Raw genomic sequence first — 43421 nt, forward strand, 5'->3', positions numbered from 1 at the left:
TGTTTCTGTTCTTTTAGTGCCTCTTCTGCCGGTATGGGGCGTCAGGAAAACGTCATCGCCAGCCGCAGCCTCTGCTCTGGGTTCCAAGGGGGGCAGAATGATGGATCTGAGAGGTGGAAGAATTCTAAAAGGAATAATTGATTCCAGAGCCGGAACATGCTGGGACGATGTGGGCTGGTTATCGGTTAGAACGGTTCTTTGTTCTTTCTGTTCATTGGGAAATAAGAAGAAGGGATAAGAAGGATCATTTTTAAACATAATTATTCCATTGGTATTGAGATCAATATTTTATCAATATGATACATATTTAATATTAACGAATTATTAAGAAGTCTTAATAATTGTACTTAAATGTGCTCAATGAAGCACAAGCCATATTATTTACAGTAAAGCCAAAATTTAAATGGGTAAATTAAAAAATACCATCTATGCTAAAAGAATGGTCTTTTATAGGCGCATATTTTTAATCACTGATTACAAGGAGTTTCTATGATTAACAAGGGAATGAATCCATTTAAATCACCCAACACAGAACCGCAGCAAATTAAAAACATTATTATGATGGGAGATAGTCTTTCTGATAGAGGAACAATGTATAAAAGTGTAGCATTTGGATGCATTCCATTATCAGGTTCTACTGGTCTTAAGGGAAAATCACCTGATGAACGATTTACTAATGGTCTTGTATGGAGTGATCATGTTTCTGCAAAGATTGCCAGCGATTTTACAATAAAACGACTGGAAAAACGCAAGCATTTGGATCATACCGATATTGCTGATGCGGTTATTGCTCATGATCGCAAGGTAATTAATGCGGTGCGTAATGATTATTTTCTCGATGATGATCGTTTCATTAATTACAAAGGAAGACTTTGGGTGAGAAGTTATTGTATCGGGGGATTAATGGCTCATAGTTACAAATGGGCTTTAAGTACGAGTATTGTTCGCTTCTTTACACGTCTTGTTGTTTCTTCTTTATCCGAAATGAGAGAAGCGATTCTTGATTATGACAAGAAACATCGTATTTCCTATCAGCATAAAGCGGAAACCCTAGTGATTGAGTGGTCTGGCGCCAACGATTTGGTAACCGTGAATGCTAAACCTTCCTTGGAAGAAGTAGATAAAGCAATTATTGCCCGTATGAATAATATAAAGAAACTAATTGAAGTGGGTTATCGTAATTTTATAGTGATTAATTTACCCAATTTGGCTTTAACCCCTCGCTTTCAAAGTAAATCTCAAGCAAAACGAGATGAGGCTCAGCAATGCACAGAGTATTTTAATTCAGAGTTGCAAAAAGCATGTGAGGATCTGATGCAGGATTATCCCTATTGTTCAGTGGATGCTTTTGATATGAATGCCATGTTTGAAAAAATTTATCACAATCCGGAACGCTATTTCTTTGATAAAGATAAGTTACAAACCCCTTACACGACCTCTGTTGATTTTAACGATCCATTGGATGGAATTTCTCAAGCCAGAGGCTATTTGTTTTATGATGATTTGCATCCAAGTGCGGATGCCCATGCCCTGTTAGCCTCTTATTTCTACGATAAACTGGCTTTGAAATATGAGCTGATAGAACCCGATAAGACCTGTAAAAATAAACGCAAAGAACTGTCAAAAGAAGTGCTATTAAAGTGTTTTAGAACTCACTATGAGAGACAATTAAATAAAGAACGAAATGGTTTCTTTGGCCATAAAAAACCAAATTTGAAATATAAAGAATCAGATTTGGAAACCATCATAAAAAATGCACTCGATGAAAGTAGCGGAAGTGCCTATACTGTGTTAAAAAAATTAGGGTGGATAAACGAAAAGGGTAGGTTAATACTGAATGAACCCGCTCTTATAGAAGCAATCCAGTACGCTCAAGGAGAGTGTTCATCTGGCTGTGCTACCTCATTGATTGGCTAAGTCTCAGATTCAGCCTGTCTCTAAAACAAAGATGAAGCAGGGAAATGCCCGTATAGGCGGGCAATCATCACTCCTTCCAAAGAGATAAGATTTGATATCAGTGACTTCTCTTAATGTTATGCAGTGCCAAATCAGAAGTGGTTGCCCGCCAATGTAGGCATGTCCGTTTTTTTTCGTGTACAGATCAAGAGCATAAGTCTAGCCATTGCAAACTCGTTTTATACTTGGTGTCAGGGGCGTTATATTATGAGTTCGCTGTTATTAATCAACGGATTAATGCCTTTAATTTAGCCGTATTTTTAATTTGAGCATCTCTTGGATGCCTCGGACAAGCCGAGGCATGTAGGCGGGGGGCAATTGTCTACACGCCCTAAATAGTGTCTAAAAATATTCAGGCACCTTGCTTAGTCTTCTAAAATCTCAAATTCCTCTGTAGCGAAAACTTCCACATCGCTGGCTGGGTTTGATGTAATTAATTCCTGTTCCAGGTTTTTAAAATTCCACATGTTTTGATCCATTAACTGACTCGGCTTTAAACTTTGCAGCGCATGAAGCATATTACTGGGGACCTTGGGATTTTCTTCAGCCAGTTTATCAATAAGATGAGTTACTTTTTTGCGCATCAGATTTTCCTGCGAGCCGCACAGGTTACAAGGGATTATAGGAAATTCCTGCTCGCCAGCAAAAGTAATGATGTCTTTTTCCTGAACGTAGCACATTGGTCTAATGACTATATGTTTTTTATTATCGCTCAATAATTTGGGCGGCATGGAGCGTATGTCGCCATTGTATAAAATGGACATCATTAGGGTACGTATCATATCATCGCGGTGATGACCCAAGGCAATTTTATTAAATCCATGTTCTTCAGCATAACGATAAATGATCCCTCGACGTAGCCGTGAACACAGTGAGCAATAGGTTTTGCCTTCTGGTACTTTTTCTTTAACAATACTGTAGGTGTCTCGAGTTAATATTTCATGAGGTATGGCTCGGTCAGCCAGCCATTGCCGCAAAGTGGCATCGTTCCAGCCGGGTTGTGCCTGATCCAGTGTGAAGGCAAATACTTCAAATTTGTTACCTGAACGCCTTCGTAATTGATTTAGAATGGTTAACAGGGTAAATGAATCTTTACCACCGGACAAACAGACCATGACACGGTCACCCCGTTGAATCATGTTAAAATCAGCAATGGCTTTTCCGGTATAATGTAATAATTTTTTTTCAACTGTAGTGGGATTGGACGACATATGACAACCTGATTATATTATTTAGTAGTGGCGCTCGATACTGAAGCCATTCCATTAACTCGAGTAGTTGCTAACCATGAATTGACCAGCTCTATATCATTTACGTTTAGAGTGCCGGCGAGATATTTTAAAGTTAACATCGCATTGATCAAATCATATTGATCTCGTGCTAACTGTTCCTGAGCCTCAAAAAGGCGTTGTTGCGCATTAACCACGTCTACCATGGTGCGGGTACCTACTTCAAATTGCGCTTCGGTACTTTCTAATGAGTTTTTTTGCGAAATAATCGTTTGTCGGTCTGCTTTGACTTTGCTTATTCCGTCTGTAATGGTGTTAAAAGCAATACGACTGTTTACGACAACGTCTCTGTAGGTTTGTTCCAGTTGTTCGCTGGTTGATTGAAAGCCGTATTGCGCTTGTCGAGTTTGCGATTGCACCAGTCCACCCTGAAATATAGGGAAATTCATGGTCAGCGCTACATTGGCCTGAGTTTGTTTGGTTGGGGCAAAGAATGAAGTGCTGTCTACGGTATTATGCGATTGTGTTGCATTGGTCTGAATAGCTAAAACCGGCCAATTGCCTGCGGATAATGATTTAACGTTTTCTTTTGCTACTTCAAGACTATAGCGTGCCGCATAGAGTTTGTAATTTTGCTTCAGTCCGGTATCTATCCACTGATCAACATCATTGGGTTCGGGTTTAATTAATGGAATTTTACTGTCACGTAAAGGTGCCAGAGATTCATAGACATGATTGGTAAGTTTACGTAAGTTTTCACTTTGATTGATTTGATTGTTTCGGGCTGAAATAACAGTTGCTATGGATTGATCATAAGCCGCTTTTGCTTCGTAAACAGAGGTAATGGCATCCAACCCCACCTGAAAGCGTTGCGTTGCTTGTTCAAATTGCCGTTTGTTAGCTCGTTTTTTGGCTTCAGCAAAATCAAGTGTATCTTTGGCAAATAACACATCGAAATACGCTTTTGCCGTTCTCAATATCAGGTTTTGCGCCGCATCGTTGAATGTCGCTTGTGCCGATTTGACTGATGCTTTGGCTTGCGCCACTTTAGCCCATGCCTGATAGTTAAATACAGCCTGGGATGCGGTGACTTGCCAAATAGTGTTGCTGTAAGACAGATTCGTGCTTAATCCCCCGGCTTGAACATTCTGTAAGTTACGGCCTGCCTGACTGTTGATGCCAACTTGAGGAAAAAGAGCTGCTCGAGCCTGAGGGATCGCTTCCGTACTGGACATGTAGTTATCGTAGGCATTTTTGAATACGGTGTCGTTTTCAAGAGCCTGTTGATATATATCCATTAGATCTGTGGCATGACTGTATGAAGACAGGCCAAGAGTTAGTACGCAAAACAGCAGCGATCTCTTCATTAGAGCGTTCCCTAGAATACAAATTCTTTTCGTTTTAATGGATCTACCAGTTGTGGAATGTCTGTTTCAAAAATCATGTTTTCTGTCCAGATGTTATCATGATCCAGGTGATGCAATTTAGCCTGCATTGCTGGCGATCTGCCTTCTATGGTGAATATTGTTCCACCAGGAAGAACCTGTAATCGGTGCGTTTCCGTCAGGTGTTCTATTGCTCCGGTAAATACCACCACGTCATAGGGTGCGTTTTCCAACCATCCACGACAGGCATCACCGGTAATTAATTCGATATTGGTGCATTGATGAGCTTCCAACTTGCGTCTGGCGTATTGGGTAAACTCGGAATAGTAATCAATACTGATGACTTTTTTGCATAACTTGCTCAGCATGGCAGTAAAAAAGCCACTACCTGTTCCTACTTCCAAAACGGTTTCGTGCCCTTTAAGATTCAGCCCTTGTAATATTAAACCTTCTTCCAGAGGAGTTAACATTTTTTGACCGTGAGATAAAGGAATCTGCATGTCTGAGTATGCAAAATGAGCATACTGTTCAGGTACGAATTCATGACGAGGAATAAGATCATACAAATCCAGTATGGTATCGTTTAAAACTTCGCCAGTTCTTAGTTGTTGTTTGACCATATTAATGCGTGCGCTTTGATTGCTCATTTGTTCTACCGAGTTAATTGTCTTTAATAGGTTAAAACTTTGTGCCGATTTTAGCAAGAATTCAGCCAATGTGCTAAGCATTAATGACTTAAAGTCAGCCTTGAGATTTTTCTTATCGTTATTTCATGGTGACTGTGTTTAAAATTTGTTATTATTTATAACTTTGTCAACACCCATTGGAGAGAATAGTGCTTGAGCGATTTACTAATCACGTGCAAACCGAACTGGATACGCTTAAAGAGGAAGGTTTATTTAAATCAGAACGCATTATTTCAAGTCAGCAACAAGCTGATGTAAAAGTAAATAATAAGGAAGTAATCAATCTTTGCGCCAATAATTATCTTGGGCTTGCTAATGATCCGGCGCTTATTGCCGAAGGTCAGAAAGCGCTTGAAGAGTACGGATACGGTATGGCCTCGGTTCGTTTTATTTGTGGAACGCAAACGCCTCACAAGGAATTAGAGCAAAAAATCAGTCATTTTTTAAGTAAGGAAGATACTATATTGTATTCTTCATGCTTTGATGCCAACACTGGCCTTTTTGAAACCTTGCTGGGTGAAGAAGATGCGATTATCAGTGATGCGCTGAACCATGCCAGTATTATTGACGGTATTCGATTATGTAAGGCCGCTCGCTATCGTTATGCCAATAACGATATGAAGGCTCTGGAAGAGCAGTTAATCGCCGCTAAAAATGCTCGTTTTCGTTTGATTGCCACAGACGGTGTCTTTTCAATGGATGGCACATTGGCAAATCTTCCGGCGATTTGTGATTTGGCAGATAAATACGACGCTATGGTCATGGTTGATGATTCTCATGCCGTTGGATTTATGGGAGCTACCGGGAGAGGTACTCCAGAGCACTTTGGTGTTACTGACCGTATAGACATTGTGACCGGAACTCTTGGTAAAGCTTTGGGTGGTGCTTCTGGAGGATATACCTCTGCAAATCGGGTCATTGTAGAATGGTTACGTCAGCGTTCCAGACCTTATTTGTTTTCCAATACTTTGGCACCGGTTATTGCGCACACATCGTCTGTTGTTTTGGATAAACTGATGCAAAATAATCTTCTTGCCGAAAAATTAAAGCGTAATAGCCGCTATTTTCGAAAAGGAATGACCGAATTAGGATTTAAACTGATCCCTGGTGAGCATGCCATTATCCCCGTGATGCTGGGTGATGCAACTCTCGCTGGACGTATGGCCAACAGATTGTTGGAGTTGGGTATTTATGTGGTTGGATTTTCTTATCCGGTTGTGCCCAAAGGCTTGGCCAGAATTCGTACACAAATGTCTGCGGCCCTTGAACTGGAGCATCTGGATAAGGCGTTGCATGCATTTGAAACGGTTGGTAAGGAGTTTTCTGTAATCTAAAGAAACAGTTTTGCTTAAAACCAAGAAAGTGCAAAAGATCAGATAAAAACAGCACCTGTTTTTATGCAGGATTGAATTAACTTATTATTATTCTGAGGTACTGAATGAAATCGTTAGTCAAAGCAAAAAGAGAGCCTGGAATTTGGATGCAGGATGTACCTGTTCCCGAATATGGCGTTAATGATGTCTTAATCAAAATAAAAAAAACCGCCATTTGTGGTACGGACATCCATATCTACACCTGGGATGATTGGGCGCAGGCTACCATTCCTGTTCCTATGACTGTAGGCCATGAGTTTTATGGTGAAATTGTCGAGGTAGGCAAAGAAGTTCAAGGTTTAAAAGTCGGACAAAGAGTATCCGGTGAAGGACATATTACCTGTGGCTTTTGTCGTAATTGCCGTGCGGGTAAACGACATTTATGCCGTAATACTTTGGGCGTGGGAGTCAATAGACCGGGATGTTTTGCTGAATACTTGGCGTTACCGGCTAGCAATGTTATCGTTTTGCCAGACAACATTACTGGTGATCAGGCAGCAGTACTGGATCCATTAGGAAATGCAACACACTGTGCTCTCGCTTTTGATGTGGTCGGTGAGGATGTATTGATTACCGGTGCAGGCCCTATAGGTATTATGGCTGTAGCTATAGTGAAGCATATAGGTGCACGTCATGTCGTCATCACTGATGTGAACGATTATCGTTTGGATCTGGCGCGAAAAATGGGTGCGACTCGGGCAGTTAATGTCAAATATGAAAATCTCGATGACGTTATGGCCGAGTTGGGCATGACCGAGGGTTTTGACATAGGTCTGGAAATGTCAGGAAATCCCATGGCCTTGAATGATATGATGAGAACCATGAATCATGGCGGCCATGTGGCAATATTAGGTATTCCTCCTCAGGCAACCCCTGTGGACTGGAATCAGGTTATTTTTAAAGGGTTAGTTATCAAAGGAATTTATGGTCGGGAAATGTATGAAACCTGGTATAAAATGATTGCCATGTTGCAAAGCGGTTTAAACATCGAACCGGTTATGACGCATCATTTTCCAGTAGAGCAGTATGAACATGCGTTTCAGATTATGGCATCAGGACAGTCAGGAAAAGTGATTCTTGATTGGTAATTGAGCCGAATAATAAGAGGATTGAAGTACTATGGCACAGTATATTTTTACCATGAACAGGGTAAGTAAAATCGTTGAAAATCAACGATTTATATTAAAAGATATTTCCTTGAGCTTTTTTCCAGGAGCCAAAATTGGCGTATTGGGATTAAACGGTTCGGGTAAATCAACTTTATTGCGCATTATGGCTGGAGTCGATACCCAATTTGAAGGTGAAGCAAGACCTCAGCCTGGAATTCGTATTGGTTATCTGGAGCAAGAACCGCAACTTGATCTGGAAAAAACCGTTCGTGACGTTGTCGAAGAAGGTGTCGCAGAAATTAAGGATAAGCTGGTACGTTTTGATGCGATCAGTATGCGTTTTGCTGAACCAATGACTGACGAAGAAATGAATACTTTGTTGGCGGAGCAAGGTGAGCTGCAAAATGAAATTGAAGCCTGCGGTGGCTGGGATCTTGATAGAAAACTGGATATTGCTGCGGATGCTTTAAGGCTGCCTGATTGGGACGCCGTAGTAGGTCAACTGTCTGGAGGGGAAAGACGACGGGTCGCTTTATGCCGCTTGTTACTCTCTAATCCTGATATGTTGCTTCTTGATGAGCCAACCAACCATTTGGATGCGGAAAGTGTTGCCTGGCTGGAGCATTATCTTGAAGATTTTCCAGGTACCGTGGTGGCAATTACCCATGATAGATATTTTCTGGATAATGCTGCAGAGTGGATACTTGAGCTGGATAGGGGTGAGGGAATTCCTTACAAGGGGAACTACACTTCCTGGCTGGAGCAAAAAGAAGAACGCCTGAATATGGAGAAAAAACAGGAAGATTCACACCAGCGAGCAATTAAAGCGGAGCTGGAATGGGTTAGAACTTCTCCTAAAGGTCGTCATGCCAAGAATAAGGCACGCCTTGCTCGATTTGAAGAAATGAATTCCAAAGAGTTTCAAAAACGTAATGAAACCAATGAAATCTATATTCCACCAGGCGAGCGCCTGGGAGACCTGGTGTTGGAAGGTGAAAAAATTTGTAAATCCTTTGGTGATCGCATCTTGATTGATAAACTCGATTTCGTACTTCCCAAGGGTGGTGTTTTGGGAATTATCGGTCCCAATGGTGCAGGAAAGTCAACCTTTTTGAAAATGATCACCGGGCACGAAGAGCCAGATAGCGGTACCATTCGTATAGGTGAAACAGTGCAGATGGCTTATGTTGATCAGATGCGTGATGATCTTAATGCGAATAATACCGTCTGGCAGGAAATTTCTGATGGTCACGACATCATGCAAGTGGGTAGTTTTCAAATGCCATCCCGTGCTTATGTCGGTCGTTTTAACTTTAAAGGAACAGATCAACAAAAGAAAATGTCTCAATTATCTGGTGGAGAACGAAATCGGGTGCATTTGGCCAAATTGTTAAAAAGCGGCGGCAATCTGTTATTGTTGGATGAGCCCAGTAACGATTTGGATGTGGAAACCTTAAGAGCCTTGGAAGAGGCCATTCTTAATTTTCCTGGTTGTGCCATTGTGATTTCGCATGACAGATGGTTTTTGGACAGAATCTGTACCCACTTATTAGCTTTTGAAGGGGATTCACAAATTACGTTCTTTGAAGGCAATTACAGTGATTATGAAGCGGATAGAAGAAAGCGTTTGGGTGATGAAGCAACCAGACCATCCCGGATTAAATACAGAAGAATTAACGATTGATTTTATGCCCGCTTAGTCAGGCGGGTAGAAGGTATTGTAAGTCACTCCATCATTTACGATGTGCTCAATTGCATTGTGAATGATTGGAGAATATACAGTGGAGAATACATTTAAATGAAAAAGTTGTTTTGGGTTGCCATAGTGCTATCTTTTGGCCTTACGTCTTGCGTTGAATACGATGAGTCCACTCTGATTACGGATGATGCCGGTTATGTGCACAGAACCATGCACTATTTGCGAGACAAAAGAGGACGAGATTATTTTCCTATGCAAATTAAAGCGCCGGGAGAGCGCCTGTTTGTCTTTGACCCTAAAGTCTCGGCATGGGCTGCATATGATGAAGAAGGCAATAGAGTCATGACCGGAAGTGGTTCAGGGGGAATTGATGCTTGTACAGAAAATCCGAATCAATCCTGCAGAACCATTACAGGTACCTTCAGAGTATACAACAAGCATGGGATAGATTGCCGCTCAGGAGAATATCCTGTAGATACCAAGGGTGGCGCAAAAATGCCTTATTGCATGTATTTTTATCAGGGTTTTACCATACATGCGGCTTACGATGTTCCTGACCATCCATCCAGCCATGGTTGTGTTCGTGTTTTACCCAGTGCGGCAAAATGGTTGAATGAAGAGTTCATTCGTATAGGAACCAAAGTAATTGTTCTTGCTTACCCTGATCAAAACGGCGTTAACAAATCGACACTCGCTACTCGTTAATCGTTCTTTATTTCATGTTGAATAAACTAACTCCTGTACTAGTCTTTGACTAACCACGGGAGTTTTATGCATTAAACAGAAGTTTATTCCAAAAAAAAGACCAGTTAAAAGAGGGCGCATTTATTAAAACAGCATCCAGTCTGGCGGATGCTGTTGTTTTGCAAATCAGTGCATGACGGTCATTGAATTCGAGATGTGATGGTCAGCCCACTGTGTCATAGTGAAGACCAACCAGTCACATTAATTCGTTGAACCTGCAGCTGGAGGGGTTCCTGTGCCTGGATTTTGCTGATTGGAACCATTATTTACTGGGGATGGGGTCGTACCTGTGTCAACTGGAGTTGGGGTATTTGTAGACGTGGGCGTACCTGAGTCATGGGTGCTGGTTGAATTTACCTCAGCGTTGGGATTAACCGGAGTTGTTTGGGTATTTACGGTATTTGATGCAGGGGTAGTCGCAGCGGGTGTGCTGGTTGTATTCGCATCGTTGGCTGGCTGTTGAGCAGTTGGAGTTCTTGGGGTGGCAATCAGTTGCATGATGCCCAAATCTCCCGATACTTTACGGCCTACGGTTAAATTTACATTGAGTAATTGCGTTACTTTTTCTTTGTTGTTTTGATAAACAACCTGCAAGGGCAGCGTGATTTTCCACTGGTTTGCACTTGTCTCAGTGATTTGAGCCTGGCCATCTATTTGACTGCTTACGGTCAAATTTTGAGTTTTAATGGCATCTATATTTCCTGATTTTTGTAAGGCTGAGTTAAATCCCTGCCATCCCTGATCGGTAAAACATGCCTGCAAGTTCTGCAATTGAGTATCCAATGAGGCGGGAGCAAAATCAAAAGCCTGAGTTGTTGCCTGTTCAGACCAGTTCAGTACTGTAGTTGGATCTACTGATTTGACATCAGCGGGAATTTTATAGTTGCAGTTAATGGTCTGAGCAGTTTGTTCTGTGTTCGATGAAACAGCCTGGTTAGGTTGAGACTGACTGGTTTGATTGGATTGTATCTGCTGCGTCGGTTGATTGCTTTGCGTGGTTTGGTCTGGCGGTGTATTTTGATTCACTGCAGTCGTTGGGTTTGTGGTTACAGTTACATTGCCTGTGTTCGGATTTTGCGACTGTACTTGTTGTTGGGTTGTATCTGCATGAATCTGGGTACATAAAAGTGTACACAAAGCACCCCACAGCATCGTTTTCTTCATGAAATCTCCTCCTTAATTAGTATCTAACAATTCTGCGATAATAAGAGCCGCTAGTCTAGCAGTTTTTTGCTCGTGATCCAGTGGCGGTGAAAGTTCAGCTATATCCACACTGATTACTTTACCACTTTGGATAATATATTTAATTAAAGGCAATACTTGCCAGGGACTAAGACCTAAAGGTTGAGGCGCACTGACTCCTGGCGCATAACATTCGGCAAAAACATCAAGACACACAGTCAGATACAAATGATCCAGATTAAGCATAAAATCATCAAGAAAAGCAATTTGCCAGGCCAGACTTTGTTCATTAACCTCTTCGGCGGTGAGATAACGAGCATTTAACTGTTTGGCTCTACTGAATAAAGAAGGCGTATTGCCGAATTTTTGAATTCCAATGCAGCAGTATTCAAAAGGAAGTCTATTGGTTTTACAGTATTCTGCAATTTGTGAAAATGGGGTTCCTGAAGTGCCTGGCTGGCCAGTTTGATGCGGACGAAGGTCAAAATGGGCATCAAAATTAATTATTCCTATTCTGGAATAGTGGGAGGATAATCCCTGAAAATGAGCCCAGGCAATTTCATGCCCTCCTCCAAAAGCAATGGTATTGTGCCCTTGTTCGTGGCAACGATGGATGATTTCAGCAAAGTGTAATTGTGCGGTCTCCAGATCATCGTCTTTGCAGATAATGTTGCCTAAATCGATGAACTGACGATCATTGGGGCAGGGTAATCTGGCAAGCTGTTGTTTGAGTTGATCAGGGCCTGAGAAAGCCCCTGGTCTGCCTTGGTTTCGTTTGATGCCGGTATCACTGGCAAAGCCAAGAAAGATGGTTTTTTTATCTGCAGTGATGAGTTGGTTTTCATCTGTTATGAATTGAATTTTCTGAAAGAAACGTTCTTCTTTAGCCGTATCTTTTCTGCCTTGCCACAAGCCAGGATTGGCCTGTTGGTAATTAGGTATAGAGTCAAACATCTACGTCTCCTATGTATTAAATTTATGCCATGTTCCTTCAATGTCTGGTATTATCTGCGCATGTAGGCAAATAGTGAATGAGGATTGCGTGTTTATTATTACTGGTGGGGGAAGTGGGCTTGGTAAAGCCTTGGCTTTGAATTTGGCGCAACGGGGTAAATCGGTCTTGATCATAGGCCGACGTGAAGCCATGCTAAAGGAAACGGCAGCAGTCTGTGCTTCGATTAAATATTTATGTGCCGATGTATCCACCAGTGAAGGCCGTGATTTGATAAGAGTCTGTCTGGATAATATACCTCAAATACACGCATTGGTTAACAATGCCGGATCACTTCAACCTGTTGTTCCCATTACAGATATTAAGATGAATGATTGGCATCAGACTCTTGCGACAAATCTGGATGCACCACTTTGTTTGCCGCAATTATTAAACGATAAATTAAAGCATGGTCGAGTGCTGAATATCGGCTCTGGGGCGGCCTATTTTCCGGTGAAGGGATGGACAACTTATTGTGTCTCAAAAGCTGCTTTGGCTATGCTGACTCGATGTTGGCAGCTGGAATCAGACGCAATTTCCTTTGCCAGCGTCATGCCTGGAATTATTGATACAGAAATGCAGGCAATAGCCCGAAACGGTTCGCATATGGATCCAGAGCATGTTCTTTTTTATCAACGCTTAAAACAGCACAACAGGTTAATCTCGCCTGATACTGTAGCAGAATTTTTAGCCTGGCTTTTGCTGGATCTGGATGCAGATAAATATGTGTCTAAAGAATGGGATATCTATGATACCTCTCATCATGCCTTTTGGCTTAAACCACCACATCAAGTTCTCCATTGGGATTTTTAATGTTAGCCTGCGATACGTTATTAGAAAATGCAACAATCATTACCTCTCATGGGGAGGAATTACCTGGTCAGGCAATTGCGATTGAACATGGTCTGATAAAATGGTGCGGTTCTATGAGCGATGTGTCCGCAGAATTTTGTGACAAGGCACAGCAACGTCTGGATTGTAAGGGACAAGTTATTACTCCCGGACTCATAGATTGTCATACCCACCTGGTTTATGCCGGTAACAGAGCCTCTGAATTTCGTATGAAGCTTGAGGGCTTAAGCTATGCCGAGATTGCGAAATCAGGGGGAGGAATCGTGTCTACGGTAACACAAACCCGAGCGGTATCTGAGGAGGAGTTGATTCGGCAATCTCTGCCCAGAATAATTGCATTACGTGATGAAGGAGTGACCACGGTTGAAATCAAATCCGGGTACGGACTGGATCTGGTGAACGAGATAAAAATGCTTAAAGTCGCCAGACGATTGGGCGAATTAAGCGGAGTACGGGTGAAAACTACTTTTTTGGGTGCCCATGCCATAGGCCCGGAGTACAAAGGAAACAGCCAGGCTTATGTCGATTCTCTTTGTCAGGAAATGCTGCCTGCAATCGCTGAATTGGGCTTGGCTGATGCGGTCGATGTGTTTTGTGAGTCCATAGCATTTACCCTGAAACAAACCGAGCAAATATTTACAGCAGCAAAAGCACTCAATTTGCCGGTCAAATGTCATGCAGAGCAGTTATCCAATCTTGGCGCAAGCGAGTTGGCTGCTCACTATGGTGCCTTATCCTGTGATCATCTTGAATTTCTTGATGAAGCAGGAGCCAGAGCCATGGCGAAGTCAGATACCGTTGCTGTTTTGTTACCTGGTGCTTATTATTTTTTACGAGAACAGCAAAAGCCTCCTGTTGATTTATTGCGTCAGAATGGGGTACGCATGGCCATTGCAACGGATTCAAATCCGGGCTCATCACCTACAGCCTCTTTGTTGTTAATGATGAGTATGGCCTGTCAATTTTTTGGTTTGACCATTCCTGAAGTACTGGCTGCTGTTACTGTTCACGCTTCTAAAGCTTTGGGTCTGGAACATGAAACTGGAGTGATTGCGCCAGGCAAGGCAGCTGATTTGGTATTGTGGTCTATGACGGACAGTGCCTCTCTTTGTTATTATTTCGCCTATCCGCTTTCACAGCAGACTATGATAGCAGGCGAGTGGTTATCTAATAAAAAATACAGCGATCTGGAGTTGCATCATGATTAAACGTATGAATTTTATGTGGGGTAATTAATGTCGGATACTCCATACGTCACTGCGAATCAACAGGTTGTTGAATTATCTTTTAGGGTCATCGTATTAGCAATAATATTGACGGTGTTGTTGGCTATGTCTAATGCGTATCTGGCACTCAAATTAGGTATTTTAACCTCGGCTTCAATACCGGCAGCCATTATTTCTATGGGAATTTTACGATTATTTAAAAACTCCAATATTCTGGAAAACAATGCGGTACAAACAGCAGCCTCAGCCGGAGAAGCTGTTGCTGGTGGTATTGTTTATACTATTCCTGCTCTGATTATTATTGGATTTTGGGATCATTTTGATTATTTGACCAATTTTTTTATTGCGGCTTGCGGAGGGGTATTGGGGGTTTTGTTTTCAATCCCATTGCGACGGATTCTGGTTAATGATCACTCTTTAAAATTTCCTGAGGGGCGAGCCATTGCCGAGGTTTTAAAGTCATCTGCAGAAAAGGCTGGTATCAAAGACATATTTATCGGTGGTGCTATAGGTGCATTTATCGAATTACTGCAGGTTGGATTCAAAGTATTTGCCAATAGCTGGGGATATTGGTTTGTTGTAAAAAGATCCTTATTTGGTCTGGGGGCTGGTTTTTCAGCGACCATGATAGGCGCTGGGTATCTTGTTGGGCATGAGATGGCCATCAGTATTTTTGCCGGCGCTGTTCTTTTTTGGCTGGTTGCCTTGCCTGCGGTGAGTCATTTTTATCCTGAAATTGTGACCCAATATCCTCCCGAACAGGCAACCACCCTGTTATGGAATAGTGAGATGCGCTATTTAGGTATTGGTGCTATGCTCTTTGCTGGTATTTGGACCTTTGTTAAATTAATAAAACCACTAACTCAAAGTATTAAAAAATCCACAGCAACCTTTCACTTAAGAATTAATACTAATAAAAATGTATTGCGTACTGACAAAGACATTCCTTTGCCCTTTATTCTTATGGGGGTGGGAACTATTGCAGCTGTTTTGTTTTTATTTTTTCAGTTTATTTTTCCTTTGGGACAGGCTGGATTGGATAATACCTATTCACCAACTTTTGTGTTCTTTGCGGTTTTATATGTTTTGGTGATTGGTTTTCTCTTTTCTGTAATCACAGCCTATTTTTCCGGGATGGTCGGCGTTACTGCTAGTCCGGGAAGTTCTGTGGTAATTTCCGGGATGTTGTTTGCTGCCTGGTTATTGCTCACCACGATAAACCATTTATTGCCATTGCCTTTAAGCGCCAGCCAACTCCAGGCAGCGGAAGCGATTACCATTATCATCGGTTCGGTCGTGACTGGAATTGCAGCAATTGCCAATGACAATACTCAGGATCTAAAGGTGGGACAGTTGGTTGGAGCTACTCCTTGGCGGCAGCAGGTGATGTTATTATTGGGTGTGGTTGTTTCTGCTTTAGTTATTCCTCCGGTCATGCAGGTCTTATTCAATGTTTATGGAATAGCCGGGGTTATGCCTCATCCAGGTATGGATGTCACTCAGACATTACCAGCCCCAACGGCCGCCTTAATGGCAGCTATCACTGAGGCGGTGTTCAGAAATTCATTGCCCTGGAATATGATGCTGTATGGCACTCTGATCATTTTAATGACGCTTGCTGTTAATCGAATTTTTAATTTAAAGCGTTATATTAATTTATCAATTCTCGGAATAGCCATAGGCATGTATTTGCCTTTGTCGTCTTCGTTTCCTTTGTTTATTGGCGGAATGATTGCCTTGTTTGTGAAAAAACGTTTAAAAAATATGAATAAAGATGAGGAAGAGGTGATTGCTCGCAAACAAAAAGGAACTTTAATTGCCTGTGGCCTTGTGGCAGGCTCAGCATTAATGGATGTGTTGCTTGCTATTCCTTTTTCTATTTTCCATAGTCCTGATGCATTGCAGTTAGTCGGCCCTCAATGGCAAGAAAAAGGAGTCTATTTGGCGGTAATAACTACATTTATGCTGGCTTGGTGGATTTGCCGAAGAGTCTGCAATCATAAGGTTTAGTTTACTCCTTAGCTGCCTCTTTTTAGCGCATAGTTTGAAGTAAAGTTTTTTTATAAAATGGTTGTACTTTAGGTGAATACTTTCGGTTGTGTTTGCATACAGGAAAAATTACGAGTAGTTGATAAGTAACGTTTTGGGGAATGTAATGATGTGGGGTCATGAGCTAAAAACAGTTTGGTTAAAAAAAGGGATTATTCTTTTTTGGGCTATATGGTGGATGGTGACCTTTTGGACCGATTTGATAGGTATGTTTTCCCACATGAGCTTGATTCAAAAAAGCTGGGCGCCAGATATTAATTATCCTTTTCTTGTTGAGTCGCTTAAAATGTATCAGGTTTCCCCTTTATTTGCGCAATTGTGTTTTGCAGGAATCATGGCGTGGTCTTTGTTGTCTGCATGGGCGTTTATTCGCACTTGTTGTGTTTTCAATAAAGAAACAGCGTGTTGGATGAAAAGAGCTGATACTGCTTTTATTATCTCCTTATGTTTTTGGTTGGCGTTATTTTTGGCTGATCAATTGATTATGAAGTTCGATTTGGAAGAAAATCATATGGTACAGGGAGGATTCGAATTATTAACTTACTTATCTCTTTATATCCTGCCTCATCACTCTGAAAGACCATGAACAGCATTTAACGGTACAGAGTGATCTTTCTCTTGCTTACTTTGTCAGCATGAAAATTATAGTTGCAAAACTACAGCCAGTAATCGGGTAAATTGGCTAATTATTGACAATCTGCCATCCCACTTCTAAATTTAAATTACAGTCTATTGAAATTTAAACGACTGCCATCTTGAATACACTAAGGATTTCGAGCAGATAGCACAGTGCTCAACATAGAAATCATGCACTATTTTCGGGATGTTGCAGGTTGGCCATTAAAATGTTTATTGGCGCTTATACAGAACAGGATTAAATTTATGAAATGGTGTCTTGCTCTTGTTTTATTGTGCGGTTCTCTTCTCGCTCACAGTGTTCCAATCACTGTAGGCGTTACGGAATACGCTCCTCCACTTTCTACCTCTATTGATGGGGGTAAAAGTTTCTATGGATTTCACATTGATTTAATGACTGCACTTTGCAAACGAATGAAGATGAATTGTCTTTACAAGGCAGTTAAATTGACCGAGCAAGTTCAAGCACTTAATCAAGGTACTGTTGATGTCATATTTTCAATTACACCCATAGAACAAACGATTACAGGCAATTATGTCTACAGTTTGCCCTACATTAATAGTGATGCTCAATTTGTCGCTTTATTAAGTAACAATAAGATTAATAATATAAACGATATAAATAATGTGAGTATCGGTGTATTTGCCAACACTTTATATCATTCATTCATCAATACCCAATACAGCGCCACAAATACGGTCAAAGTATATTCTTCAATAGCCGATATGGTATCAGCGCTAGCAAGTAAGGATGTCGATGTTCTTATTTTTAATAATAATATTGCCCGCTACATCATTTACAATGATTCTAATAGACTTAAATTGGTCGGATCGCCTATTCCTTTGGGTAATGGATACGGTTTATTGGCGCTTAAAAAAAATATCTGGTTGATTAACAGAATCAATACTGCTTTATTGCAAATTGAATCTGACGGCACTTATCTTGCGATATACAAACCCTATTTTGGTAATGAAATGTACTAATAAGGGGTTTTATTTTTACGAATAAATGAACCTTCGTTGAGAGTAACCATCCTTAAAAGAACTCGATACACCAAAAAACCTGTCGTGCCTGCGCAGGTGCGACAATATCTTGTCATATTCTGATTTTTTAAAAAAGGGAGCTTGACTGTTCTCAACCGGGATTTGTATATCCCTGCAAAGGACGAGTTAACAGGGTTTCGTGCCTAAAGTGAGTTTTAAAGACGGTATCTTGCAGACTGGACAAATACATCGGGTGCAATAATCGCTTGCTCTTTAATAAGAATATAAAGCGCCTGTTCGTTCATGTCTCGGGCATGAGGAACTGTTTTAATTAATTACTTTTGGCGGGATTTCTAGCTGGGTTTAGATTCACTTTGGTTTTCATGTTATTGCATAGTCCACGTTGGTATCGCATCTTGCTGTTCTTTTTTATTGGTTTTTGCCTTAAGCAAGTTGTCTATCATCATACTGCTCACCGTGTTACCAGTGACATTAATAAGAGTTGCCAGAGGATCGATGATGATACTAATAGCAGCTACTGCAATTAAGGCAGAGGGTGGAAATCCATAAACATTCAGGATTAATAATTCCCCAAGCATCCCTCCGCTTGGAATTGCTCCCATTACTGTTCCAACCAGAAGGGATATACCCAGAGCAGTTAGAATTATAGGTAATCCTGAAAAATCCAAATGAAACACGCCAAATAAAAATGCAATTTTAAAAACACCTCCAAGCACAGAGCCTTCTTTATGTATAATAGTTCCGAGGGGAATGACTGTTTCGTATACTTCAGGCGAAATCTTCATTTGGCGTGCAGCTGCCAGACTTGCTGGAATACTGGCAGCACTACTGCAGGTTCCAATTGCAGTAATCATGGGTAAAAAAATATGATGCCAAAATAGCTTGATTCCCATTTTTTTTTGGGCTAAGTAGGCATATCCAGTAAAAAATACCAAAAAATACACCAAGCCTGCGCTATAGTAGACCAGCGCAATACGAAGATAACTGTTCAGTAATTGCGTTCCCAAGTCGTTGACCATTACCGCAAAGTAAGCAAAAAATCCTATAGGAGCGTAGTACATGATAAGTCCAAAAACGTTCATGAACAATTCTTCACCGGAGTGTAAAAAAGAGGTTAGTAATGCTCTTTTATCTTTTGCAGACGTGACTACTGCCAAACCAACCAGAATTGCAAATACGATTAATGCGAGAATGTGTTCATGGGATAACAGTTTGGAAAAATCAGAAACGGTAAATATACTGCTTAGTTGACTAAAGCCTGCAGTAGTGTTTATTTGCTCAGGCATGATCAACTCTAACGCTATTCCTTCTGCGGGTGGGAACAGATGAACGGTTATCATCGCATAAATTGCGGCAATAAGTCCTGTGAAAACAAATACTATAGACATGGTAATAAATAGTGCCCTGAGCCTGGCGATTGACTCCGAGCGTGCAATAGCGGATGAGACGCTAAAGAAAATCATTGGAACTATTGCGGTAAAAATCAAATTAAGAAAAATGTCGCCTAAAGGCTTTAACCATTGAATCATGTCTCCATTAAGCGATGAACCGGCTAAGGCTCCCAGCAGGATGGACGTGATCAAAATAACAGGAAAACGATACGATTTAATGATTTGGTTGGGTGACGTCACTTCTTTAGGCTTCCCTTCGTTTCAATGGTGTCAGATGCGCTGAAAGCAGTAGATTGCTGAAGAACGAAGTCTTAAGCAATCTACCTTTTCAACTGGTTAGAGTGTCTCTATCCTGGTCTTATGCTGCAACAGTTTGTCCTTGGCAATTTGAGCCTGGGACAGTTTTTCCTGTTCCTTGGCGATAATTTCTGCAGGGGCTTTGTCAGTAAATTTGGGGTTATTTAATTTACCTTGGGCAAGATCAATGTCTTTATCCAGCTTGGCCAGTTCTTTAGCCAGCCGTGTTAATTCTGCTTCTTTATCAATCAAGTTAGCCATAGGAATGAGCAGCTCTATTTCGCCTAATACGGCAGTTGCCGAAACAGGAATTGCTTCATCTGCAGCTAAATAATGAATCTCTGTTACTTTGCTTAGTGCCTTGAGTGTTTGTTGGTATTTCTCAATGCGTTTTTTTAACTCGGGAGTGCAGTTACGAATAGTTAAGGGAATCAATTTAGCTGGTGAAATGGACATTTCGCTGCGAATGGTTCGAATAGCCTGAATTGCTGATTTAAGCCAATCTAGTTCCTCTTCGACAGTATCATTGATAAACTGTTCATCAACCTGAGGATAGCTGCTCAGCATAATGCTGTTGCCATTTTCATTGGTACATTTGGTCGTTCTGTGCCAAATTTCTTCAGTGATAAAGGGCATCAAGGGGTGAAGTAACTTTAATATTTGATCTAGAACATGGATTAAGGTTCTTCGTGTGCCTCGTTTCATGGCGCTGAGTGCGTGTTCATCTTGTAAAATGGGTTTAGACAGTTCCAGATACCAGTCACAATATTCATGCCAAACGAATTCGTAAAGAGTATTAGCCAACAAATCGAATCTGTAGGTTTCAAAGTAATGATGCACCGTACCAATAGTTCGTTGCAAACGTGACAGTATCCACTGATCAGCGGGACTGTATTGGAATGCGCCATCACCAAAATCGATATGCTCTTCATCTAAATTTAACAATACATAACGTGCTGCATTCCATAATTTATTACAAAAGTTTCGGTATCCTTCAACTCGACCTATATCAAAACGCACATTACGCCCGGTTGAGGCCAGCGAACAGTAGGTAAAACGCAGCGCATCGGTACCGTAGGCACTAATTCCCTCTGGGAATTCCTTACGGGTCGCTTTTTCAATTTTGTCACGTACCGAAGTGAGCATGAGATTGGATGTTCTTTTGGCAACCAGAGATTCAATGTCTATTCCGTTAATTATATCTATTGGATCGAGAACATTTCCTTTGGATTTGGACATCTTGTGCCCTTCGCTGTCTCTGATTAGGCCGGTTATAAAAACATCTTTGAACGGAATTTTTCCAGTAAATTTCAAACCCATCATAATCATGCGGGCTACCCAGAAAAATATAATATCAAATCCGGTAACCAGGACAGAGGTAGGATAGAACTGCTCCAGTTCGGGAGTTCGTTCAGGCCATCCCAAAGTTGAAAAAGGCCACAGAGCTGAAGAAAACCAGGTATCCAGAACATCTTCATCTTGTTTCAGTGGTGTTGTATCATCAATTTTATATTTAAAACGAACGTCGTTTTCACTATAGCCTACATAAACATTGCCGTGGTTGTCATACCATGCGGGTATTCGGTGTCCCCACCATAATTGACGACTAATGCACCAGTCCTCTATGTTATCCATCCACTGAAAATAGGTTTTAGTCCAGGTCTCTGGTATAAAACGAATATCGCCTTTTTTTACTGCAGCAATTGCTGGTTCGGCCAGTGGTTTGGTTTTTACATACCATTGATCGGTTAAAAGCGGTTCTATAACGACATTTGATTTTTCACCGCGCGGCACTTTTAGCACATGCGGTTCTGTTTTAATCAGAGCACCGGTCTCTTGTAAATCTTTAATGATTTGTTCCCTTGCAACAAAGCGATCCATCCCTTGATATTTTAATGGCGCATTTTTATTAATGGTTGCTTTTTTAGTCAGTATGCTAATTAACGGTAATTGATGGCGTTTGCCCACTTCATGGTCATTAAAATCATGAGCTGGTGTGATTTTAACGCAACCACTACCAAACTCCTGATCCACATACTCATCAGCAATAATTGGGATGGTTCGGTCACATAGTGGAAGATGAACCTGTTGACCAATCAGATGTTTGAAGCGAGGATCGTCGGGATGAACTGCAACTGCTGAGTCACCCAAGAGTGTTTCTGGTCTGGTTGTGGCAACCACAATGTATTCATTGGAATCAACTACAGGGTAACGAATGTGCCATAAAAATCCTTCTTCCTCTTCCGCAAGAACCTCAAGATCAGAAACTGCTGTTCCGAGTTTTGGATCCCAGTTAACCAATCGGGTGCCTCTGTAAATTAATCCTTCATCATGAAGTTGCACAAAGACCTTTTGAACTGCAGCAGACAAGCCTTCATCCATTGTAAAACGTTCACGGCTCCAATCTACGGAGTCGCCCAGGCGCCGCATTTGTTGGGTGATGGTATTGCCTGATTCATTTTTCCATTTCCACACGTATTCCAGAAACTGCTCTCTGGTGAGATCCTTTCTCGAAATGCCCTGGGCGTCTAACTGCCGTTCTACGACCAGCTGGGTTGAAATGCCCGCATGATCAGTCCCTGGTTGCCATAGTGTTTTATCGCCAACCATGCGGTGATACCGGGTCAGGGCATCCATGATGGTATGCTGAAAACCGTGCCCCATATGTAAACTACCGGTAACATTGGGAGGAGGGAGCATAATACAAAAGCGTTTTCCATCACCACGGGGTTGGAAGTAATTATGACTTTCCCATTTCTTATAAGAAGCCTGTTCTATTGCTTCGGGAGAATAGGTTTTATCCATGATTAAGCCTGTACTGGTAAAAGCAAGAATGGTATCACAGACTAAGGGAACATGGCCAATATTATGGCGGATTTGATGACGCACAACAGGTTGGTTTTTAGGGAATAGTGCCGCAGGATTTGGCGGCACTGATTCATTATGCAGTTCTAGTCTGCTTCAACCGGTTCATCAGGTTTATGGCGATGATCTTCGGCAATGTATGTGTACATGGTTGGAACCACAAACAAAGTAAACCCGGTTCCAATTAATAGACCTGTTGCAATCACCAGACCAATATCAAATCGACTGACAGCTCCCGCCCCGGTTGCAATAAGTAGAGGCAAAACGCCAAAAACCATGGCTGCTGTGGTCATAAGAATGGGTCTTAGTCTGATTGCGGCCGCTTCTTCTACAGCAGCACGTTTATCCAGATTTTTTTCTCGCTGCAGGTGATTGGCAAAATCAACAATCAAAATACCGTGTTTGCTGATGAGTCCAATCAGGGTGATTAATCCGACCTGAGTATAAATATTAATGGTTGCCAGTCCTAAATTCAGAGGAATTAATGCACCGCATAATGACATGGGGACACTGATTAGTACGATTAACGGATCTCTAAAGCTTTCATACTGAGCTGAGAGGACTAAAAAGATGATGACTATCGCAAAGAGGAACGCAAAGATAAGTGCGCTTCCTTCCTGCATGAATTGTCGAGATTCACCCGCATAGTCATAGGTAAATCCTTTAGGTAAGGTTTCGTCTGCCGCCTGTTGTAAAAATCGAAGCCCATCGCCCAGTGTTTTGCCAGGCATCATGACGGCTTGAATTGTTGCTGAGTTTAATTGTTGGAAGTGTGTTGCCGCATTGGGTTGGGTTTTTTCAACCGGGGTAATTACAGTAGACAGAGGAACCATGGTGCCGCTGGCTGTTTTAACATAGATTTGTCCTAACTGTTCGGGAGTTAGGCGATATGATCGATCCAGTTGGGGGATGACCTGATAGCTTCTTCCTTCCAGATTGAAATAGTTAATATAGTTTCCGGAAAGGGCGTTGGTCAGGCTGCTGCCTATGGCGCGCATATCCAGCCCCATTTCTGAGGCTTTGGCGCGATTGATTTGAAATTCCACTTGGGGTTGATTAAATTTCAAAGAGTTATCTATGTAAATAAACAAACCACTTTTTTTAGCACGATCAGTTAGTTTGTTTGAAACATCGAATAAACTTTGAAAGTCACTTGTTGTTTTGATAACAAACTGTACGGGAGGCCCGCCGCCGCCACCAGGTAAGGGCGGTGGAACTACAGCAAAAGCATTTAAGCCTGCCACGCTGGATAATTTATCCTGAAGGGGTTGTTTTAATTTAAATTGGCTGGTTGAACGTTCATCCCATGGTTTTAAGACCATTCCTGAAATAGGTTGTGCTGTGTTCACGGTAAAATAATTTTCTGTTTCAGGAAAACTTTTATAAATCGCATCAAAAGGTTTGGTGAACGCTTCTATGTAATTGAGAGTCGCTGATTGCGGAGCAACAGCCATGACAAAGAAAAATCCTTGATCCTCATCCGGTGCTGTTTCTGCAGAGGTGTTGGTATACAAGTAGGGTAGCATTAAAAGAACCGCTGCGGCAAAAAGCAGCATAATGGAGCGAGTATCCAGTAAACTATGTAATGCACTTTGATATTTTATTCTGAGCTTGTTAAATAACTCATCTAAAAAATGCACGAATTTTCCACTGCTGACTTCCTTGGTTAATACCTTGGAACACATCATAGGCGATAAAGTTAAGGCGATTACCCCAGAGATGATTACGGAACACGCCAAAGTAAAGGCAAATTCTTTAAATAACGCACCGGTTAGTCCGCCCATAAATCCTATAGGCGCATAGACTGCAGCAAGCGTAATGGTCATGGCGATTACCGGTGTTGCAATTTCTCTGGCACCAATAATTGCTGCTTCGTAAGGTGTTTTCCCTTCTTCTATGTGTCTGTGCACATTTTCCACAACAACAATAGCATCATCGACGACCAGACCAATAGCCAAGACGAAGGCAAGCAGGGTAAGAAGATTGACACTGTAACCCAGCATGAGCATGAGGGTGCACACGCCGACCAGCGAAAGCGGTATAGTAACCACTGGAATGAGCACAGAGCGCAAGGATCCAAGAAACAGGAAAATAACAATGATTACTATCACACCTGCTTCTACAATAGTATGCATTACCTCGCTTATAGATGCCCGAATAAATGCAGTTGCATCATAGACTATGGTTCCGGTTAATGATGGAGGAAATTCTTTGATGATGGAGGGCATCAGCGCTCTGACATCGCTTATTACCGTTAGAGGATTGGCGGTTGGTGTGGGCGTAATGGAAATAAATACTGCTTTTTTGCCGTTAAAGGTTACGGAACTGTCGTAGTTTTGCGATCCTAAAGTCACTGTAGCAATGTCGCGAATTCTTACTATAGAACCCTTTGAACTTCTGATTATAAGTTTGCTGAATTCTTCGGCATTATTCAAATCCGTTTTAGCGGTCATGTTGATGGCAACAAACTCGCTTTTGGTGCTGCCCGCTGCGGTGAGGAAATTATTACTGGCCAGTACTGCGGCCACATCTGAAGGCGTGACATTTAATGCTGCCATTTTAACTGGGTTCATGAATATTCGCATGGAATAGGTTGCACCACCCAAAATTTCTGCTTTAGCGACTCCATCAACCGTTTGAAGTTGAGGCTGGACGACCCGAGTGGCGTAGTCGGTAATTTGTTGAGGTGTCATTTCTTTACTGTCCAGACTGATGTACATCAAAGCAGTAGAAGAATCTGATTTTTTAAGGATGACCGGTTGCTGTGCTTCCTTGGGTAACTGGTTTATTGTCTGTTGTACTTTACTCATGACATCGGTAAAGGCAATTTGCGGATCAAAATTTAATTTGATGGTCAGGGTGATGGTACTAAGACCCTGATCGCTGGTTGAGGTCATATAGTCTATACCTTCCGCACTCGCTACGGCGCTTTCCAAAGGTGAGGTAATAAATCCGGCAATGAGCTCAGCATCTGCGCCAGGATATGCGGTCACAATGGTTATTACCGTATTATCCATGCGTGGGTATTGCCTGATTTGCATTTTATCGATGGAATTGATGCCAAAGAGAAAAATCAGCATGCTGACAACCAAAGACAGTACTGGGCGTTTGATGTATAAATCGGTAAATTTCATATGTTATCCTGCAAAAAATCAGCAAATGTGTAATACAGAGCCTGACCCATCAGGCTCTTTGTCGGGAACAGGGATTTTCCAGGGATGTTGGTTACTGCCCCATATGATCTGGATCACTGATCTCGGTCAGTTGGACACTATTGTTAATCACAACGGACGTACCATTTTGTAACTTAAGATCCCCGGTACTGACCACCAGTTGTCCCGCCTTGATTCCTTTTTTAACTACCGTGTAGTTGCCTTGTTGTTCGCCTGTGGTCACAAAAACCCGATTAACACTCAGTTGATCTGAACCGTCTTTATTCTTTTTGCCAGCGCTATTTTTTTCAATAACATACACGGAATTACCATATAGGCTGTAAGAAATAGCTGTAGAGGGCACAATGACCGTATTGGGTTCTGCAGGTTGTGGAATATCAATTGAGGCAAACATTCCTGGAATAAACACGTATTCACTGATGTTTTTAGTGCGGTTAACGTCACTGTTACATGAAATAATCAGTTTACTGCCTCTGGGTTCCTTGCGAGTTTTCACCAGAGGTGAGTGTTCCGGATCTTTGAGTGCAGCAGCAGGGCAGTTAGGCAGTGATGCCTGAATGAGTACGTTGTGTGTGTTAGTATCAATTTTAGAGTTTACGGCAGAAATGGTGCCTTCAAAAATACTGTTGGGAAATTCTTCCACAGAAAAATAGATATTCTGGTTAGGCATAATTCGTTTATACAGTTGCTCCGGTATGTAAAATTCAAGATAGAGCGGATCCAGTGATTGCAGGGAGACAATGGACGTTTGGCCGGGGCTAATGAACTGCCCAAGGTTTACTTGTCTTATTCCAAGGCGTCCGGCAAAAGGAGCGGTGATGTGCTTTTGGTTTATTTGTGCCTGCATTTGCTCCACTTTTGCCTGAGCTTGTTGCAGATTGGCTTTTGCTTCATCGACACTTGAACTTGGCGTTGCGCCACGTTTGTATAAATCGATTTGTCTTTGATAATTGAGTTCTTTTAGCGTTAATTCGGACTGGTTAAATTTAAGTAAGGCTTGGTCTATGCTGTCATCAATGGTGATTAAAGGAGCATCTTTGTTAACAAATTGACCTGATTCAAAATCGATTTTGATCACATTTCCTGAGGCTTCAGAGTTTACTTCAACCCCATTAATGGCAACAAAGTTTCCAATAGCGCTCAGAGTTGGTAGCCAATCAACCGATTCGGCTACAGCGGAGGAAACAGTAACAGCAGGAGGTTCATAGCTCGCAAAAAATTGCTTGATCATCATGGCCTTAATCAGATTAAAGGCTATGATTCCACCGAAAACAACCAACAGGGCAATTCCCATGATAGTCATACGCTTTTTCATTGTGTTCCCCGGCTAATTCTTGGTACCTTCTTGAATTATTCAAATATAACATAAAGACATATTTTATCATCTCATTGTTGGGATAGGTTTCAATTTTTGTTCTCTTCATGGATATAAAAATAACCTATTGACTAAATTGAATACTTTGTTACTATGCGACTTCCATCTTAATAAGGGGATAAACCATGAAGTTGAAGTCGTTATTGATTGTCGTGTGTTTCAGTTTCTTTTCTCATGCTTTTGCAGCGAATATGCACCTGAATCCTAATGCGGATAGCAAAGACAAACAGTCCATTGAAAAAAGCGTAGCTTATCCTGGTTATTGTCAAATTGAAATCATCAACCAAAGTTTCACTGACGTTACTGTGTTTGGTACTTTTGACGATGGTTCAACTGTAGATTTCAACATTTACCGATACGAGTCGCCTCATTACATCAGCCTGTTCTACAATTTCTATTGTCACAGCGGCATGTACATTACGATTACTTCACCTTATTACACGCTTTACTCCGGTTGGACTAATGTAAACAGTACTATTCGTGTTGTTCCCTATCTGAAACAAGCAAAAGTTGAATTATCCACTCGATAAATCACCATAAAAAGGTTCATCGTTGATGAGCCTTTTTTTATTTTGAGGAGTTTTATTTATGAGATACCTCGTCTCCATTCTTTTATTTTTCCCTTTACTGAGTTCTTGTACGGTAGTCGAAGAGCATTATTACGATCGTGGGTATTATGTTCCTGCGCCACGAGTTGAAGTAAGGCCTGTTGCTCCGCAGGGTTATTATCATGCCCACCCAATGTACAGACCTGTCAGAGCAGCCGGTGTTTATCATGGGCATCCCGATCCTTATGCCAATAAGGTAGTCGTTGCGCCTCGTCCTCGTTCTGCTCAGGCTCAAGGTGGGGTGAATGTACATGGTCATACTGGACATGCAGGAACAGTTCATGGTCATGGAGGAAATACAGGAACCATTCACGGACACAACAATCCCGCTAATGTCCATTCTGTCCATAAGCATCCTCAAACCAAGGGAGGCGCAACTCAGCTCCCGCCTGGAGTGAGTAATGGTAGTGCAGTTCAGCCGCATTCAAATAAATCGCATGGCCATCGTTAAAAGATTTGGACTGTCTTACAGCAGTTTTTGATGGGTTGCTTTTTATTTTGGTCGAATTCTTGTAAGTTGGCTTAATGCGCAAGAATTCGGTCCTATCAGATCCGTATAAAGCGTAATGTCGATTAATGCACTAATGCAGCTCTTGTCTCTTTAACAGGAGCTTCTCCGCAACACATGGAATGAGGGTGCAATTTTAAGGCGATAGCCCTTGGATGTGTCCGAATACCCCTTAGTATCTGAATAAATTTTGTGGTATTCTAGTAAGGTTTTTTCTTTAAGGAGGCTTTATGATTGACTCACTTAAGATGCTGATGGTGGTATTTTTTTCCCTGATCATTATTGCCTGTGCTGCCTCTCCCCACTCTGAAAGTACGGGCGAATACCTTGACAGCACCACTACAACTACTAAAGTTAAGGCAAGCCTTGTTGATCATCTGGGAACTGATGGTTTTGCCGTTAAAGTCAAGACGTACAAAGACGAGGTACAACTAAGTGGCTTTGTTGATACATTACGAATCAAACAACGAGCCGCAATTATTGCTTCTGGAGTAGACGGTGTGAAAAGCGTTAGAAACGATATAATTGTCAAATCACGCTAGTTATCATCCAGGCTAAGGAATCACCCATGTTTGATGAAAGTTATACCATAGAACATTTTGATGATGCGCTTTTTCAAGCTATTAACAATGAAAAACGTCGCCAGGAAGATCATATAGAGCTCATCGCTTCTGAAAATTATGTGAGCCCCCGAGTGTTACAGGCACAGGGTTCGGTTCTGACCAATAAATACGCAGAAGGTTATCCCGGAAAACGTTATTATGGTGGATGCGAGTATGTAGATATTGCTGAAGAGCTGGCGATTGCAAGGGCAAAAAAACTATTTAATGCGAGTTATGTTAATGTGCAACCCCATTCAGGCTCTCAGGCTAATGCCTCTGTTATGATGGCCTTATTATCTCCAGGAGATGTGTTTATGGGGATGTCGCTGCCGCATGGTGGTCACTTGACTCATGGTTCCAAGGTCAATTTTTCTGGCAAATTATACCATGCTGTAGAATACGGCATTGATGTCAATACAGGTTTGATTGATTACGACGCTTTAGAGCAACTTGCTCTTGAACATAAACCCAAATTAATCATTGCCGGTTTTTCAGCTTACTCGCGAGTTCTGGATTGGGAACGATTCAGGATTATTGCCGATAAGGTGGGCGCTTATTTGATGGCCGATATGGCGCATATTGCCGGTTTGGTTGCCGCAGGACTCTATCCTTCTCCTGTACCTTACGCCGACGTGGTAACTACCACCACACACAAAACCTTAAGAGGCCCCAGAGGCGGTTTGATCCTGTGCAGAGCAAATGAGGAAATTGAGAAAAAGTTAAATTCTGCCGTTTTTCCTGGAATGCAAGGTGGCCCTTTGATGCATGTGATTGCTGCAAAGGCGGTAGCGTTTGCTGAAGCCTTGTTACCTGAGTTTAAAGCATATCAGCAGCAGGTTGTAACTAATGCAAAAACAATGTGTGACGTGTTGCAAAGCAGGGGTTATTCCATAGTTTCCGGAGGAACGGATAATCATCTGTTGCTGGTGGATTTGATCAACAAGAACATTACCGGTAAAGAAGCTGATGCTGCTTTGGGTAAAGCCAATATTACCGTTAATAAAAATTCGGTACCTAATGATCCTCGTTCGCCTTTTGTAACCAGCGGGTTACGGTTGGGAACGCCTGCGGCAACGACTCGAGGGTTTAAGGAGAAAGAAATCACTCTCTTGTCTCATTGGGTAGCTGACATTCTTGATAATATAAACGATGAAACAATCAATGCACGGGTGAAAAACCAGGTTTTACTTTTGTGCCGTGATTTTCCGGTTTATGGTTAATCATGTACTGTCCTTTTTGTCATGCGGAAGAAACCAAAGTTGTTGATTCTCGTTTGGTCGCTGATGGCGCTCAGGTGCGGAGACGGCGGGAATGTCTCTTGTGCCATGAGCGCTTTACTACTTTCGAGACTGCAGAGCTGATTATGCCTCAGATAATCAAGCGTGACGGCAGACGAGAACCGTTTAGTATTGCTAATTTGCGTTCGGGTATGCTGCGGGCTTTGGAAAAGAGGCCAGTAAGCGTTGACAGTCTTGAAGAAGCAATTATTGCAATTACTCAGGAAATTCGTCGCAGAGGCGAGCGGGAAGTCGATTCACAGCTTATTGGCGAGCTTGTTATGAAAGAGCTTTTCAGACTCGATCATGTTGCTTACGTTCGCTTTGCATCGGTATACAAACGCTTTAAAGATGTCAGTGATTTCAGGCAGACTATCGATCAAATGAAAAATGATAAAGAGTAGGTTCGGCTTTCTCTCTATGTGTTGGAGCAGGTTCAGGGTAAACGCATCTAAACGTATTATCTAAGACCAAGATGCCTACGTTCTGCGCTTTATGCGCAGAATCCAGATCTTTGCCTGCACTAAGATCGCATGGATCCTGCGCATAAAGCGCAGGACGTAGGCAAAAGGGTGGAGATTTATGTTCATAATTTAGATGCGTTTGCCCTGGGAGCAGGTTCTTTCTAATGCAATGTGATCTCGATTGGGTGTAGTGTATTGCTCTGAATACCAAGCCCCTTGTAGTTCTTGTGAATATTTTTTTTGAAGTAGTACAGGCTTGAATTTCAGGTTATGTAAAATTAAGAGGTATATGTGGAAAATCAATCAATAAGTGGTAAAAGAAAAGCACGCAAATTAGCCTTACAGGCATTGTATCAATGGCACATGTCAGGATCTGATCTTTACGAAATCGAAGCACAGTTTCGAGTTATTAATAATATGGATAAAGTGGATGGGGATTATTTTACCCGTTTACTGCATGGTGTACCTGCCCATGCTGAGGCTTTGGAGGCCAGTTTTTCTCCTTTCCTTGACCGAGAAATTAGTGGCCTGAACCCTGTGGAATTGACCGTACTGCGTATTGGTTCATTTGAGCTTTTTCATTGCCCCGAAATTCCTTACAAGGTAGTTCTTGATGAGTCTATTTCATTGACTAAAGAATTTGGTTCGCAAGATGGGCACCGTTATGTCAATGGTGTTTTGAATAATCTGGCACAAAAGGTGCGTACAGTAGAAATCAGCCTTGATAATGGATGAATTTGCTCTGATTGATCATTATTTCAAATCCTTCCCTGTTCGCCATAAAGACGTTGTTTACGGAATAGGGGATGATGCTGCCTGCTTGCGCCTTCCTAAAGGATATGATCTACTGGTTAGTACAGACACCCTGGTTTCAGGGGTACATTTTCTACCAGAATGGGATCCTTATGATATAGCCTGTAAAGCGGTGATGGTTAATGTAAGCGATATGGCCGCTATGGCAGCTGAGCCTCGTTATATGACTTTGGCATTAACGCTTCCTGATATACAAGAATCCTGGCTTGAAGCTTTTGCAAAAGGTTTAACTGATTCATTGAGTCGATTTAATATTGACTTGATAGGTGGGGATACCACTCGAGGCCCTTTATCGATTACCTTGACGGTGATGGGTATTGCTCCACATAATAAAGCCCTTAAACGGGGTGGAGCCAGACCAGGCGATATTATTTTGGTTTCTGGTCTTTTGGGTGCTGCTGCTCTAGCTGTCAAAATGCTTCATGAAGAAAAGATTCCTGCTAAGGAAAAAACGGACTTAATGCACAAATTGTTGCATCCCGAACCTCGTGTTGATTTAATTGATTTATTGCGTGAGTATGCGACATCAGCCATAGATATTTCCGATGGGTTAAGTGCTGATCTAAATCATATTTGCCGTGCCAGTGGTATTGGTGCCTGTTTAAATAAAACCGCTATTCCCATCCATCCTCTCTTAACCCAATATTTAGGTAAGGAAGATATTGACCTGGCGTTAAGAGGAGGGGATGATTATGAATTATGTTTTACGGTTAATGCGGCTCGTTTGGACGAGTTACACCAGAAATTGGGCGAATTAAATCTGCAGTGTTATGCTGTTGGCGTTATCGAAGAGCGCCCTGGCTTAAGAATGAAACACTCTGACGAGTGCGTGCACGAATTAAAACCGGCGGGTTATTCTCATTTCTAAATTGGATTAATAAACTATGAAACAGGTTAATTGGGTTAATCGTGTCTGGCAAGATCCTGCCTACTTTATAGCGTTTGGATTTGGCAGCGGTCTGATGCCTGTGGCCCCCGGGACCTGGGGTACTCTTGCTGCTGTGCCACTGTATTTGTTGATGATGAACACGCACTGGGGTGTGTACCTGTTTTTGACTGTTCTTGCTTTTGTATTGGGTGTGTGGGTTAGTGATAAAGTATCCAGCGATTTAGGTGTGCATGATTACAAGGGCATAGTTTGGGATGAGGTTGTAGGCTATTTGTTGACTATGTTTTTAGTCCCTCAAGGGGTATTCTGGATGATTGCCGGTTTCATTTTATTCCGGCTTTTTGATATTTGGAAACCTCAGCCTATTCGTTATCTGGATCAAAAAATACATGGTGGTTTAGGCATCATGATCGATGACGTTGCTGCTGCGGTACCGGCGTGGCTCATTATGCAAGCCCTGGTCTGGAGTTTTTCTGCATGAACGAAAATCATAAAGAATTGATTAGTATGGGATTGACTGTCAGTATCGTCGCCCTTTCCATTTTCATTGTGCACAAATTTATACCTTCAATGATCTGGGCTGCGATCATCGCTATCGCCACTTATCCTATGTATAAGAGATGGCGTCAATTCTTTGGTGCACGAGCAGATCTTTCCGCATTACTCTTTACATCGCTTATGGGGTTATTGTTTTTGATTCCTTTGAGTTGGTTGGTTGGAATACTCATCAAAGAATCGCAACTCTTCGTAAATTTTTTGCAACAAATCAACAAAGACGGTGGGGCGGCTCCTGAATTTTTTAAAAATATCCCGTTTATTGGCAATGAGTTGGTCCATTATTGGGATGAAAATATAGGTAAACCCGGTAATATTAAAGGATTCCTATCCAATCTGCACGTCACTCTGACCCCAGCGAGTTACTATATCAAACAGATTGGATTTAATCTGGCTCATAGAAGTGTTCAAGTAGGATTTACTCTGTTAACGTTGTTCTTTTTTTATCGTGATGGGGATAAATTACTGCTCCAGATTCACCACGTGGGTGAATATTGTCTGGGTACTCGCTGGTATCGTTATGCCGATAGGCTGCCAAGAGCATTAAGAGCCACAGTTAATGGAACTATAGTCGTTGGAATTGGTGTGGGTGTGCTGATGGGAGTGTGTTATGCACTGGTTGGTTTTCCTGCACCTACATTAACCGGATTTATCACTGCGTTGGCAGCCATGATTCCTTTCGTTGTGCCTATAGTATTTATCATCGTAGCGCTGGTTTTACTTTCTGTGGGCAGTTTAATTAGCGCCATAGTTGTTTTGGTTTGGGGAACATTGGTGATGTTTGTAGCCGATCATTTTGTGAAACCAGTAATGATAGGCGGGGCGATACAATTGCCTTTTCTGGCAGTATTATTTGGTATTTTAGGTGGTGTGGAGACTCTGGGATTACTGGGGCTATTTGCAGGGCCTATGATCATGGTTCTTTTTGTTACCCTGTGGCAAGAGCCTCAGGGTAAACACAGGAGAAGCGCTTAGCCGCTGCTTCTGTCAAAAGATGAGGTGATGGTAAAGTTGAGCGAATTAATAGCATATCGCTTATTGCCATAATCTTTTAACGTATTGGTTGTCAGATAGCGGTAGTCCATTCCAGCCCAGGTGAAATCATCCATAAACAGCCCTACACCAACAATGCCTTGTGCTGCTTCACTGGTAAAGGAGCGGCTTGAACCATTAGAGCTTACGTCAAGAGTGTAATAATTTCTGGTGAAATTGCCTCGGCTGGTAACACGGGCATAACCTATGCCTAATCCTGCGTAAGGAAATACACCTGTATTGTTACTCTCATAGTCAATAAAATCCCAATAGATATTCGCCAGGCCGTACATGGTAGCTACACTGCCATTAAAACCAAGACTGTTTGCCTGGAAATGGTCCTGAGGACAAATGCCTGTTGGAGTCTGGACTACGGGGCTTAATAAAGTACAGTCATCAATATCTACAGAGCCTGATCCATTCCAGTTATAGAGGAACTCACCCTCAACTCTGAATTGATGATAACGATAGCCTAACATCATGCCGCCACCGCCGCCAACTCGGGTATTATTCACTCGTCCCACCCAAACTGTTGGATCAGAAGGTTCAACGAACGCAATCTCATGAGTTGCAGGTCCCGTGCTTATTTCTCCGAGCAGACCAAAATAAAATCCTTGTTGAGGGTTTACGGCAAAAGCAGAGCTGCTGATGAGCAGGTTTGAGATTAAACCCAGTGGTATAAAATGCTTCATTAAAAATCCTTACTTGTAATTGACCTGATCAAAACGATAAACCGCTCCCACACTTGCAAGATGCGCCTGGAAGTTTGTGCCAAAGCTTGCGGGGGTATCCGTTGCTACGTAGCGATATGCCAGATTTACAGCATAATTTTCAGCAAAATTATAAGTAATGCCCAAGGTTCCCTGATAGGCAAAAGCACTGTCGCTTATGGAAAAAAAGCTGGGTGTCACAGGACCCGAACTGGCAAGACTTGCTTGCAGGTAGGCATAACCAATACCCAGACCTAAATAGGGGGAAATTGCCGGCAACATTTCAGGAAAATCGTAATAAATATTGGCCATGAGCAAGTTACCCGATGAATAACCTGATACATCAAGCTGGTTGATGTAATTGATATCAAATTTCTGCAAATTACCTCGCAGATAAGTGTATTCAACTTCATAGCGAAGGGGGTTGCTTTGATATCCTATTCGTCCTCCGACATTGTAGCCATTGTTATAGCTGGCTTGGCCACGATGTATGTATAGATCAGAGTAGTTATTGATGTTTCCTGGTAAATAGGTATAACCACCGAATACGCTAGAGTACCAACCATCAACCGGAGTTGCTGCTGAGGCGAGGCTACTGGCTAATAAAGCCGCTGAAATTAGTGAAATTCTCATAACATCCCTTTATTATTGTTTGCAAACTAAACCATGTTAGCGATTTACTTTAAATTTGCAAGTCTTCTTAAAAAGTACGATAAACAGCATTGAATATTTAATTGTGCATGGCACTTCTTTTAATACACTCTATAATTAAATGGGCAATTGCGTTTAAGAATTTTGTTGCTTGTATAAAAAAATTATTGAGGTAATATGAAAGGTGGACATAAAAAGGAGCTTATATGCCGCTCAAGGATGGTAAAAAAAAATCCGTCATTCTAGATCATCTGGTTGATTTCGTTGATAAATTACTGGCTCGTATTTCTGATGAATCGGATCAAGGTCGTGATGCGTTAATTAATGCATGTGAAATAGCTAAAATAAAATACAATCAACCGATTCAATCCTGGTTTGTAGGATGGGTTTATCAATATTCCCGCACAAGAGGCCCAGACGTGGATCTGGCAATCAGAAGTATGGGACAATTACGCAACACTGTGACCCAGTTGCAGGAAATCAGATTATTAGTAAGCAGGGGACAATGGAATGTTGGGTCTTTTAATTATTACTTACTCGAGGAATTAATTGCTGGTGTTCCAGGCTATGCCCCTTTGACTGATATTAACAGGTACGTAGTTATAGAACGTGTTTCTGAATTAATGACAGAAAAAATTGATTTCTTGCTTAAAGACCATGAGTACAACAAAAAACAAATCCTGGCGAAGGAAACAGAACTTAAAAACACCCAACTTGGTATGCAGCGTACAGCAGATAATATCCTGATAGCGTGTCATTTAGATGAGGCGATAGGCTCTGCCCAAAGATTTACTGATAAAATTCATTTTTGTATTGATAGAAATGAAGCGAGTTGGCAATTGCATTGGATTAATGTATTCGGCAAAGCATTCAGACTTCAGGAAAGCAGTGAGTTGGTGGATTTGCTTGCACATCATCATTCGGATGATGTCAGTGAAATAACGGCGCTGACCATGAGGCGTTTAAAAAGGGAATGCATGAAAGCGCTAGACCTTTTTTTTGACGAGGTTCAGGTATTGGTTAATCCCAAAAATCCCAGAACCAATAAGGAAATGAGTAATGAGGAATTAGTAATTGCTGGGAATTTGAAAACTTTTGTATTGCGTGGTTTTTCTGGAGGCGTTTATTCTTTGTGTTGGATTAATGCCATGGGCACAGAAAAGGTGATTACTCTTGAAGACTATCCTGAAATGCACCACTGGCTATACCAACAGCCTGATTTAACTGAGGAACACATCTATCAACTCAGATCCTGTTTGTTGTCTGTTAATACCACAAAAGCAATAGGTATGGATGATTTTAAAATTGAGTTAATGCGGTGTCTGGATAAAAAAAGTCAGCTTGTCATTGAACCCGAGAAAAAGGCAGTGCATGTTAACAGACTGAATTTGAGTCTATTTGCACACATAAATAAATGCCTTGGTGGAGAAGAGGGTTCGCATGCGGCACAATCACAGCCGGTAGATGAAGAACCACATACCAGTACCCCATTACCAGGAAAACTTAATTTGGGTTCCTACAGTAACATCGCTAAAGTTGTTGTTGGAACAAAAGATGATACAACGCCAGATGAATGTGCCCTTGCTCAATCATCGACACCAGTTGTTTAAGTAACTTAACGTGCGACACGTATTTAATTGAGATTTCCAGTTTCAATTAAATACGTTGTTTAGGTCCGACTTATTGAAAACCGTTGGTTATGGGATAACGCCAATCCTTACCAAATGCCATTGGGCTGATCTTGATTCCAGGAGCAGCCTGACGGCGTTTGTATTCATTGTGTTTAATCAATCGAATGACTTTATTGACTTCTTCAGGTTTGAATCCTTGATTAATAATTTCAGCAGGGCTTAATCGATGTTCCATGTAGGCGACAATTATTGCATCCAGAATAGAGTAATCGGGCAGGCTGTCTTGATCGGTTTGATTTTCTCTTAATTCAGCAGATGGCGCTCGAGTAATGACTCGTTCAGGGATTACGGGGGAGAGGGAATTTCGGTAATGCGCTAACTGATAGACTTGCGTTTTTAACACGTCTTTGAGAACGGCAAGCCCTCCGGCCATGTCGCCGTACAAAGTAGCATAGCCTACTGCGGACTCGCTTTTGTTACTGGTCGTCAGTACCATCTTGCCACTTTTATTAGACATGGCCATAAGCAGCATGCCGCGAATTCTGGCTTGAATGTTTTCTTCTGTGGCATCAGGAGCCAAATCTTTAAAAACCGGATTCAGTTCAGCCAATACAGTATTGAATATAGGCTCAATAGAAAGTGTGGTATGAGAAACGTGCAGGGTATTGAGTTGTTGTAATGCATCTTCCTTACTTATTGCGGCGGTATATCGTGAGGGCATCATCACAGCGTGAACGTGTTCAGAACCTAAAGCATCAACCGCAATGCTTAGGGTTAAGGCCGAATCAATACCTCCAGAAAGCCCAAGCAATACACCTTTAAAGTTATTTTTTTTAACGTAGTCTCGAGTACCGCAGACTAATCCTTTGTAGATTAATGCTTCTTGAGACAAAAGGGGAGTTAAATGACCGACAACCTCGTGTTGCGACAGATCAACAGAACATAAGTGTTCTTCAAAAGCGGGCGCAAGAGCGCATACAGTGCCTGTTTTATCCATAGCAAATGATTGCCCATCGAATAACAATTCATCCTGCCCACCGGTCTGGTTAACGTAAATGAGCGCAATTCCTTTTTGGGCGTAAGTTCGCAAGAGCTCTACTCGGGCAGTATACTTATGATAATCAAATGGGGACGCATTCAGGCTGATTATGGTATCGACTCCAGCATCAATCAGATTATCGACTGGGCCAGGTTGCCATAAGTCTTCGCAAATGCAAATTCCCAGCTTGTGCTGTTTCACAGTTAACGTGCACGGATCGCTTGGTCCCGGGGTGAAATAACGTGCCTCATCGAATACATGATAATTGGGTAATTTTTGTTTATGGTATTCTCGGATTTTTTGCCCTCGATGAAATATGCTCATACTGTTGTAACGGCACTCTTTTTTTAACGCAGGATGACCTATTAACACATAACAGCCCTGAGTGATTGATTGAATTCGGTGCAAGCTTTCATTAACTGCCTGAAAAAAATCCTGACGAAATAATAAATCCTCGGGTGGGTAACCGGTAAGTGCCAGTTCTGGAAAAACAAGTACATCGTAGTCTTTTTGGTGGGCTTCAATAAGTTCTATGATTTGCGTTTCATTAGATTTAATGGCACCGACCTTTGGATTGATTTGCGCCATCAAAAGCTTGAGATTTGTTTGCATGTCAGAAGATTTATAGGGTAATTTGTCTGCTATTGTATCGTATAAACGATTAAAGGTAACTCTTTGCTACTGTATCCTTGCCAGGCAGGATTAAGGTGAAAAGCCCAAATAATCTTAAGACTAAATCAAGTTTTTTGTGGATTAATGCTCTGTAGTGTTATTTTGCATCAAAATTGACTACAATGAAGACCTTTGCCTGGTGAATTATAATTTATGCTGAATGAAGCACTCTCCAAGATGCCTGATGTTTTTGAGTCCAAAACCCTGATTCGGGGACTGGAATATTTTCAAAATGGCCAAGTACTTAACATTCGTTTGAGTGATGGCTTGCTAAAAGGGCGGGTAAAAGGGAGCAGCAGTCAGATTTATGACATTCACATGGATTTAAAAATGTGGCCTGGTAAAGCTGCTCGTTGTTCATGCCCCTATCAAAGCAATTGCAAACATGCGGCTGCCTGTCTGTTTGCGCTGAGGGATAGAGAACAAATGAATCCTCAGTCTCATGCTTCCGGTAAATTGGATAAAAAACTCGATGTTTGGCTCAAAAATCTTCGTGCTCAAGAAGAAGTTGCGTCAAAAAAACATGAACCCACGCATCACCTAACCTATTTGATTTCTGTAAAACTTTCGGGCTATGAACATAAAGTTTCCATCAAACTTGCTCTGGCTAAAATTTTAAAGCGTGGTGGATATGGCAAAAAAATTGTTTTTAACACTTTGGCTGAATCCAAGAAACAACACTTTATGGATCATGATGAAGAGATAGTCGCCCAATTGTTGTTTAAAAGCGGTTCATCCGGTTGGTTTGAACAGTTAGCGATTCGTAATTCGGAATTATTGGAAAAAATTATTACTACAGGACGTGCTTTTTTTATTGATTACGATGAAATGCCCGTGGCCTTGGGGAATACCTTAAACGGTACTTGCGAATGGGTTTTGGCTGCGAACGGTAATCAAAGCTTGAAATTAATGCATGATGGAGAAGAGCTTGAGCCTTTACTTATTGATGAGAGTTGGTATTTTGACTATTCCTGTTCAGTGATGGGCCGATTAGTTACCCCTTATCCAGTAAGACAATTGCGCCATCTTCTGGATGCTCCTCCCATACCTGTTGATCAAGCGGCATTGCTGGCAAAAAAAATGAAGAAGACATGCCCTGAATTTCCTACGCCACATGTGTTCAACACTCGTGAAGTCAGAGAAATGGAGCCTGTACCTGTTTTGATTTTAGACGCTACTAACGAATTTGATGATGAAGAATCCTGGCTGTATGAGGAGGACGCAGATCTCCATGGGTTATTTATTGCAAAAGTTTGTTTTGATTACAATGGCGTGATTATTCCTTTTGACGAACCCTGTTCTAGCGTGATGCATCAAGATGAAGGTCTTTTGGTTGAGTACAAAAGAGATGATGATTTTGAGCAGTTAAAACTGGATCAGCTGCAACGTGCTGTTGAACTAAGGCCTATGACTCCATGGGAAGCATACCACTGGGATCTGGCTATGCAGGAGTATTTTGTTTTTGCCAAGGTCGAGACTGTGGCTGATCTTGAACCTTTTTACTCCAACGCATTGCCTTATTTGAAAAAGCAAGGATGGCGAGTAGAATTTAAAAGCACCCTCTATCAAGAAGTGATAAGTGCTGAAGAAGTGGAGTGGTTTTCCGATATTCAGGAAAGTACCACGGATTTCTTTTCATATCAGTTGGGTATTTTGGTTGATGGTCGGACTGTAAGCATTGTGCCCTTGGTTGCCGAGTTAATCCAAAAATACAGCGGCAGTGATTTGGAGGGATTACCTGATGACCAGCGTGTCCATCTCCCTTTGGAGGATGGGCGTTTTCTGCAATTGCAAATGGGACGGATTAAACCTCTGATTCGCTTGTTGTTACAATTCGGATTACGGCAAATTGACGAGCATCAGCAACTAAAAATTAATAAATTTCAATTCATTTTGATGCAGGAAGCCGAGTTGGCCTTGGCCGCTACAAAAGCACGATGGCAAGGTGCGGAGCAGCTGCGCAAACAATTAACTCAATTAATTACGCAAAGCAATTTACCCCAAGTAACGCAACCGGCTGGATTAAATGCTGAGTTGCGTGACTACCAACATTATGGCCTTAATTGGCTGCAATTTTTACGTACAAGTCAGTTTAGTGGTGTTTTGGCCGATGATATGGGCTTGGGTAAGACGGTACAGACTCTGGCACATTTACTCTACGAAAAAGAGCAAGGGCGTCTGACCAAAGCCACCTTGATTGTTGCGCCAACCAGCCTGGTTGGTAACTGGCTGGCTGAGGCGAAACGATTTGCTCCTGACCTGTCTGTTGTGGCTTATCATGGAAGCGACAGGCATCTGGACAGTTTTGATGATTATGATCTAGTGATTTCAACTTATGGCTTAATTCATAGGGATAAAGAAAAATTTATAAACTATCACTTTTACTATCTTATTCTTGATGAAGCGCAATTTATTAAAAATGCGCGAACTAAAACTACCCAAATCATTCAGCAATTAAATGCAACTCATCGTTTGTGTCTTACTGGAACCCCTTTAGAAAATCATTTGGGTGAACTGTGGTCCTTGTTCCACTTTTTAATGCCAGGTTTGCTTGGTGATGCAAAACAGTTCAGACTTTGGTTTAGAACCCCCATAGAAAAACATGCCGATCTGGAGCGCAGAGAGTTATTAGCCCGACGAGTCAAGCCATTCATGTTGAGGCGAACTAAAAATGAAGTTGCCAGTGAGCTTCCACCCAAAACGGAAATAATGCGTACTGTAGAGATTGCAGGCGCACAACGGGATCTCTATGAAGCCATTCGGATGAGCATGGAAAAAAAAGTCAGAGAAGCAATTGCCAAACAAGGATTAGGCAAAAGCCATATCGTATTACTGGATGCCTTATTAAAATTACGCCAAGTTTGTTGTGATCCCAGATTATTGTCTTTACCTGAAGCATCTATTGCACACGGTACTTCCACTAAACTTGATGCCTTGATGGAGCTTCTCGATAATTTGGTGGAAGAGGGGAGACGAGTTTTGGTTTTTTCACAATTCACCTCTATGCTCGAGTTAATCGAAGAACAACTCAACCAGAGAAAATACAATTATTTGAAACTGACGGGTCAGACACAAAACAGACAGGCTTTGGTCGACCAATTCCAGCAAGGCTCCATTCCTATTTTTCTTATTAGTTTAAAAGCTGGTGGTACAGGGCTGAATTTAACACGAGCTGATACCGTCATTCACTACGATCCCTGGTGGAATCCCGCTGTTGAAGATCAAGCCACTGATAGAACCCACCGAATAGGGCAGGAAAATCCCGTGTTTGTCTATAAACTGATAACATCAGGAACTGTTGAAGAGGCCATTTTAGGGATGCAGGAGAGAAAGCGAATGTTAGTGGATGGTATTTTATCTTCGGATTCCTCCAAAAGTATGGCCCTGACCGAAGCAGATTTGGATCAATTTTTTATGCCACTTCGTTAAAAACGGAAAAATTGATGATAATTAGGAAGACAAAAACTGAAAAAGCCTTCCTGTATTACGACTTCGTCTAATACAGGCTACATTAATGGTTAAAAGACTGTAAAGCTGGTGGCTGGTGGCCTTGATGCAGCGTTAGCGAAATCAAGGTTTTTGATATACCGCACATTAAATTATTCTCTCTTTTAAGAACAGGAAAAAAAACAGACATTGGGCTAACTCGGTGTTTGAGCCTATGGGGAGATTGGGAGAGTAATTCCTTGATTTCGCTTGCGCTGCATCAAGGCTACCAATACTAAGATTTAGGCACAAAGCTGGTGGCTGGTAGCCTTGATGTAGCGTTAGCGAAATCAAGGTTTTTGGTACGCTGTGCATTAAATTATTCTCTATTTTAAGAACAGAAAAAAAAACCAGGCATTGGGCTAACTTGGTGTTTGAGCCTATGGATGGATTTGTCGAGTAATTCCTTGATTTCGCTTGCGCTGCATCAAGGCTACCAGCTAATACAGGCTACAAATAAAGGTGCATTCATTACGCTACATGGAGTATCGCAAAAATTCTTATATTGCAGCCCGGGAGGAGGCTCACAGAGTCGTATCCCGGGTTTTCATTTAATGCAAAAGCCCACCCCGGGATACTTTAGTGGTCAAAAGACTGTAAAGAACAACCACTTTTATTAAAGTTTAGACTTAAAGTGTTGGATGAGTTCTTTATTTTCTTTATCTTCTTCGGATTGTCTTGTAGTAAGAGTCGCTCCCACTGCAAACAAACCAGCTGCTGCCAAACCAACGCTCACAGCAGGAATAGTACCTACTCCGGTTAATCCTAGAGCTATAGAAACTCCTGCAACGACGATTGCGAGAGCCATCATCAGCTTACCTAACAACTGCATGCCAGAGGATTTACTTTTCAGAGCGGATTGCAGGAAAGCAGAATAATCATTGACGTTTGCATCATTAGACGGATGTTGTAAAAAATCATAGGTTTTATCCAAAACTCGTTGAAGTTGATTAAGGTTTGGTTGGCCTGGGTTATTCTCTAAGAAAAATGACTCAACTTGGTCAAGAAGTTTATCAGCCGATTCCTTGATCTTACCTTCCAAGGTGTCTTTGAAGGTCCTAAATTTAAGATAAGAATTCAAAAACGGTCTTAAAGTTTCATCGTCATCATGTAAAACATCAGTTCCATTATTTTGAACTAAGCTAAGGAGAAGTTTTCTGTCCTGTTTTACATTATCACTCATGTTACGCACGATCAATTTTAGGCTGCCATTTTTTTTAGCTCCTGCCAAGCAATCTGGTTCGCTCTAACAATAAGTTTA

At 41.7% G+C, this 43421-nt stretch carries 35 protein-coding genes (1 of these 35 only partly in view); 21 read left to right on the top strand and 14 right to left on the bottom strand.

Annotation, left to right across the window (positions count from 1 at the left end):
• A protein-coding gene (locus Lwor_RS00180; protein ID WP_058491619.1) for a TAL effector repeat-containing protein crosses the window boundary here: on the bottom strand, positions 1-258 show its 5' end (the start). 897 nt of this gene lie to the left of the window's left edge; only the first 258 of its 1155 coding nucleotides appear in the window; it begins with the start codon at positions 256-258; its stop codon lies beyond the left edge, outside the window.
• A gap of 231 nt (positions 259-489) precedes the next feature.
• Between Lwor_RS00180 and Lwor_RS00185 the strand changes: the two genes are divergently transcribed.
• The gene (locus tag Lwor_RS00185; RefSeq protein WP_058491621.1) at positions 490-1917 is read left to right on the top strand and encodes an SGNH/GDSL hydrolase family protein; all 1428 of its coding nucleotides are present in this window, start codon (positions 490-492) and stop codon (positions 1915-1917) included.
• Between the two features lie 404 nt (positions 1918-2321).
• On the opposite strand, the gene ttcA is transcribed toward Lwor_RS00185, so the two are convergent.
• The 3 genes from ttcA to Lwor_RS00200 are packed head-to-tail and all read right to left on the bottom strand — an operon-like array spanning position 2322 to position 5217.
• Positions 2322-3167: a tRNA 2-thiocytidine(32) synthetase TtcA gene (gene ttcA, locus Lwor_RS00190; RefSeq protein ID WP_058491623.1), complete on the bottom strand. Its 846-nt coding sequence runs from the start codon at positions 3165-3167 to the stop codon at positions 2322-2324.
• Positions 3168-3184: 17 nt separating this feature from the next.
• Positions 3185-4552, bottom strand: a complete 1368-nt coding sequence (locus Lwor_RS00195) for a TolC family outer membrane protein (protein ID WP_058491627.1) — start codon at positions 4550-4552, stop codon at positions 3185-3187.
• An 11-nt stretch (positions 4553-4563) separates the two neighbouring features.
• Complete coding sequence (locus Lwor_RS00200; protein WP_058491691.1) at positions 4564-5217, bottom strand: protein-L-isoaspartate O-methyltransferase family protein; 654 nt, start codon at positions 5215-5217, stop codon at positions 4564-4566.
• Positions 5218-5405: 188 nt separating this feature from the next.
• Between Lwor_RS00200 and Lwor_RS00205 the strand changes: the two genes are divergently transcribed.
• The 4 genes from Lwor_RS00205 (at position 5406) to Lwor_RS00220 (ending at position 10142) form a co-directional block, all read left to right on the top strand.
• Positions 5406-6590, top strand: a complete 1185-nt coding sequence (locus Lwor_RS00205) for a glycine C-acetyltransferase (RefSeq protein WP_058491629.1) — start codon at positions 5406-5408, stop codon at positions 6588-6590.
• Between the two features lie 104 nt (positions 6591-6694).
• A complete protein-coding gene (tdh, locus tag Lwor_RS00210; RefSeq protein ID WP_058491631.1) occupies positions 6695-7717 on the top strand; it encodes an L-threonine 3-dehydrogenase in 1023 nt (340 codons plus the stop codon).
• Positions 7718-7748: 31 nt separating this feature from the next.
• Positions 7749-9422: an energy-dependent translational throttle protein EttA gene (ettA, locus tag Lwor_RS00215; protein ID WP_058491634.1), complete on the top strand. Its 1674-nt coding sequence runs from the start codon at positions 7749-7751 to the stop codon at positions 9420-9422.
• A 114-nt stretch (positions 9423-9536) separates the two neighbouring features.
• Positions 9537-10142, top strand: coding sequence for a L,D-transpeptidase (locus Lwor_RS00220; RefSeq protein ID WP_058491635.1), 606 nt, complete (start codon positions 9537-9539; stop codon positions 10140-10142).
• Positions 10143-10382: 240 nt separating this feature from the next.
• On the opposite strand, the gene Lwor_RS00225 is transcribed toward Lwor_RS00220, so the two are convergent.
• On the bottom strand, positions 10383-11345 hold the full coding sequence (locus tag Lwor_RS00225; protein WP_058491636.1) for a DotI/IcmL family type IV secretion protein: 963 nt from the start codon (positions 11343-11345) through the stop codon (positions 10383-10385).
• A 12-nt stretch (positions 11346-11357) separates the two neighbouring features.
• Positions 11358-12317, bottom strand: a complete 960-nt coding sequence (gene hutG / locus Lwor_RS00230) for a formimidoylglutamase (RefSeq protein ID WP_058491637.1) — start codon at positions 12315-12317, stop codon at positions 11358-11360.
• A gap of 40 nt (positions 12318-12357) precedes the next feature.
• On the opposite strand from hutG, the gene Lwor_RS00235 reads away from it, so the two are divergent.
• From Lwor_RS00235 to Lwor_RS00255, 5 genes are all read left to right on the top strand, one after another.
• The gene (locus tag Lwor_RS00235; protein WP_415582898.1) at positions 12358-13167 is read left to right on the top strand and encodes an SDR family NAD(P)-dependent oxidoreductase; all 810 of its coding nucleotides are present in this window, start codon (positions 12358-12360) and stop codon (positions 13165-13167) included.
• The gene (gene hutI, locus Lwor_RS00240; RefSeq protein ID WP_058491640.1) at positions 13167-14414 is read left to right on the top strand and encodes an imidazolonepropionase; all 1248 of its coding nucleotides are present in this window, start codon (positions 13167-13169) and stop codon (positions 14412-14414) included. Before Lwor_RS00235 ends, hutI begins: the two co-directional genes overlap by 1 nt.
• 27 nt (positions 14415-14441) lie before the next feature.
• Positions 14442-16442, top strand: coding sequence for an OPT family oligopeptide transporter (locus tag Lwor_RS00245; protein WP_058491642.1), 2001 nt, complete (start codon positions 14442-14444; stop codon positions 16440-16442).
• Positions 16443-16587: 145 nt separating this feature from the next.
• Positions 16588-17067: a hypothetical protein gene (locus tag Lwor_RS00250; protein WP_058491644.1), complete on the top strand. Its 480-nt coding sequence runs from the start codon at positions 16588-16590 to the stop codon at positions 17065-17067.
• 296 nt (positions 17068-17363) lie between these two features.
• Positions 17364-18101: a transporter substrate-binding domain-containing protein gene (locus Lwor_RS00255; RefSeq protein ID WP_058491646.1), complete on the top strand. Its 738-nt coding sequence runs from the start codon at positions 17364-17366 to the stop codon at positions 18099-18101.
• Positions 18102-18487: 386 nt separating this feature from the next.
• On the opposite strand, the gene Lwor_RS00260 is transcribed toward Lwor_RS00255, so the two are convergent.
• From Lwor_RS00260 to Lwor_RS00275, 4 genes are all read right to left on the bottom strand, one after another.
• On the bottom strand, positions 18488-19753 hold the full coding sequence (locus tag Lwor_RS00260) for a dicarboxylate/amino acid:cation symporter (RefSeq protein ID WP_058491648.1): 1266 nt from the start codon (positions 19751-19753) through the stop codon (positions 18488-18490).
• Positions 19754-19849: 96 nt separating this feature from the next.
• On the bottom strand, positions 19850-22615 hold the full coding sequence (locus Lwor_RS00265; RefSeq protein ID WP_058491693.1) for a valine--tRNA ligase: 2766 nt from the start codon (positions 22613-22615) through the stop codon (positions 19850-19852).
• Positions 22616-22761: 146 nt separating this feature from the next.
• A complete protein-coding gene (locus Lwor_RS00270) occupies positions 22762-25809 on the bottom strand; it encodes an efflux RND transporter permease subunit (RefSeq protein WP_058491651.1) in 3048 nt (1015 codons plus the stop codon).
• Positions 25810-25900: 91 nt separating this feature from the next.
• Positions 25901-27163, bottom strand: coding sequence for an efflux RND transporter periplasmic adaptor subunit (locus tag Lwor_RS00275; protein WP_058491653.1), 1263 nt, complete (start codon positions 27161-27163; stop codon positions 25901-25903).
• A gap of 185 nt (positions 27164-27348) precedes the next feature.
• On the opposite strand from Lwor_RS00275, the gene Lwor_RS00280 reads away from it, so the two are divergent.
• The 9 genes from Lwor_RS00280 to Lwor_RS00320 all read left to right on the top strand — a co-directional run bounded on the left by Lwor_RS00280 (position 27349) and on the right by Lwor_RS00320 (position 33914).
• Positions 27349-27753, top strand: a complete 405-nt coding sequence (locus Lwor_RS00280; protein WP_058491655.1) for a hypothetical protein — start codon at positions 27349-27351, stop codon at positions 27751-27753.
• A gap of 58 nt (positions 27754-27811) precedes the next feature.
• Positions 27812-28282, top strand: a complete 471-nt coding sequence (locus tag Lwor_RS00285) for a hypothetical protein (RefSeq protein ID WP_058491657.1) — start codon at positions 27812-27814, stop codon at positions 28280-28282.
• 287 nt (positions 28283-28569) lie between these two features.
• Positions 28570-28881 carry a BON domain-containing protein gene (locus tag Lwor_RS00290; RefSeq protein WP_058491659.1) on the top strand — a complete coding sequence of 104 codons (312 nt, stop codon included), beginning with the start codon at positions 28570-28572 and terminating at the stop codon, positions 28879-28881.
• A 26-nt stretch (positions 28882-28907) separates the two neighbouring features.
• The gene (glyA, locus tag Lwor_RS00295) at positions 28908-30161 is read left to right on the top strand and encodes a serine hydroxymethyltransferase (RefSeq protein WP_058491661.1); all 1254 of its coding nucleotides are present in this window, start codon (positions 28908-28910) and stop codon (positions 30159-30161) included.
• Positions 30162-30163: 2 nt separating this feature from the next.
• Complete coding sequence (gene nrdR / locus Lwor_RS00300) at positions 30164-30622, top strand: transcriptional regulator NrdR (protein ID WP_058491663.1); 459 nt, start codon at positions 30164-30166, stop codon at positions 30620-30622.
• 351 nt (positions 30623-30973) lie between these two features.
• On the top strand, positions 30974-31417 hold the full coding sequence (nusB, locus tag Lwor_RS00305) for a transcription antitermination factor NusB (protein ID WP_058491665.1): 444 nt from the start codon (positions 30974-30976) through the stop codon (positions 31415-31417).
• Positions 31410-32363: a thiamine-phosphate kinase gene (gene thiL, locus Lwor_RS00310; RefSeq protein WP_058491667.1), complete on the top strand. Its 954-nt coding sequence runs from the start codon at positions 31410-31412 to the stop codon at positions 32361-32363. The genes nusB and thiL overlap by 8 nt, the downstream gene beginning before the upstream one ends.
• A gap of 16 nt (positions 32364-32379) precedes the next feature.
• Positions 32380-32865, top strand: coding sequence for a phosphatidylglycerophosphatase A family protein (locus Lwor_RS00315; protein ID WP_058491669.1), 486 nt, complete (start codon positions 32380-32382; stop codon positions 32863-32865).
• Positions 32862-33914, top strand: coding sequence for an AI-2E family transporter (locus Lwor_RS00320; RefSeq protein WP_058491671.1), 1053 nt, complete (start codon positions 32862-32864; stop codon positions 33912-33914). Before Lwor_RS00315 ends, Lwor_RS00320 begins: the two co-directional genes overlap by 4 nt.
• On the opposite strand, the gene Lwor_RS00325 is transcribed toward Lwor_RS00320, so the two are convergent.
• Complete coding sequence (locus Lwor_RS00325) at positions 33911-34663, bottom strand: outer membrane beta-barrel protein (protein ID WP_058491673.1); 753 nt, start codon at positions 34661-34663, stop codon at positions 33911-33913. The two genes, Lwor_RS00320 and Lwor_RS00325, sit on opposite strands and share 4 nt — an antisense overlap.
• Positions 34664-34672: 9 nt before the next feature.
• Positions 34673-35314: an outer membrane protein gene (locus Lwor_RS00330; RefSeq protein ID WP_058491675.1), complete on the bottom strand. Its 642-nt coding sequence runs from the start codon at positions 35312-35314 to the stop codon at positions 34673-34675.
• 224 nt (positions 35315-35538) lie between these two features.
• Between Lwor_RS00330 and Lwor_RS00335 the strand changes: the two genes are divergently transcribed.
• Positions 35539-36942 carry a hypothetical protein gene (locus Lwor_RS00335; RefSeq protein WP_058491677.1) on the top strand — a complete coding sequence of 468 codons (1404 nt, stop codon included), beginning with the start codon at positions 35539-35541 and terminating at the stop codon, positions 36940-36942.
• 70 nt (positions 36943-37012) lie between these two features.
• On the opposite strand, the gene Lwor_RS00340 is transcribed toward Lwor_RS00335, so the two are convergent.
• The gene (locus Lwor_RS00340) at positions 37013-38614 is read right to left on the bottom strand and encodes an NAD+ synthase (RefSeq protein WP_058491679.1); all 1602 of its coding nucleotides are present in this window, start codon (positions 38612-38614) and stop codon (positions 37013-37015) included.
• Positions 38615-38827: 213 nt separating this feature from the next.
• Between Lwor_RS00340 and Lwor_RS00345 the strand changes: the two genes are divergently transcribed.
• Positions 38828-42103 (top strand): DEAD/DEAH box helicase, encoded by a 3276-nt coding sequence (locus tag Lwor_RS00345; protein ID WP_058491681.1) that lies wholly within the window; start codon positions 38828-38830, stop codon positions 42101-42103.
• Positions 42104-42776: 673 nt separating this feature from the next.
• Here Lwor_RS00345 and Lwor_RS00355 read toward each other — a convergent pair.
• On the bottom strand, positions 42777-43343 hold the full coding sequence (locus Lwor_RS00355; protein ID WP_147279850.1) for a hypothetical protein: 567 nt from the start codon (positions 43341-43343) through the stop codon (positions 42777-42779).
• Between the last annotated feature and the right edge of the window lie 78 nt (positions 43344-43421).

This window comes from Legionella worsleiensis (assembly GCF_001467535.1).
In the GTDB taxonomy this organism is placed as follows: Bacteria; Pseudomonadota; Gammaproteobacteria; order Legionellales; family Legionellaceae; genus Legionella; species Legionella worsleiensis.

Bases quoted from the DNA above. Each gene is read 5' to 3' on its own strand.
- Lwor_RS00185 (WP_058491621.1), top strand. From the start codon at position 490: ATGATTAACAAGGGAATGAATCCATTTAAATCACCCAACACAGAACCG.
- ttcA (WP_058491623.1), bottom strand. From the start codon at position 3,167: ATGTCGTCCAATCCCACTACAGTTGAAAAAAAATTATTACATTATACC.
- Lwor_RS00195 (WP_058491627.1), bottom strand. From the start codon at position 4,552: ATGAAGAGATCGCTGCTGTTTTGCGTACTAACTCTTGGCCTGTCTTCA.
- Lwor_RS00200 (WP_058491691.1), bottom strand. From the start codon at position 5,217: ATGAGCAATCAAAGCGCACGCATTAATATGGTCAAACAACAACTAAGA.
- tdh (WP_058491631.1), top strand. From the start codon at position 6,695: ATGAAATCGTTAGTCAAAGCAAAAAGAGAGCCTGGAATTTGGATGCAG.
- ettA (WP_058491634.1), top strand. From the start codon at position 7,749: ATGGCACAGTATATTTTTACCATGAACAGGGTAAGTAAAATCGTTGAA.
- Lwor_RS00220 (WP_058491635.1), top strand. From the start codon at position 9,537: ATGAAAAAGTTGTTTTGGGTTGCCATAGTGCTATCTTTTGGCCTTACG.
- Lwor_RS00225 (WP_058491636.1), bottom strand. From the start codon at position 11,345: ATGAAGAAAACGATGCTGTGGGGTGCTTTGTGTACACTTTTATGTACC.
- hutG (WP_058491637.1), bottom strand. From the start codon at position 12,317: ATGTTTGACTCTATACCTAATTACCAACAGGCCAATCCTGGCTTGTGG.
- Lwor_RS00235 (WP_415582898.1), top strand. From the start codon at position 12,358: ATGTCTGGTATTATCTGCGCATGTAGGCAAATAGTGAATGAGGATTGC.
- hutI (WP_058491640.1), top strand. From the start codon at position 13,167: ATGTTAGCCTGCGATACGTTATTAGAAAATGCAACAATCATTACCTCT.
- Lwor_RS00245 (WP_058491642.1), top strand. From the start codon at position 14,442: ATGTCGGATACTCCATACGTCACTGCGAATCAACAGGTTGTTGAATTA.
- Lwor_RS00250 (WP_058491644.1), top strand. From the start codon at position 16,588: ATGATGTGGGGTCATGAGCTAAAAACAGTTTGGTTAAAAAAAGGGATT.
- Lwor_RS00255 (WP_058491646.1), top strand. From the start codon at position 17,364: ATGAAATGGTGTCTTGCTCTTGTTTTATTGTGCGGTTCTCTTCTCGCT.
- Lwor_RS00265 (WP_058491693.1), bottom strand. From the start codon at position 22,615: ATGGATAAAACCTATTCTCCCGAAGCAATAGAACAGGCTTCTTATAAG.
- Lwor_RS00270 (WP_058491651.1), bottom strand. From the start codon at position 25,809: ATGAAATTTACCGATTTATACATCAAACGCCCAGTACTGTCTTTGGTT.
- Lwor_RS00275 (WP_058491653.1), bottom strand. From the start codon at position 27,163: ATGAAAAAGCGTATGACTATCATGGGAATTGCCCTGTTGGTTGTTTTC.
- Lwor_RS00280 (WP_058491655.1), top strand. From the start codon at position 27,349: ATGAAGTTGAAGTCGTTATTGATTGTCGTGTGTTTCAGTTTCTTTTCT.
- Lwor_RS00285 (WP_058491657.1), top strand. From the start codon at position 27,812: ATGAGATACCTCGTCTCCATTCTTTTATTTTTCCCTTTACTGAGTTCT.
- Lwor_RS00290 (WP_058491659.1), top strand. From the start codon at position 28,570: ATGATTGACTCACTTAAGATGCTGATGGTGGTATTTTTTTCCCTGATC.
- glyA (WP_058491661.1), top strand. From the start codon at position 28,908: ATGTTTGATGAAAGTTATACCATAGAACATTTTGATGATGCGCTTTTT.
- nrdR (WP_058491663.1), top strand. From the start codon at position 30,164: ATGTACTGTCCTTTTTGTCATGCGGAAGAAACCAAAGTTGTTGATTCT.
- thiL (WP_058491667.1), top strand. From the start codon at position 31,410: ATGGATGAATTTGCTCTGATTGATCATTATTTCAAATCCTTCCCTGTT.
- Lwor_RS00315 (WP_058491669.1), top strand. From the start codon at position 32,380: ATGAAACAGGTTAATTGGGTTAATCGTGTCTGGCAAGATCCTGCCTAC.
- Lwor_RS00320 (WP_058491671.1), top strand. From the start codon at position 32,862: ATGAACGAAAATCATAAAGAATTGATTAGTATGGGATTGACTGTCAGT.
- Lwor_RS00325 (WP_058491673.1), bottom strand. From the start codon at position 34,663: ATGAAGCATTTTATACCACTGGGTTTAATCTCAAACCTGCTCATCAGC.
- Lwor_RS00330 (WP_058491675.1), bottom strand. From the start codon at position 35,314: ATGAGAATTTCACTAATTTCAGCGGCTTTATTAGCCAGTAGCCTCGCC.
- Lwor_RS00335 (WP_058491677.1), top strand. From the start codon at position 35,539: ATGCCGCTCAAGGATGGTAAAAAAAAATCCGTCATTCTAGATCATCTG.
- Lwor_RS00340 (WP_058491679.1), bottom strand. From the start codon at position 38,614: ATGCAAACAAATCTCAAGCTTTTGATGGCGCAAATCAATCCAAAGGTC.
- Lwor_RS00345 (WP_058491681.1), top strand. From the start codon at position 38,828: ATGCTGAATGAAGCACTCTCCAAGATGCCTGATGTTTTTGAGTCCAAA.
- Lwor_RS00355 (WP_147279850.1), bottom strand. From the start codon at position 43,343: ATGAGTGATAATGTAAAACAGGACAGAAAACTTCTCCTTAGCTTAGTT.